45 protein-coding genes (1 of these 45 only partly in view) are annotated in these 43,399 nt (G+C 72.4%); 21 read left to right on the top strand and 24 right to left on the bottom strand.

All coding sequences use genetic code 11. The annotated features are described in order from the left end of the window. On the bottom strand, positions 1–250 hold the beginning of the coding sequence (locus AC07BF_RS10810; RefSeq protein ID WP_478333265.1) for a helix-turn-helix domain-containing protein. 809 nt of this gene lie to the left of the window's left edge; the window shows 250 of its 1,059 coding nt (coding positions 1–250); it begins with the start codon at positions 248–250; its stop codon lies beyond the left edge, outside the window. A gap of 125 nt (positions 251–375) precedes the next feature. Here AC07BF_RS10810 and AC07BF_RS10815 point away from each other — a divergent pair, with 125 nt between their 5' ends. The 7 genes from AC07BF_RS10815 (at position 376) to AC07BF_RS10845 (ending at position 3,584) form a co-directional block, all read left to right on the top strand. After that, on the top strand, positions 376–600 hold the full coding sequence (locus AC07BF_RS10815) for a hypothetical protein (protein WP_478333266.1): 225 nt from the start codon (positions 376–378) through the stop codon (positions 598–600). A 212-nt stretch (positions 601–812) separates the two neighbouring features. Then, positions 813–1,046: a hypothetical protein gene (locus AC07BF_RS10820; RefSeq protein WP_478333267.1), complete on the top strand. Its 234-nt coding sequence runs from the start codon at positions 813–815 to the stop codon at positions 1,044–1,046. Positions 1,047–1,289: 243 nt separating this feature from the next. After that, positions 1,290–1,541 (top strand): hypothetical protein, encoded by a 252-nt coding sequence (locus AC07BF_RS10825; protein WP_478333268.1) that lies wholly within the window; start codon positions 1,290–1,292, stop codon positions 1,539–1,541. 197 nt (positions 1,542–1,738) lie between these two features. After that, positions 1,739–2,113, top strand: a complete 375-nt coding sequence (locus tag AC07BF_RS10830; protein WP_478333269.1) for a hypothetical protein — start codon at positions 1,739–1,741, stop codon at positions 2,111–2,113. Beyond that, positions 2,085–2,504, top strand: a complete 420-nt coding sequence (locus tag AC07BF_RS10835; RefSeq protein ID WP_478333270.1) for a hypothetical protein — start codon at positions 2,085–2,087, stop codon at positions 2,502–2,504. The genes AC07BF_RS10830 and AC07BF_RS10835 overlap by 29 nt, the downstream gene beginning before the upstream one ends. 94 nt (positions 2,505–2,598) lie before the next feature. Beyond that, entirely contained in the window at positions 2,599–3,135 is a 537-nt protein-coding gene (locus AC07BF_RS10840) for a glycine-rich domain-containing protein (RefSeq protein WP_478333271.1), read from the top strand. Between the two features lie 77 nt (positions 3,136–3,212). Further along, positions 3,213–3,584, top strand: a complete 372-nt coding sequence (locus tag AC07BF_RS10845) for a hypothetical protein (protein ID WP_478333272.1) — start codon at positions 3,213–3,215, stop codon at positions 3,582–3,584. A gap of 38 nt (positions 3,585–3,622) precedes the next feature. Here AC07BF_RS10845 and AC07BF_RS10850 read toward each other — a convergent pair whose 3' ends face one another. Beyond that, a complete protein-coding gene (locus tag AC07BF_RS10850; RefSeq protein WP_478333273.1) occupies positions 3,623–3,895 on the bottom strand; it encodes a GntR family transcriptional regulator in 273 nt (90 codons plus the stop codon). A 155-nt stretch (positions 3,896–4,050) separates the two neighbouring features. Here AC07BF_RS10850 and AC07BF_RS10855 point away from each other — a divergent pair, with 155 nt between their 5' ends. After that, on the top strand, positions 4,051–4,500 hold the full coding sequence (locus AC07BF_RS10855) for a hypothetical protein (RefSeq protein ID WP_478333274.1): 450 nt from the start codon (positions 4,051–4,053) through the stop codon (positions 4,498–4,500). 460 nt (positions 4,501–4,960) lie between these two features. On the opposite strand, the gene AC07BF_RS10860 is transcribed toward AC07BF_RS10855, so the two are convergent. From AC07BF_RS10860 to AC07BF_RS10885, 6 genes are all read right to left on the bottom strand, one after another. Then, positions 4,961–6,250 carry a geranylgeranyl reductase family protein gene (locus tag AC07BF_RS10860; RefSeq protein ID WP_478333290.1) on the bottom strand — a complete coding sequence of 430 codons (1,290 nt, stop codon included), beginning with the start codon at positions 6,248–6,250 and terminating at the stop codon, positions 4,961–4,963. 134 nt (positions 6,251–6,384) lie between these two features. Further along, on the bottom strand, positions 6,385–7,080 hold the full coding sequence (locus tag AC07BF_RS10865) for a demethylmenaquinone methyltransferase (protein ID WP_478333275.1): 696 nt from the start codon (positions 7,078–7,080) through the stop codon (positions 6,385–6,387). 138 nt (positions 7,081–7,218) lie between these two features. Continuing rightward, complete coding sequence (locus AC07BF_RS10870) at positions 7,219–7,740, bottom strand: hypothetical protein (protein WP_363632133.1); 522 nt, start codon at positions 7,738–7,740, stop codon at positions 7,219–7,221. A 313-nt stretch (positions 7,741–8,053) separates the two neighbouring features. Continuing rightward, positions 8,054–8,695: an amidohydrolase family protein gene (locus tag AC07BF_RS10875; protein ID WP_363632132.1), complete on the bottom strand. Its 642-nt coding sequence runs from the start codon at positions 8,693–8,695 to the stop codon at positions 8,054–8,056. Between the two features lie 16 nt (positions 8,696–8,711). Next, positions 8,712–9,932: a cyclic dehypoxanthinyl futalosine synthase gene (gene mqnC, locus AC07BF_RS10880; RefSeq protein ID WP_363585027.1), complete on the bottom strand. Its 1,221-nt coding sequence runs from the start codon at positions 9,930–9,932 to the stop codon at positions 8,712–8,714. 225 nt (positions 9,933–10,157) lie between these two features. Continuing rightward, positions 10,158–11,060, bottom strand: coding sequence for a menaquinone biosynthetic enzyme MqnA/MqnD family protein (locus AC07BF_RS10885; RefSeq protein WP_063348157.1), 903 nt, complete (start codon positions 11,058–11,060; stop codon positions 10,158–10,160). A 368-nt stretch (positions 11,061–11,428) separates the two neighbouring features. On the opposite strand from AC07BF_RS10885, the gene AC07BF_RS10890 reads away from it, so the two are divergent. Next, positions 11,429–11,632 (top strand): cold-shock protein, encoded by a 204-nt coding sequence (locus AC07BF_RS10890; protein ID WP_052580872.1) that lies wholly within the window; start codon positions 11,429–11,431, stop codon positions 11,630–11,632. A 271-nt stretch (positions 11,633–11,903) separates the two neighbouring features. On the opposite strand, the gene AC07BF_RS10895 is transcribed toward AC07BF_RS10890, so the two are convergent. After that, entirely contained in the window at positions 11,904–13,250 is a 1,347-nt protein-coding gene (locus AC07BF_RS10895; protein ID WP_363585025.1) for a dicarboxylate/amino acid:cation symporter, read from the bottom strand. Between the two features lie 424 nt (positions 13,251–13,674). Here AC07BF_RS10895 and AC07BF_RS10900 point away from each other — a divergent pair, with 424 nt between their 5' ends. Continuing rightward, positions 13,675–14,883 carry an MFS transporter gene (locus AC07BF_RS10900; protein WP_363632130.1) on the top strand — a complete coding sequence of 403 codons (1,209 nt, stop codon included), beginning with the start codon at positions 13,675–13,677 and terminating at the stop codon, positions 14,881–14,883. 73 nt (positions 14,884–14,956) lie between these two features. On the opposite strand, the gene AC07BF_RS10905 is transcribed toward AC07BF_RS10900, so the two are convergent. From AC07BF_RS10905 to AC07BF_RS10920, 4 genes are all read right to left on the bottom strand, one after another. Further along, on the bottom strand, positions 14,957–16,150 hold the full coding sequence (locus AC07BF_RS10905) for a LacI family DNA-binding transcriptional regulator (RefSeq protein ID WP_478333276.1): 1,194 nt from the start codon (positions 16,148–16,150) through the stop codon (positions 14,957–14,959). 29 nt (positions 16,151–16,179) lie between these two features. After that, the gene (locus AC07BF_RS10910; protein ID WP_063348160.1) at positions 16,180–16,524 is read right to left on the bottom strand and encodes a DUF4229 domain-containing protein; all 345 of its coding nucleotides are present in this window, start codon (positions 16,522–16,524) and stop codon (positions 16,180–16,182) included. A gap of 121 nt (positions 16,525–16,645) precedes the next feature. Continuing rightward, entirely contained in the window at positions 16,646–17,173 is a 528-nt protein-coding gene (locus tag AC07BF_RS10915) for an N-acetyltransferase family protein (protein WP_478333277.1), read from the bottom strand. 71 nt (positions 17,174–17,244) lie between these two features. Continuing rightward, on the bottom strand, positions 17,245–18,579 hold the full coding sequence (locus tag AC07BF_RS10920) for an MFS transporter (protein ID WP_478333278.1): 1,335 nt from the start codon (positions 18,577–18,579) through the stop codon (positions 17,245–17,247). Positions 18,580–18,771: 192 nt separating this feature from the next. Between AC07BF_RS10920 and AC07BF_RS10925 the strand changes: the two genes are divergently transcribed. Beyond that, positions 18,772–19,743 (top strand): GlxA family transcriptional regulator, encoded by a 972-nt coding sequence (locus AC07BF_RS10925; RefSeq protein ID WP_400988799.1) that lies wholly within the window; start codon positions 18,772–18,774, stop codon positions 19,741–19,743. Between the two features lie 484 nt (positions 19,744–20,227). Here the strand turns inward: AC07BF_RS10925 and AC07BF_RS10930 are convergent, their stop codons facing one another. Continuing rightward, the gene (locus tag AC07BF_RS10930; RefSeq protein WP_063348164.1) at positions 20,228–20,701 is read right to left on the bottom strand and encodes an ATP-binding protein; all 474 of its coding nucleotides are present in this window, start codon (positions 20,699–20,701) and stop codon (positions 20,228–20,230) included. Positions 20,702–21,307: 606 nt separating this feature from the next. Between AC07BF_RS10930 and AC07BF_RS10935 the strand changes: the two genes are divergently transcribed. Together AC07BF_RS10935 and AC07BF_RS10940 are read left to right on the top strand one after the other, a co-directional pair. Then, positions 21,308–21,967: a sigma-70 family RNA polymerase sigma factor gene (locus AC07BF_RS10935; protein ID WP_400988801.1), complete on the top strand. Its 660-nt coding sequence runs from the start codon at positions 21,308–21,310 to the stop codon at positions 21,965–21,967. After that, entirely contained in the window at positions 21,964–23,211 is a 1,248-nt protein-coding gene (locus AC07BF_RS10940) for a zf-HC2 domain-containing protein (RefSeq protein ID WP_363585013.1), read from the top strand. The genes AC07BF_RS10935 and AC07BF_RS10940 overlap by 4 nt, the downstream gene beginning before the upstream one ends. 58 nt (positions 23,212–23,269) lie before the next feature. Here AC07BF_RS10940 and purU read toward each other — a convergent pair whose 3' ends face one another. Together purU and AC07BF_RS10950 are read right to left on the bottom strand one after the other, a co-directional pair. Continuing rightward, positions 23,270–24,136, bottom strand: coding sequence for a formyltetrahydrofolate deformylase (purU, locus tag AC07BF_RS10945; RefSeq protein ID WP_371517487.1), 867 nt, complete (start codon positions 24,134–24,136; stop codon positions 23,270–23,272). A gap of 163 nt (positions 24,137–24,299) precedes the next feature. After that, a complete protein-coding gene (locus AC07BF_RS10950; RefSeq protein WP_107452888.1) occupies positions 24,300–24,734 on the bottom strand; it encodes an SCO4402 family protein in 435 nt (144 codons plus the stop codon). A gap of 255 nt (positions 24,735–24,989) precedes the next feature. On the opposite strand from AC07BF_RS10950, the gene AC07BF_RS10955 reads away from it, so the two are divergent. Then, positions 24,990–26,288, top strand: coding sequence for an ABC transporter substrate-binding protein (locus AC07BF_RS10955; protein ID WP_363632123.1), 1,299 nt, complete (start codon positions 24,990–24,992; stop codon positions 26,286–26,288). Between the two features lie 106 nt (positions 26,289–26,394). Here AC07BF_RS10955 and AC07BF_RS10960 read toward each other — a convergent pair whose 3' ends face one another. Together AC07BF_RS10960 and AC07BF_RS10965 are read right to left on the bottom strand one after the other, a co-directional pair. Beyond that, positions 26,395–27,636: a hypothetical protein gene (locus AC07BF_RS10960; protein ID WP_478333279.1), complete on the bottom strand. Its 1,242-nt coding sequence runs from the start codon at positions 27,634–27,636 to the stop codon at positions 26,395–26,397. A 209-nt stretch (positions 27,637–27,845) separates the two neighbouring features. Further along, entirely contained in the window at positions 27,846–29,222 is a 1,377-nt protein-coding gene (locus tag AC07BF_RS10965; RefSeq protein ID WP_350877580.1) for an NsdA family TPR-like regulatory protein, read from the bottom strand. A 315-nt stretch (positions 29,223–29,537) separates the two neighbouring features. On the opposite strand from AC07BF_RS10965, the gene AC07BF_RS10970 reads away from it, so the two are divergent. Then, positions 29,538–30,242 (top strand): bifunctional DNA primase/polymerase, encoded by a 705-nt coding sequence (locus AC07BF_RS10970; RefSeq protein ID WP_371522710.1) that lies wholly within the window; start codon positions 29,538–29,540, stop codon positions 30,240–30,242. A gap of 546 nt (positions 30,243–30,788) precedes the next feature. On the opposite strand, the gene AC07BF_RS10975 is transcribed toward AC07BF_RS10970, so the two are convergent. Continuing rightward, positions 30,789–31,481, bottom strand: a complete 693-nt coding sequence (locus AC07BF_RS10975; protein WP_350877579.1) for an iron-dependent transcriptional repressor DtxR — start codon at positions 31,479–31,481, stop codon at positions 30,789–30,791. Between the two features lie 222 nt (positions 31,482–31,703). Between AC07BF_RS10975 and AC07BF_RS10980 the strand changes: the two genes are divergently transcribed. The 3 genes from AC07BF_RS10980 to AC07BF_RS10990 all read left to right on the top strand — a co-directional run bounded on the left by AC07BF_RS10980 (position 31,704) and on the right by AC07BF_RS10990 (position 34,475). Further along, complete coding sequence (locus AC07BF_RS10980; protein ID WP_363632121.1) at positions 31,704–32,468, top strand: sugar isomerase domain-containing protein; 765 nt, start codon at positions 31,704–31,706, stop codon at positions 32,466–32,468. A gap of 220 nt (positions 32,469–32,688) precedes the next feature. Then, complete coding sequence (locus AC07BF_RS10985; protein WP_363585002.1) at positions 32,689–33,597, top strand: DUF4231 domain-containing protein; 909 nt, start codon at positions 32,689–32,691, stop codon at positions 33,595–33,597. Between the two features lie 23 nt (positions 33,598–33,620). Beyond that, a complete protein-coding gene (locus AC07BF_RS10990; protein WP_363585072.1) occupies positions 33,621–34,475 on the top strand; it encodes an alpha/beta fold hydrolase in 855 nt (284 codons plus the stop codon). A gap of 4 nt (positions 34,476–34,479) precedes the next feature. On the opposite strand, the gene AC07BF_RS10995 is transcribed toward AC07BF_RS10990, so the two are convergent. From AC07BF_RS10995 to AC07BF_RS11005, 3 genes are all read right to left on the bottom strand, one after another. After that, positions 34,480–35,448, bottom strand: coding sequence for a 2-hydroxyacid dehydrogenase (locus tag AC07BF_RS10995; protein WP_371517492.1), 969 nt, complete (start codon positions 35,446–35,448; stop codon positions 34,480–34,482). 65 nt (positions 35,449–35,513) lie between these two features. Continuing rightward, a complete protein-coding gene (fxsT, locus tag AC07BF_RS11000; protein WP_363585070.1) occupies positions 35,514–39,434 on the bottom strand; it encodes an FxSxx-COOH system tetratricopeptide repeat protein in 3,921 nt (1,306 codons plus the stop codon). Between the two features lie 83 nt (positions 39,435–39,517). Further along, positions 39,518–40,897 (bottom strand): TIR-like protein FxsC, encoded by a 1,380-nt coding sequence (locus AC07BF_RS11005; protein ID WP_363584998.1) that lies wholly within the window; start codon positions 40,895–40,897, stop codon positions 39,518–39,520. Between the two features lie 194 nt (positions 40,898–41,091). Between AC07BF_RS11005 and AC07BF_RS11010 the strand changes: the two genes are divergently transcribed. Next, positions 41,092–41,286, top strand: coding sequence for a DUF397 domain-containing protein (locus tag AC07BF_RS11010; protein WP_371517493.1), 195 nt, complete (start codon positions 41,092–41,094; stop codon positions 41,284–41,286). Between the two features lie 160 nt (positions 41,287–41,446). Here the strand turns inward: AC07BF_RS11010 and AC07BF_RS11015 are convergent, their stop codons facing one another. After that, positions 41,447–41,698, bottom strand: a complete 252-nt coding sequence (locus AC07BF_RS11015) for a hypothetical protein (protein WP_371517494.1) — start codon at positions 41,696–41,698, stop codon at positions 41,447–41,449. After that, the gene (locus AC07BF_RS11020) at positions 41,695–42,063 is read right to left on the bottom strand and encodes an ATP-binding protein (RefSeq protein ID WP_063348181.1); all 369 of its coding nucleotides are present in this window, start codon (positions 42,061–42,063) and stop codon (positions 41,695–41,697) included. The genes AC07BF_RS11015 and AC07BF_RS11020 overlap by 4 nt, the downstream gene beginning before the upstream one ends. Before the next feature lie 146 nt (positions 42,064–42,209). On the opposite strand from AC07BF_RS11020, the gene AC07BF_RS11025 reads away from it, so the two are divergent. Continuing rightward, positions 42,210–43,079 carry a helix-turn-helix domain-containing protein gene (locus AC07BF_RS11025; protein WP_363584992.1) on the top strand — a complete coding sequence of 290 codons (870 nt, stop codon included), beginning with the start codon at positions 42,210–42,212 and terminating at the stop codon, positions 43,077–43,079. 2 nt (positions 43,080–43,081) lie between these two features. Further along, positions 43,082–43,276, top strand: coding sequence for a DUF397 domain-containing protein (locus tag AC07BF_RS11030; RefSeq protein WP_363584990.1), 195 nt, complete (start codon positions 43,082–43,084; stop codon positions 43,274–43,276). Positions 43,277–43,399: the final 123 nt, after the last annotated feature.

The raw sequence follows: 43,399 nt of genomic DNA on the forward strand, positions 1-43,399 counted from the left end.
CTGGATGATCGATGATCCTCCAGTCGGTGTCATCGAACGACCGCGTGAGTTGCCCGCTGGTACCGAACAGGGCGTCGCAGTCGTGCACGAAGTCTCGGTGGGGCTTGCGCTGACTGCTCTCGATCTTCTGTACGAAGGATTCGGACACGTGAAGCGCCGTGGCGAGACTCAGATGGGTGGAGTACCCGGCGGCTGTCCGGAGATCCCGAAACACCCATGCGAAGGTCTCCGGTCGCAGCGTTGTGCGCACTCGTCGTCCTGCCATCCGCAACCCCATTCCGTACATCGGGTTCTGTCGTGCTATCAGGTATACCCCTCTGGCTTCCCCGTGCAGTTGGCTAGTTACCGCACCGCAACTGACCGGAAGGCAGTGGGATGGACGTGTTCAAACCCCAGGTGGGACAGCTCGTCTACGACCGGCGCCGCCAGCGCACGGGCGTCTACATGGGCACCGTGGGTGGCAAACGGCACCTGCGTCCGGAGCGTGGCGGGTGTGAGTGGGCGGCGCGGCCGGACGACGTCGAGCCTGTTCCTCCGCCGCTGGAGTACGCCAACCCGCGCGGTGCGCCGCGCGGTTCGGTTGTCGAGACGTACCAATGACCCCGCCCCGGGTCTACCTGCCGCTGGTCGGCGTGGTGGCCGTCGCCGCCCTGACGGTCGCGCTCGTTGCGGACACGGCTATACGCGGTCAGCCGTATGGCTACCAGGCGCTCGTCGTCCTGGTCCTGTTTGGCACCGTGTTCGGTGCGGTGGTTGTCGTTGCTGAACCCCTGCTTCGAAGAGGTCAACTCCCCACAGAAGGGCACCACCTCATGAGTGAACCGCCCCCCGACCCGGACGACCCCGAGCCCGACGTGTGCCCCCCGTGCGGCGCGCTGATCCGGCCCGACCCGCCGGAGCCCGACGGGTACGCCGGCTGGAAGTGCGGGTGCGGTTGCTTCGGCTACCTGATGCCGCCGGACCACCAGGGCGACGAGGCCCGTGTTCAGGTCTGCGGCCGCAAGCCCCAGCGCCGCCGGACCACGGCCCCATCGGTGGCCGCGTGACGCGCCGCTCCCAGAGCCGGCTATGGCTTCACCGGATGATGCACCCGGTAGTCACGGCTCAGATGCTCTGGGGTCTGCACGCCCAATTTGCCTGGCCGGTAACGATGTTCAGCCCGCGCCGCCGCGAGATCATCCGCGACGAACGGGCTGGACGTCTGGCACTTCGAGCGGAGCTTGACCGGCGCCGCCTGGGGCTCCCGGCGAACCCCGACCGCCACGAACACCCCGAAGGAACGAGCGCAGATGGAGCCCCCGGCAGCGCGTGAGGTTCGCGTGGAAGTCGTGCCCGCCGACGGGTTCCAGTTGGAGATCGAGGGCGCACTGTCCGATCCGTACGTCACGACCGACGACATGAATCGGTATTACGAAGAGGTCATCGCTGACTCGGTCCGCCGGGAGCTATTCATTGCTGACGACGTGCCGCTCGTCCTTCTGATCACGGACGAGGACGGGGAACTCCGCCGGATCGAGCAGTCAAACAAGCCCGTCGAGTAGCACCTAGACCCCCGTCCCGGACGCGCAGTCATGGAAACGGCCCGCTCGGGACGGGCTCCAACTCCCGTGCCACCAACCAGAGTCGGTCCTGGGTGGACGTCCCGGTACGGGAACAGCGGTCTCGTCCGTACATGCCCCCCGTCGTGGACGGGCGAGACCGCGCCCGACCCTGTACCTGCCAGCACAAGGAACCGCACGTGGCCCGGTGGCGAAACTGGAGGAACGGCGTCGAGGCGGCCGAACTGGCCGCACGCACCGATATAGAGAGCAGCGGGACCGTCTCTCAGACCGTGGCCGGTCGCCTGACTGGCCCGTCGATCGGCTCGACCGCTGTCGACACCCAGGTCGGCACGCGGATCGGAATCGTCCACAACTACGTGCGCGGGGTCGCGTACCTGCGTGAGCCCGGGTCTAACCAGTTCGTGTGGCCCTGTCCCTACCCCTACATCAGTCGCCCAACGCCCGAACAGGCCGTACTGGCGAAGATTCTCGACGCCGGGGTGTACCGGGAAGACCCCACTCCGAAGAAGGGAGCTACCTGCGTTGCCGATCCCCCGACGGCTGCCGGCTGAGCCGCCCGCCCTGAACTTGTACAGCAGCATCGCGACTGCCATCTACGACGACCTAGAGTTCGACCCGGACACTGGCTGTCGATGTCCGGAGCGGGCGGCGGGCGGCTGCGTTGAGGATCTAGACCTGACTCTCCAGAGTTGGTACCAGCACACCGATGGGCGAGAGGGCGTTTTCGTGCGCCTCCGCCGGGTGTTGGACGCCGACTCGGGGGTCACCCTCCGCACCGAAGCGTCGTTCCGCAGCCACAACAAGCACGGCCAGCCCGTCTACTGGGCGCTCAAGTGTGCGAGTGCCGTCCACGTCGAGAACGAGTACGAGCGGGCGCGCACGTCCCGGCCGCCCGTGTCCGCGAGACTCCCGTTCCAGCCGGCTATCCCCGCGGGTAGCTAGGCACAACCCATCAGACTCCCGTCGGTTGAGCCGGCGGGCTGCACAACCCGTGCCCACTCTCGTGGGTACGGCCCTCCCATCTGTAGGAGGCAAGTTGAGCACCATGGAATCCACCGGCCTGCGCACGGGTCGCGAGTTGGCGTCCCCGGAGCTGTTCGCCAGCGTCAGCCAGTTCGCCATCGCGGAGCTGGGCGCGCCGGAGAAGTACGCGGACCGCATCACCGACCAGGCGTTCGCCTACCTGTACACCGCCGCCCACCACGACGGCCCGTTGATGCCGAGCGCCGCCGTGGACAAGGGTGTCCACGCGTTCTACCTCCACACGGCGGACGCCGCCGAGTGGTTCGAGAAGGTGGCCGGTCGGTTCGTCCACCACAACCCCCGGCCGCACAGTGGCGGACGTAGCAAGGCCGACCTGGGTCGCACCATCGCGGCCATGGAGGCGCGCGGTTTCGCCGTCGACCTGAAGTGCTGGGCGGAGACCCCGGATGGCCTGATGCAGTGCGACAGCGACGACGGGCGCCCGTACGAAGCGGTCGGAGCGGTCGATCCGGACGAGAGCCCCGACGACGGCGGCGGGAGCAACCCCACGCCGGGCGACGCCGATGACGGCCGTGACTACCTCGCCTGACTCGCTAGCCTGAAGTGATCAGCCGGGCCGGTTCCCGAACGCTGGGAGCCGGTCCGGCGCCTACCTGATGGGAAGTCATGGCACTGCACTGGCATGCATACGGGTGGATCGGACGGGAGCGGGTGGAGAGTAAGAGCCACGACGACGACCTTCCGCCCATGGAAATTAAGTACTGGCTGAGGAAGCCCCCGCGATTGATCAGGGGCACGTTCCACGAGATCGACAAGGCGGTCGACTGGATGGCCGGGGAGCTGGCCCAGTACCCCTATCCGGAGTCATACGGAAGCGACGACAAGGCGCGCTTGGAGTTCGTCAGGGACACGCTGGCCCAGGCTTCGGGGCGTGACGTGGTCTGGGGCTGGTACCCGAACAACAGCCAGTACGTATCACGCGCCATCATCGCGTGCCCGCGTACTGCGGACGGGATCGCCTGCCCGGAAGGGCTCTAGCGTTCGACCGGGCCCCGTCCGGGTTCGCCTGGGCGGGGCTATTCCGTGCTTGGGGCCGAACGCTGGTCGGGCGGAACCACGGTTGAGCCCTTACCCCAGCGGGTGGTGATGAGCCCGTTTTCCTCCCGGAGCACTTCGAGCGCCCGTCGAATGGTCATGGGCGCCATGTCGAAGCGCTGAGCAAGCGCCGATTCAGAAGGGAACGGCTCCCCGGAATCGTAGGCACCCGCGCGAATCTCCCGGGCAAGCTCATCGGCGGCTTGCCGGTACGGCGGCACTCGCCTTGGACGCGTCGAAGGGCTATCGGACATGCGAGAAGCCTACGGAGCGGCCAACCCCGGCTCCACTTAGAAGGGTAGGAGTGTAGACGACTTAGAGGAGTGCCGATATGGTCGTGCCACAACAACAAAGAAGCCCCGGCGGGTGCTGGTAACACCCCCGGGGCCATGGAGCCTCGGAGGGCTCAATGACCCACTTTATCGCCTGGGCGTTCGCGTCCTGGGCCGTCATCCTGCTGGCTGGCCTGATAGCGCTGCACCTGCCCATAGAGGCGGGGGAGCCGTTCCAGCCCAAGCCACCAGCGCCGCCCACCGCACCGGGACCGGAGATGCCCGCACTCTGGGACATCCCGCCGCACGTAATCGAGCGCTCAAAGCCGCTGAACGCGGAAGATCACGTGCCCGTCCGTCTGTACACCCCAGAGGCTCAGGAAGCCCCCGAGGAAGCCTCAGAAGACCCCGCGCCTGAACTTCCCCGACCGGCCACGGTCCGAGTGGTCCCGCTGTGGGTGGGGCTCATCCTCGAAGACCAGCGGCAAGCCGCCCGACGGCGGGCACTCGAAGCGGCTTCGGCGGGACTGCCCGACCCCGGCTACACCTACCTGGGCGCCCAGGCGCTCATCGGGGCCGGTGCGTGATGGCAACGACGATCACCGAGACCTGCGGTGCCCGACGCCCCGGCCGGGAGGCCGGACCGGCCATCGGACGACACCGCCTCCCGTGCGTAGCCGACCCGTTCCATGCAGACGACCACGCGGACGCCTTCGGCGAGTGCTGGTCCCGGATCAACGACACCCCAATCCGACCTTGCCGCCGCTGTGGTGACACCAGCGACACCGTGACCGCAGTAGCCCACATCGAGGCCGCCAGCGGCCCCGGCTTCACAGTCTGGGGATGCCCGACATGCACACCGCTTCTACGCTGATCGGTTAACCAGCCTCTGCGCACGAGAAGCCCCCCTCCGGCCGGAGAGGGGCTTCTTGCTGTTCCGCCACCGCGGCCGATACCGCTCAGCCGCGTTTCCCCAGGTCAGGACACGAGTGCTTTAGAGACGTTGTTCCACGTCAACGGCCTGACCGCGGGCAAGCCGTTGCATCATCATGAACTCGGGGATACCTTCGCGAGGCCGTTGATGATGCGGTCCATCGCGTCGCCGCCCTGCGGGTCGGTGAGGTTGGCGAGCATCTTGAGGGTGAAGCGCATCAGCATCGGGTGGGTGAGGCCGCGCTGGGTGGCGAGCTGCATCACCTTGGGGTTGCCGATGAGCTTCACGAAGGCGCGGCCCATCGTGTAGTAGCCGCCGTAGACGTCCTTGAGGACGCGCGGGTAGCCCTGCAGAGCGCGCTCGCGCCCGGTCTCGGTGACCCGGGCGTGGGCCTGGACGATGACGCCGGCGGCGATCTGGCCGGATTCCATCGCGTAGGCGATGCCCTCGCCGTTGAACGGGTTGACCATGCCGCCCGCGTCGCCGACGAGCAGCAGGCCGCGGGTGTAGTGCGGCTGCCGGTTGAAGGCCATCGGCAGCGCGGCGCCGCGGATCGGGTCGGTCATGTTCTCGGGGGTGTAGCCCCACTCCTCCGGCATGCCGGCGCACCAGGCCTTGAGCACCTCGCGCCAGTCGAGTTCGCCGAACGCGGGCGAGGAGTTGAGGATGCCGAGGCCGACGTTGGAGGTGCCGTCGCCCATGCCGAAGACCCAGCCGTACCCGGGCAGCTGCTTGCGCTGGCCGCCGCGGGTGTCCCACAGCTCCAGCCAGGACTCCAGGTAGTCGTCGTCGTGGCGCGGCGAGGTGAAGTACGTCCGGTAGGCGACGCCCATCGGGCGGTCCTCGCGGCGGTGCAGGCCCATGGCGAGCGAGAGCCGGGTGGAGTTGCCGTCGGCGGCGACCACCAGCGGGGCGCGGAAGGTGACCGGCCGCTTCTCGTCGCCGAGCTTGGCGGTGACGCCGACGATCCGGCCGGTGCGCTCGTCCAGGACGGGCCCGCTGACGTTGCAGCGCTCGTAGAGCCGGGCGCCGGCCTTCTCGGCCTGACGGACCAGCAGCTCGTCGAAGTCGGCGCGCTTGCGGACCAGGCCGTAGTCCGGGAAGGCGGACAGCTCGGGCCAGTCCAGCTCCAGCCGGACGCCGCCGCCGATGATGCGCAGGCCCTTGTTGTGCAGCCAGCCGTTCTCGGTGGAGACGTCGATGCCCATGTCCACCAGTTGCTTGGTGGCGCGGGGGGTGAGGCCGTCGCCGCAGACCTTCTCGCGCGGGAACGCGGTCTTCTCCAGCAGCAGCACGTCCAGCCCGGCCTGGGCGAGGTAGTACGCGGTGGTGGACCCGGCCGGACCCGCGCCGACCACGATGACGTCGGCCGTGCTCTCGACCGGGCTGTCCGGCTTCGTCAGATCGGCTGCGGTCTCGGACACGGTGGACACTCTCCTGGAGCTGCGGCTGTGGGGACGGCGGCTTCTGTCTCCGGCAGTCTAGTTCCGTCCCCGCCGCCGGAAACGACCACGCCCCCACACCGCCGGTGCAACGGCTACCCGAGCTTGTACGCCCGGTGCAGCGCGACGATGCCGCCGGTGAGGTTGCGCCAGGCGACCTTGGACCAGCCGCTCTCCTGCAGCCGGGCCGCCAGCTCGGGCTGGTCGGGCCAGGAGCGGATGGACTCGGCGAGGTACACGTACGCGTCCGGGTTGCTGCTGACCGCGGTGGCGACCGGCGGCAGGGCGCGCATCAGGTACTCGGTGTAGACCGTCCGGAACGGCGTCCAGGTCGGGGTGGAGAACTCGCAGATCACCAGCTTGCCGCCGGGCTTGGTGACGCGCTGCATCTCGCACAGCGCCGCGTCGGTGTCCTGGACGTTGCGCAGCGCGAAGGAGATCGTCACCGAGTCGAAGGTGCCGTCCGCGAACGGCAGCCGGGTGGCGTCGCCGGCGGTGAGCGGCAGCTCGGGGTGGCGGCGCTTGCCCTCGACGAGCATGCCGACGGAGAAGTCGCACGGGACGACCTGCGCGCCGGCCTCGGCGAAGGGCAGCGAGGAGGTGCCGGTGCCGGCTCCGAGGTCGAGCACGAGGTCCCCCGGTCCGGCGTCCACCGCCTCGGCCACCGCCCGGCGCCAGGCGCGGGCCTGGCCGAGGGACAGCACGTCGTTGGTGCGGTCGTACTTGGCCGCGACGTCGTCGAACATGGCGGCGACTTCGTGCGGCTGCTTGTCCAGAGAGGCTCGGGTCACGCCCCCATTGTTCACCCTGGCGCCGACACCCCGACCAACGGGGCACGCCGCGGGGCGTCCGCACCCGCCGCACGGGCCCCGCCGCACGCCCCCGCCGTCCAGCGCCCCCGCCCGGCCCCACCGGTGCCGCGCGCCCCGTCAGTGCTGCGCGCGCCGCCCGCTCGCGCGCCGCCGGCGCCGGGAGCGCTTGCCGTGGGTTATCGCGGGCATCCCGTCGGCCAGCGCCCCGGTCGCCAGTGCGACGGTGGTGGCCAGCCGGCCCTGCCCGGCGCGGACCGCGAGCGCCCGCCGGTGCCGCCGGATGCGCAGCACGCAGACCACGAACATCCCGACCGCGACCGGCACGCTGAACCGGGCCAGGCCGACGCCGACCGGCTGCGGGTAGGTGTCGCCGCAGATCCGCACCGCGCCCGGGTCGTCGGCGGCGTGCTCCAGGCAGATCGGGTCGCCGATCCTGGCGCCGTCGGCGAGCGGCAGCGCGGCCGCGGTGTGCGACTGGCCGGACGCCCGGTAGCTGACGGCACTGTAGGAGCCGCCGCCGGTGGGGAGCTGGGTGACGACGCCTTCGACTCTCACGGGGTGGGCGCCGATCCGGTCGGCCTGGTCGGCCTGGCGCCAGCCGAGCAGGCACATGCCGACGGCCAGCACGGCGCTGAGCACGGCGGCGAGGTACCAACCACGGCCCAACCGCGGGGATCGCGGCGGGGGGACGGTCGCGGATCGCATGGTTCCTGTCCTGGCTTGCCTTCGGGGCCTGGGACACGGCCCCGCCACCCGCGGGCACGGGCGGTAGGTGGTGAGGGTACGGAGTGAGCTGTCCGGGATCGTATCCGCTGGCGGGCCCTCAGGTCACGGCGAAGGGGGAATCACCCCACAGGGTGGACAGTGGAGTTCGGCGGCACACGAAGGAAGTGCCGTACGCCGCAAGGAAGTCCGACTACCGGCGAGTACGTCGTCCGGTTCCCGGCCCCGTTCAGCGCCGCCGGTACACCAGCCGCCCGCCCAGCACGGCGGCCAGGCAACCGCCCGGCGATGGCTGGGCGAAGCCCTCCCCAACGGCCGGGAACACCGCGAAGTCGGCCCGGCCGCCCGCCGCCACCCGGCCGTGCACGGCCGCCGCGAGCGGCAGCACCGACAGCGGGTCCAGCGGGCCGTCCGCCGGGTCCATCGCGTCCGGGGCGCCCGGCAGCGCGACCAGCCCGGAGCGCGCCACGGCCGTGCGCACCGCGGCCCGCTCGAACGGCCCGGCCACCGCCGTCACCCCGAACCCGAGCATCCGTTGCAGCCCGCGCCGGGCGCTCGCGCCGCAGCGCCCCTCGTCGACGGAGCCCGTCAGCCCGTCCGCGACCGGCTCGACGCCGATCTCCTCGCGCGGGTCCGGGTGGTAGGCGTGTTCCAGCAGCCGGTGCCCGTACGGGTTGCGCAGCCCCGGCGTGAGCACCGCGGCGCCCCAGTCCCGCAGTCGCGCCCCCGGGTGCGCGGCGGCCAGTTCCCGGTACGGTCCGACGGCCTCGACGCGGTCGCCGCGCACCAGCACCGCCCCGTCCGGGAGGGACGGGGCGGTGGGGTCGGCCGGGTCGGGCAGCACCAGGGCCGCCCGGTGCAGGGTCAGCACGGCGGTGCCCCGGGCCTCAGTTGTCCAGGATCTTCAGCTCGGGGTGCGCGGTGCCGCCCTCGATCGCCGTGGAGGCGATGTGCGAGGCGACCCGCGGGTCCACCGGGTCGTTGGCCGGGTCGTCCAGCACCCGCAGGTGCTCGTACGTGGTCGCGCGCTGCGCCGGGACGCGGTCGGCGGCCCGGATGAGGTGGATCAGCTCGGTGAGGTTGGAGCGGTGCTTGGCACCGGCCGCCGAGACGACGTTCTCCTCCAGCATGACCGAGCCGAGGTCGTCCGCACCGTAGTGCAGCGACAGCTGGCCGGCCTCCTTGCCGGTGGTGAGCCAGGAGCCCTGGATGTGGGCGACGTTGTCGAGGAACAGGCGGGCGATCGCGATCATCCGCAGGTACTCGAAGACGGTGGCCTGCGTCGAGCCCTTCAGGTGGTTGTTCTGCGGCTGGTAGGTGTAGGGGATGAAGGCCCGGAAGCCGCCGGTGCGGTCCTGCACGTCGCGGATCATCCGCAGGTGCTCGATCCGCTCGGCGTTGGTCTCGCCGGTGCCCATCAGCATGGTGGAGGTGGACTCCACGCCGAGGCCGTGCGCGGCCTCCATGATCTCCAGCCAGCGCTCGCCGGACTCCTTGAGCGGGGCGATCGCCTTGCGCGGCCGCGCGGGCAGCAGCTCGGCGCCGGCGCCGGCGAAGGAGTCCAGGCCGGCCCGGTGGATCCGGGTGATGGCCTCCTCGATCGAGACGCCCGAGATCCGGGCCATGTGGTCGACCTCGGAGGCGCCCAGGGAGTGGATCACCAGCTGCGGGAAGTCGGCCTTGATGGCCGAGAACGCGCGCTCGTAGTACTCCACGCCGTAGTCCGGGTGGTGGCCGCCCTGGAACATGATCTGGGTGCCGCCCAGTTCGACGGTCTCGGCGCAGCGGCGCAGGATCTCGTCGAGCTCGCGGGACCAGCCCTTGTCGCTCTTCGGCGGCACGTAGAACGCGCAGAACTTGCACGCCGTCACGCAGACGTTGGTGTAGTTGATGTTGCGCTCGATGATGTACGTCGCGATGTGCTCGGTACCGGCGTAGCGGCGGCGGCGCACCGCGTCGGCGGCGGAGCCGAGCGCGTGCAGCGGCGCCGAGCGGTACAGCTCCAGCGCCTCCTCCGGGGTGATCCGGCCACCGCCGGCGGCCCGGTCGAGCACGGCCTGCAAATCGGTGCTGGGCGCATCGAGGGTGGTCGCTGCGAGCTCGGTCACCTGGCCGCCTTCTCTCTCTCGGATACTGCAGTTCTCGGCGCTGCCGCCCCCCGGACGGCGGGCGTCCGGGTACGGCCGAACCAGCCTACGCCAGGCCTTTCGAGCGTCCGCGTCAGCCCGCTGCCCGTCGACCACCGCGCTCAACCGACCACCGTGCCCAACCGACCACCGCGCTCAACCGACCACCGTGCCCAACCGACCACCGTGCTCAACCGACCACCGTGCTCAGCCGACCGGCAGCGCCGCCGGCTCCAGCAGCCGCACCGCGACGTCCGACGCGAAGCCGCTGTCGTGCGCGACCCGGCGGGCGAACTCGGCGACGCCGGCCAGCTGCCGCTCGCCGAGCGAGAAGTCGAGGGCCTCGCTGAAGTACCGCTCCAGCACGTCCGCGCCGAAGGCCTCCCAGCGGGCGGCCTGTTCGGCGACCTTGGCGGCCTCGACCAGTGAGAGGTCGCGGGACTCCAGGAAGGCCCGGTGCACGGCCGCGGTCAGTTCCGGACGGCGCTCGGCGAACTCGCGGCGCACGGCCCAGACGGCGAAGACGAACGGCAGGCCGGTCCACTCCTTCCACATCTCGCCGAGGTCGTGGACGGTCAGTCCGAGGTCGGCGGCCTGGCCGAGGTAGGCGCGCAGCGCCGGGTCGCCGATCAGGACGGCGGCGTCGGCCTCGGCGAGCATCGAGCTGAGGTCGGGCGGGCAGCTGAAGTAGTCGGGGCGGACGCCCTCGCGTTCCTCCAGCAGCAGCCGGGCGAGCCGGACGGAGGTGCGGCTGGTGGAGCCGAGGGCGACGCGGCGGCCGTCCAGGTCGGCGAGCGGCACCTTGCTGACGATGAGGCAGGACATCACCGGGCCGTCGCTGCCGACCGCGATGTCGGGCAGGACCAGGAGGTCGTCGGCGTTGCGCAGGTACTCCACGCAGGTGATCGGACCGATGTCCAGCGAGCCGTCGACGAGCTGGTCGCTCAGCTTCTCCGGGGTGTCCTTGGTGAGGTCGAGGTCCAGCAGGTTGCCGGTCCTGGCGAGGCCCCAGTAGAGGGGGACGCAGTTCAGGAACTGGATGTGGCCGACGCGAGGCCTGACCGGGGTGTGTTCCTGGGGCTCCCGCGATTGTCCGTCCGGTGCTGCCACTGCGCCGCTCCCTTGTACTGTTCGTGCGCTTTCCCGCAGCGTATGCCTGCTGTTCACAGAGGCTTGCACCGGGCACCCGACACGCGCTCGCGAGGCCTGCTGGACGCCCCTGCGGGGCCCTACGACACGCGCCGTGGGGGCCGCAGTTCACCCCTGGTCGTCACAGCGACCGCATGCTAGCGTTGCCCTCAGTTGCAGTTTGATTCCCCTTGCAGTACTTGAAGCCTGCGGAGCATGTAACCGCGGGCTTTTTGTAGTTTTTCAGCAATATCGAAAAACTTCGGACTCGTCCGGAGGCAGGGCGATCAGCGCAGCGGACCGGGTGCCACACGGTGTGGCCCCGACACGTCCCTCGCAAGGAGAACGGCATGGCCACGGGAACCGTCAAGTGGTTCAACGCTGAGAAGGGCTTCGGCTTCATCGCCCAGGAGGGCGGCGGCCCCGACGTCTTCGTCCACTACTCCGCCATCAACGCGAGCGGCTTCCGCTCGCTGGAGGAGAACCAGGCGGTGAACTTTGACGTCACCCAGGGCCCGAAGGGCCCGCAGGCGGAGAACGTCACCCCCATCTGACCATCTTCTGATGTTCTGATCGCTCGGGACCCCAGCGGGTCCGTCGGCGGCTCCCGACAGCCGTCACCATGAGCACAAGAGCAACACCCAAGGGGGCCCGCCCGACCGGCGGGCCCCCTGCCTTTTCCGCCTGGCCTTTCCCCGGCCCCTCCTCCCGGCCACCGCCCCGGGAAGCAGCGCACGCACCCGCGCCCCCGCGGCGCGCACAAGGGCCCGCCTCCGCACCGGGGAACGGTGCACAGGCGGGCCCTTGTCGCCGAGCCGGCCGGGATCAGGCAGCCACCGGGGCCGCCTTGTCCGTCTGCGCCGGGACGACGGCCGACGGCGCGTCCTCGTACAGGTCGCCGGAGGGGCGGTTGTAGGCGGCGACGTCGAGGATCTTCTCCCGCGAGGCCACCAGGACCGGCACCAGCACCTGGCCCGCGACGTTGGTCGCGGTGCGCATCATGTCGAGGATCGGGTCGATGGCGAGCAGCAGGCCGACGCCCTCCAGGGGCAGGCCCAGGGTGGAGAGGGTGAGCGTCAGCATGATGATCGCACCGGTGAGGCCCGCGGTGGCGGCCGAGCCGACGACCGAGACGAAGGCGATCAGCAGGTAGTCCCGGATGCCGAGGTCGATGTTGTAGACCTGGGCGACGAAGATCGCGGCGATCGCCGGGTAGATCGAGGCGCAGCCGTCCATCTTGGTGGTGGCGCCGAACGGCACGGAGAAGGACGCGTACTCGCTGGGGACGCCGAGGCGCTCGGTGACGCGGCGGGTGACCGGCAGGGTGCCGACCGAGGAGCGCGAGACGAAGGCCAGCTGGATGGCGGGCCAGGCGCCCTTGAAGAAGTTGACCGGGTTCAGGCCGGCGGCGAACTTCAGCAGCAGCGAGTAGACGACGAAGAGCACCAGCGCGCAGCCGACGTAGATGTCGAGGGTCAGCGTGGCGAAGGGCTTGAGGAGGTCCCAGCCGTACTTGGCGACGGACTTGCCGATCAGGCCGAGGGTGCCGAGCGGGGAGAGCCGGATGACCCACCACAGGGCGGTCTGGGTCAGCTCCAGGACGGACTCGCTGAGCTTGAGGACCGGCTCGGCCTTGCTGCCGAGCTTGATGATCGCCGCGCCGACCACGACCGCCATGAAGACGATCTGCAGCACGTTCACCTTGGCGAAGGCGTCGACGATGTTGGTCGGGAAGATCCCGGTCAGGAAGTCGATCCAGGTGCCCTTGGAGTCGAGCGCCTTGAGGCCGTCGGTCTTGAGGTTGGTGCCCTGGCCGGGGTTGGTCAGCAGGCCCAGGCCCAGGCCGACGGCCACCGCGATCAGCGAGGTGATCATGAACCAGAGCAGCGTGCGGGTGGCCAGGCGGGCCGCGTTGGTGACGTTGCGCAGGTTGGCGACGCTCACCACGATCGCGGTGAACACCAGCGGCGGGACGGCCAGCTTGAGCAGCTGGACGAAGATCTTGCCGATGGTCTCCAGGGTGGTGGCCAGCCAGGAGATGTCGGCGGCGCGGGCCAGGTAGCCCAGGCCGACGCCGAGCAGCAGGCCGCCGACGATCTGGACCCAGAACGGGGTCTTGCGGATTCTCGCGAGCACGGACGGCGACGAGGTCGCCTCGGGCGCTGTGGACATGACGGTGCGGCTCCGGGGGAGGGCGTTGCTGACGGTGGGGTGTGGCGGAGGAGGCGGCACGGCGCGCGGGCCGGGCGGGGAGGTCCCGGCCCCCGGTCAGGGGCGTGCCGCCGGGATACAGCTCATGGCGCGACAACGGCGCGGGCTGTCCACAGCACCGGTCAGAGCGCACGGGCGGGCGGCATCGGGCAGCGAGCCCCGGCCGTGCTTCCGCGATGCGTCTGAGGTGGTCATGGGCGACACATTAGCAGTAAAGGTTTGAGATGTTCAAAGTAGTTGTTTGAGGTTGGGGTGAGATCCGGACACGAACGAAGCTGACGCACCATCAGATCATCCCCATCGACCCGATTGACCGCTGAGCGGTTATACGTATAACTTTGACGGCGTCCCCGCCCCCGCCTGCCCAGACCGGAGAAGACGCCCGATGGGCTACCTCGCCCTGCTCCGCGCCCCCCATGTCAGCCGCCTGCTCCTCGGCACCCTGCTCGGCCGCCTGCCCGCCGGCATGACCGCCCTGGTGATCGCCCTCGCCCTGCGCGAGGCCGGCGCGCCGTACGGGCGGATCGGACTGGCCACCGCCGCCTACGCGATCTCCGCCGCCGTCGGCGGGCCGGTGCTCGGGCGGATCGTGGACCGCACCGGGCAGCCCCGCGTCCTGCTCGCCTCCGCCGTGCTCGCCGGCGGCGGGTACGCGCTGCTCGCCCTCGCCCCCGGCTCCGAGATCGCCGCTCCGCTCGGCGCCGCGATCGCCGGGCTCGCCATGCCCCCGCTCGAACCCTGCCTGCGCTCGCTCTGGCCGGACGTGGTGGAGGAGGAGCAACTCGACACCGCCTACGCCTTCGACTCCGCCTCCCAGCAGATCCTCTACGTGGCCGGCCCGCTGGCCGTCGCCGGGATCGCCGGCCTGTTCAGCCCGGTCGCCGCGCTCTGGATGGCCGCCGGACTGGGGCTGGCCGGCGCGCTGATCGTGGCCACCACCGCCCCGGCCCGGGCCTGGCGCGCCCCGGCCCGCGCGCACTCCGCCGGGCTGCTCGGCCCGCTGCGCTCCCCCGGCCTGGTGCTGCTGCTGGTCGGACTGGCCGGGGCCGGCTGGGCCGTCGGCGCGCAGAACGTGCTGTTCATCGCCTACGCCGAGCACCACGCCGACGCCCTGCCCGGCGGCGCGGGCACCCTGCTGGCGCTGGCGGCGCTCGGCGGCCTGCTCGGCGCGCTCGCCTACGGCGCGGTGAAGTGGCGCAGCAGCACGGCCACCCGCACCTGGGTCATGGCGCTCGCGATGGCCGCGTCCTACCTGCCGCTGGTGCTGCTGCCCGGGCCGTACCCGATGGCCGCGCTGGCCTTCCTCTCCGGGATCGGGCTGGCGCCGCTGCTGGCGGCGGCGTTCGTGCTGGTCGCCGAGCTGGCGCCGACCGGGACGGTGACCGAGGCGTTCGCCTGGCTGGTGACGCTGTTCGCGACGGGCAACTCGCTCGGCTACGCGGTGTCCGGCAACCTGGCCGAGGACTCGCTGCGGCCGGTGGCGCTGTGCGCGGCGGGCGGGATCGCGCTCGGCGCCCTGCTGCTGTTCGGCGCCCGCCGCTGGTTCCACCCGGTGCCGTCGGCGCCGTCGATGCGACCGGTGCCGGTGGGCTGAGGCCCCCCACAGACGACCGCGCCCACCGGGGTCTGGCCGGCGGGCGCGGTCTTTCGTCCTCCCCTGCTCCTGCCTACGGCTTCGCGCCCCGCCCCGGCGCGCCGGCCGCCGGCGCGGTGGAGGAGCGCAGCACCAGCGAGGTGGCCAGCGGCGGGACGGGCGCCGCCCGCTCGCCGCGCAGCAGGCCCGCCAGCGCCGCCGCGCCGACCCGGCCCAGCTCCTCGCCGGGCAGGTCGACGGTGGTCAGCGGCGGGGCCAGCAGCGCGGCCACCGCGACGTTGTCCATGCCGACCACCGACAGGTCGGCCGGCACCCTCAGCCCCAGCTCGGCGGCGGCCTGGTACACCCCGGAGGCGACCACGTCGTCGTCGCAGATCACCGCGCGCGGACGGTCCGGGCGCTCCAGCAGGCGGTGCGCCACGCTCCGCGCGGCCGGCTGGCCCTCGTTCAGGCTCACGCCCAACTCCACGACCTCCAGGTCGAGTTCGGCGGCGACCTGCTCGAACGCGGCCTGCCGCACCCGGAACGTGTACGCGGAGTGGGTGGAGCGCAGCCGCCCGATCCGGCGGTGGCCGAGCCCGGCCAGGTGCTCGACGGCGGCGCGCATCCCGCCCGCCACGTCGAGTTCGACGGTCGGCCGGGCCCGGTCGGTGCCCGGGTCGGCGTCGAGGAAGACGACGGGGGTGTCGGCGGGCAGCTCGCCGAGCTGGCTGTCGTCCGGGGAGCAGATCAGCAGGCCGTCGAAGCGGCTGGTGGTGGCGGCCTCCGCGAGGGTGGCGCTCCCCCAGCCGGAGCTGACCACGACCGCCAGGCCGTGCCGGCCGGCCTCCTCGTGGACGCCCTCCAGCACCCGGCCGAAGAACGGGCCGAGGATGTTCGGCACCGCCAGGAGGATCATCCCGCTACGGCCGAGCCGCAGCTGCCGGCCGGCCGCCTGCGGGCGGTAGCCGAGGCTGCGGGCGGCCTCCCTGACCCGCTCCCGGGTGGCGTCGGAGACCCGGCGGCCGGCCTCGGCACCGGAGAAGACCAGCGAGACGGTGGCCTGGGAGACCCCGGCGAGCCTGGCCACGTCCCGGCCGGTGGGCCGGCGCACCGGGGCCGGCCAGGTCCCGGCCTCCCCCTCGACGGACGGCCCGAGCGACGCGGCCGACCCGAGCGACGCGGACGGCCCGGACGGCGGGTCGGCCGGTCCGGGCTCGGAAGCCGCAGAAGCGGAAGCGGGGTCGGGGTCGGAAGCGGAGGCGTCCGAGGCGGCGGAGTCGGGCACGGCGGCTGCGGCTACGGGTCCGGCCGGGGTCAGCTCTGCCGGACGGCGGCCGTCCGGGCCGCCTCGTCGACGGCGTCCTCCTCGGCGTTCTGCGCGGCGATCCGCTCGGCGGTACGGCTGCGCAGGCCGGAGACCTTGGTGGTGATCTGGGCGGACATGTCGTCGCGCTGACGGCTCAGCAGCACGTAGCTGAGCGGCGCGGACGCGATCGCGGCCAGCAGGAACAGGAAGATCACTCCGGCCTGGCCGCTGACCGGGATGATCTTGAAGTGCCCGAGCAGCAGGGCGACCAGCAGGCAGCCGAGGAAGATGCTGACCCGCAGGGAGGTGTAGCGGAGCGTGGCGTGCGACTTCTCCTGGCCGGTGCTGCTCACGGGACACATCCTTTTCACTGGTCTGGGCGGGGGCCGGTCTCCCAGTGAAGCATGCCTGACGGGCGGCGCGGGGAAGGGGGCGCCCGTCCCCCCGCCCGCCGCCGCCCGGCCGTCCTGCGGATCAGCGCAGGTCGAGCCACATGGTGATCTCGTCGCGGTCGTCCCCGGGGGCGACCCGGACCGCGGCCGGCACCCGGCCGACCTCCCGGTAGCCGCAGCGGGTGTAGAAACGCTCCAGGCCCTGGCCGCCGCGCGCGGTCAGCCGCAGGCTCTCCAGGTCCCACTCCCGGGCTATTCGCTCGGCCTCGGCGAGCAGCCGGACGCCGAAGCCGCGGCCCTGGCAGTCGGGGTGCACCATGACCCGCTTGAGCATCCGCCAGTGCTCCATCAGGCCGAACCGCATCGACTCGAAGAAGAGGACACCGACGAGCCGGCCGGTGTCACTCTCGTGGGCGACCAGCAGCCGGTCCGGGCCGTCCGGCGCGACCCCGGCGAACTGGTGGTCGGCGGTGTCCCAGACCTCGTCCTCCGTCACCGGCGCCACGAAGCCGACCGCGCCGCCGGCGTTGGTGACGTCGGCCCACAGCCGGACGACGGCGGTGCGCAGGTCCGGGTCGAGCTTCGGGTCCAGGGTGAAGATGAGCGCCATGGCTGCGGAGCCTAGCTCTCCGGTCCGACAGGCCCCCGACCCGCCTTGGGAGCCCACCCTGGGAGCCCGCCCTACGGGAGGGCCGGGACGACGGGGCGGTCCGGCCGGCTGGTGCGCAGCGCCAGGCAGAGCCCGACGGCGACCACGCACAGGGCGCCGGCGCCGTACCAGGTGAGGTCGTAGTTCCCGAGCGCGTCGCGGGCCAGGCCCGCCAGCCCGGCGACGACGGCCGCACCGATCTGGTGGCTGGCCAGCACCCAGCCGAAGACGATCGGGGCGTCCCCGCCGAAGTGCCGGCGGCACAGCGCGACGGTCGGCGGCACGGTGGCCACCCAGTCCAGGCCGTAGAAGATGACGAAGGCCAGGATCGGCGGTTCCAGCGAGCCTGCGAGCAGCTGCGGCAGCAGGAGCAGCGAGATCCCGCGCAGCCCGTAGTAGGTGACCAGCAGGATCCGGGAGTCGACCCGGTCGGTGAGCCAGCCGCTGAAGATGGTGCCGATCACGTCGAAGACGCCGATCAGGGCGAGCAGGCCGGCCGCGGTGGTCACCGGCATGCCGTGGTCGTGGGCGGCCGGGATGAAGTGGGTGCCGACCAGGCCGGCGGTGGTGGCGCCGCAGATCGCGAAGGAGCCGGACAGCAGCCAGAACGCCCGGCTCCGGGCGGCGTCCCGCAGCACCCGCAGCGAGCGGGTCAGGGCGCGGCCGTCGGCGGCGGGCGCCGGGGGCTCCTCGGTCGCTCCGTACGGGAGCAGGCCGAGGTCGGCGGGCCGCTCGCGCATCAGCAGCAGGACGGGGACGGCGACCGCGCTGGCCGCGAGCGAGACCACGATCACCGCCGAGCGCCAGCCGTGGTGCTCGACCAGCCAGGCGCCGACCGGCAGGAAGACCAGGTTTCCCGCTGCCCCGGCGGCCGTCAGCACGCCGGTGACCAGGCCCTGGCGCGCCTGGAACCAGCGGCCGGTGATGGTGGTGGCGAAGGCGCCGGCCATCGAGCCGCTGCCCAGGCCCACCAGCACGCCCCAGCAGAGCACCAGTTGCCAGGGCTCGCGCATCAGCATGGTGAGCCCGGAACCGACCGAGATGGTCAGCAGCGCGCAGACCACCACCAGGCGCACGCCGAAACGGTCCATCAGGGCGGCGGCGAAGGGGGCGGTGAGGCCGTAGAGGGTCAGGTTGACGGAGGTGGCGCTGGATATCGTCCCGAGCGACCAGCCGAACTCGTTGTGCAGGGCGTCCATCATCAGGCTGGGCGTGGACCGGAAGCCGGCCGAGCCGAGCAGGACCAGCAGCGAGACACCGGCCACCACCCAGGCGTAGTGCACCCGGAAGCGGGCCGGGCGGGCCGGGCGGACGGGTCCTTCGGGGGCGGGCGCGGGGGCGGGGGCGAAGGCGTTGCGTTCGGTCACGCGGACGAGTGTCCCGAAGCGGCGCGGCCGCGACGAGTGGCCTGAATGACAGCTTTCGCAAGAATCGGGCCACGGTCCCGGCGTACCCTGGCCCGAACCGGCCGGACTGGCCCGAACCGGCCGACCGAACCGACTCAACCCGCCGACCCGACCCGACCGGCCCGGGCGGCCGCACCACCGAAGGGGAACGGCATGGCCCACCTGGTCGCGGTACTCGCCCTCGACGGCGTGATCGCCTTCGAACTCGGCATCCCCGCCCGCATCTTCGGCGGCGCCGAGGACCCGGCCGGACGGCCGCTCTACGAGATCGCCACCTGCACGCTGGACGGCCGGCCGGTCGCCACCAGCGCGGACTTCCGGATCAGCGTCGACCACGGGCCGGAACTGCTGGAGCGGGCCGACACGGTGGTGATCCCGGCCTCCGCCGACGCGAGCACGGCCACCGTCGACACCGCCTTCACCCCCGAACTGGCCGCCGCACTGCGCCGGATCCGGCCCGGCACCCGGCTGATGTCGATCTGCACCGGCTCCTTCCTGCTGGCCGCCGCCGGACTGCTGGACGGCCGCCCGGCCACCACCCACTGGCGCTACACCCGGCGCTTCGCCGAGCTGTACCCGAAGGTGCGGCTGGACCCGGACGTGCTCTACACCGACGACGGCGACCTCCTCACCTCCGGCGGGGTGGCCGCCGGGGTGGACCTGTGCCTGCACGTGGTCCGCCGCGACCACGGCAGCGCGGTGGCCAACGCGGTGGCCCGCAGCTGCCTGGTGCCGCCGTGGCGCGAGGGCGGCCAGAAGCAGTACGTCGAGGCCCCGAGCCCGGTGGACTCCACCGGCCACGGCACCGCCGCCGTACGCGCGTGGGCACTGGAACACCTGGACCAGCCGCTGGCGCTGCGCCGACTCGCCGACCGGGCGGGCATGAGCGTGCGGACCTTCACCCGGCGCTTCCGCGAGGAGACCGGCGCCAGCCCCGGGAAGTGGCTCACCGTGCAGCGCACCGAGCGGGCCCGGCAGCTGCTGGAGCGCACCGACCTGACGATCGACCAAGTCGCCCGGGAGTCCGGTTTCGGCACCGCCGCCTCGCTCCGGCTGCAACTGCGCGACCGGCTGGACGTCGCCCCGAGCGCCTACCGGCGTACCTTCCGCACCGTCCCCGGGTGACCCCGGGTGACCGTGGACGGCTCCGAACCGCCCCGGACGACTCCGGACGACTCCGGACGATCCACGACCGGACGGCTCTCGGCCGAGTGGCCGGAAAGCGACGCCGGATGACGGCGGGTCGGATGGCGGCCGGCCGCGTGCACCCCGAGCACGGCGCGGCCGGCCACCATCCAATCGCGACGCACGGGCCCTGAACCCGCGCCGCGCCCTCCGCACTCGCCAAGGAGCGCCCGCGACCGGCGATCCACGGCCCCCCTGCTGGCGTGGTCCCCCTGGACAACAGCACCGCGGCGGCGTTCGGGCGTCCCCTCGGCGTCCCCTCACTGACGGAGAGCCGCACCCAAGCGTGATCAGTCGGATACGTCACGTCAATGGGTAGTCCGAAATTCGGAATGGTTGCGTCAACTTTCGGCCGGTGATCTCCGCCGGCGATCACCGGCGGGATCGGCAGCGAACCGAGCGGGCCCCGGGGCTGCCGCTGCCGCTACTGCGCCAGCGCCGCCCAGTCCACGCCCGCCAGCGGGTCCGCCGGCCGGGCGTCCGCACCGATCTCGCACCACACCCGCTTGCCCGAGCCGTCCGGGAACCAGCCCCAGCGCTCGCAGAGCAGCTCGACCAGCTCCAGGCCGCGCCCGTTGGTGGCGTTCTCGTCCGCCCCGGCGTGCCGCGGGGCGGGGGCCGTCCGGCTCGCGTCGGCGACCTCCACCCGCAGCGGGCCGGCCGGCTCGCCGCCCGCCTGGTCCTCCTCCACCGGCAGACAGAGCCGCAGCACCGCCGGACACCCGGTGTGCACCACGGCGTTGGTCACCAGCTCGGAGACCACCAGCACCACCGTCTCGGCGACCGGCGCGTCCGGGTCCACCCCGTGGTTCAGCAGCCGCGAGCGCACCCACCGACGGGCCCGGCCGACCTCGGCGGGGTCCGCCTGCACCGCCAGCTGTACCTGAAGAACCTGCACCGCTCCACCACCCGCACTCGCAGTTCGGCCATCGTCCCGATCGGGCCGGATCGTCCAGCCGGCGAACCCTCGCACATCGCCCGGTGCCACCCGGGCCCTTGGCCGGGCCAACTCGGCCGGGCCAACTCGTCCGTCGCGCACTGGCCGCGACTCGATTACGCCTCAGGATGAGTGGGCGGACGGACCTCGGCAAGCGCTTCGGGCATATTCCAGCGATCGGGGGACAGCGCAGTGCATACTGTCCCGTTCACTCTCGCGAGCCTCGTACCGGCACTCGTCCGGCCCGGGCCGACCCGCCGGTCCCGCAGTGGCGAACCTACCTCCGGACGCCCCGCGCACCCGGCCCGCCACTCGCGAACCACCCGTGCGACATATGTCCAACGGCCTTCGAACAGTGGCCTCCAAGGACCGCCCCGCGCCCGGGCCGCCGATCCGAGCGACGACCGGGCGACGACCGGGCGACGACCCGGTTGGCGATCCGGCTGGCGACCCGGGCGACGATCCGCGGGCCCGGGTTCCGTTCTTCGGGGAATGCTCCCGCCGCCGACCGGCCGCAAGATACCGTTGGGTACGCCAGCGAAACCCGGGCAGGAGGGTTGGTTCCCGATGGCCACCCCCGACCGCGCGCCGCGTTGGGACGAGCAGCTCCAACGCCGCCTCGCCCGCGGCGAGGAGACCGCGCTCGGCGAGATCTACGACCAGCTCGCGCCGATGGTGCACGGACTGGCCGGGCGGATACTCGCCGACCAGGCCGCCGCCGCCCAGCTCACCCGGGAGATATTCGCCCAGGTCTGGGAGCACCCCGAGGACTTCGACCCCGCCCAGGGCTCGCTGCGCTCCTGGCTCGGCGCGCTCACCCACCGCCGCGCGGTCGACCGGCTGCGGGCGCGGCGGGCCGCCGAGCGGGTACCGGGCGGCCCGGGCAGCGGGCTTGACGGACCGGGAGGCAGCGAGGGCGCGGCCGAGGCGGAGATCCGCGCCGTGGCCACCGCCGCGCGCATGCAGTACGTGGTGGACTCCCTGCCCCAACCCCTGCGTGAGACCATCGCGGTGACGTACTACGACGGCCGCACCTACCAGGAGACGGCCCGGCTGCTCGGCATCAGCGAGCAGGCCGCCAAGCAGCGGATGCGGCTCGGCCTGGAACTGCTGGCCACCGAACTGGCCGAGGAGCGCGCCCGCCACGACGAACGGCACGGCCGCGAGGACGGCCGGGAAGACACGGACGACGCGGGCGACGGGGACGACGGGGACAGGGGCGCATGAGCGAGCGGAGCGAGCCCACCACCGAGGAGCAGCACGACGCCCTGCGCTCGCTGCTCGGCGCCTGGGCCCTCGGCGCCTGCCCGAGCCATGACGCCGCCGAGCTGGAGCGGCACCTGCGCACCTGCCCGGAGTGCGCCGAGGAGGCCGCCCGGCTGCGCGAGGCGGCGGGCTGGCTCGCCCTGGACGAGCCGCTCGACCAGCCCAACTCGCTGCGCCAGCAGGTGCTCGACTGGTGCCTGGCCCGCCGCCCGGCCGAACTGCCCGTCCCCGCCTGGGGCATGCCGTACACCGCGGAGACGGCCAAGCTCGACGCGCTGCTACGCGACCTCGGCCCGGAGGAGTGGCAGGAGGTGGCCGACCTGCCGTGGCACGGCGGCACCGGGCGGCTGCGCCCGGCCGAGGTGCTGTGCCACCTCGCCGCCGTGGACGGCTATCTGGCGCTCGCCCTCGGCCTGCCCGACCCGGTGCCGGCCGGCCCGGGCGCCGCACCGGCCCCGGCCGCCCGGCGGGTGCCGCCGCAGGAGCCGGCCGCGCGGCCGCCGGCGCTCCGGATCCCGCCCCTGCTCCCGCCCCGGGTCCCGCCGCAGGGCGGGCCGTACGCCGGGATCGCCGAGCGCACCGCCCGGCTGGTCGCCGACCAGGCCGGCCTCCCGCCGCAGTCGGTGCGGGAGCGGTGGCGGCGGCAGACCCACGACCTGGTGCGCACCGCCGCGCTCGCCCCGCAGGGCAACACCCCCGTCGACTACGGCTTCGCCGTGCTGCCGCTGCGCGACGCCTTCGTGGACCGCGCCTTCGAGTGCTACGTGCACGGCGAGGACGTGGCCCGCGCGGTCGCCTACCCGTACGACCCGCCGGCGCCCCAGCACCTGCGGCAGATGGTGGACCTGGCGGTCCGGATGGTCCCGCGGGCACTGGCCGACCTGCGTGCCGCCCGCGCCACCCGTCCCGAGCCCGCCGGGGCGCCGACCCTCCCGCCCGTGGCGGACCAGGGTCAGGGCCGGGGCCGGCGGCTGCGGCTGGTGATCGACGGCCCGGCGGCCGGCGAGTGGCTGATACCGCTGGACGGACCGGAGTCGGGGCCGTCCGGCGGCGAACCGGTGGCCTCGATGGTGCTGGACGGCCTGGAGCTCTGCCACTTGGCCGCCGCGCACCGCGATCCGGACCGGCTGCCGGTCGGCGAGCACGGCGACCGGGCCGCGATCCGCGAGGTGCTGCACGCCCTGCCGCTGCTGTCGCGGCCGTAAGCGGCCACAGCCGCCGCAACGGCGGCAACCACACCGGCCGCCGACCGCCCCGGCCTCGCTACGCGAAGACCACCGTGCGGGTGCCGTTCAGCAGCACCCGGTGCTCGCTGTGCCACTTCACCGCACGGGCCAGCGCCTGGCACTCGACGTCCCGGCCGAGCGCGACCAGCTGGTCCGGGGTGACGTCGTGGGTCACCCGGGCCACCTCCTGCTCGATGATCGGGCCCTCGTCGAGGTCGGCGGTGACGTAGTGCGCGGTGGCGCCGATCAGCTTCACGCCCCGGGCGTGCGCCTGGTGGTAGGGCTTGGCGCCCTTGAAGCTCGGCAGGAAGGAGTGGTGGATATTGATCACCCGGCCGGACAGCGCGGTGCACAGCTGGTCCGAGAGCACCTGCATGTAGCGGGCCAGCACGACCAGCTCGACGTCCTCCTTGGCGACCAGGTCCAGCAGCTGCTGCTCGGCGTCGGCCTTGGTGTCCCGGGTGACCGGGATGTGGTGGAACGGGACGCCGTAGCTCTCGGTCAGGTCGCGCAGGTCGGTGTGGTTGGACACCACCGCGGCGATCTCCACCGGCAGGGCACCGATCCGGGTGCGGTAGAGCAGGTCGTTCAGGCAGTGCCCGAACTTGCTGACCATGAGGACGATCCGCATCCGCTGCTCGGTCGGGTGGATCTGCCAGTCCATCCCGAACGAGGCCCCGATCGCCGCGAAGCTGGCCCGCAGCTTGTCGGCGGTGACCGGCTCGGCGGCGGAGAAGTGCACCCGCATGAAGAACAGCCCGCTGTCCCCGTCGCCGAACTGCTGGCTGTCGATGATGTTGCAGCCGGTCATGAAGAGGTAGCTGGAGACGGCGTGGACGATGCCCTGCTTGTCGGGGCAGGACAGCGTGAGGACGTACTGGGCGCTGGCCGGCTGCTGGTCCACTGGGGGTATCCCGTCCTGAGGTCGTGGCGTTCGTGGGTGGTCCAGCGTGTCACATCCTGGACAGCCGCCGCCCCGCTGCCCGTACTGCGGGACGGCACTGCTCAGCGGCCCGACCGGATACCCGGCCGGCGGCCCCGCCGTCGGCCCGGGCTCAGACCCGGGCTCAGACTCGGGTGAGGATGCGCAGCACGTCCAGCGACTTGGGCGCCGCGTCCGGGTCGTCCCCGTCGTTCACCGCCAGCGCGACGTGCGCCTCGCGCGCGGCCCGGACCGCCTCCGGCCAGCCGGGGTGGCCGAAGTAGGCGGAGGCGTGGGCGTCCGCGCCGACCTCGTGCAGCAGCTGGACCACCCGCAGCACCGCGACATCGACCAGGGCGGCCTCGGCGGAGTCGCGGAAGATCGTGCCCACGTACTTCTCGGCCGACCAGTGGTCCAGCCAGGTGTCCTCGACCAGCCGGTAGACGGCGTCGGTCACGTCGCCGTACCCCTCCCGGCCGTTCAGCCAGGTCTCCTGCTGGAAACCGGGGTCGGACAACATGTGCAGCGCCGAGCGCAGTCGGGCTCGCCAGCGCCACCAGGGCAGGTCGTTGAGCGGCATGCCGTTCATCGTGCTGGAGCGGTGGCCCGGACGAGAAGTGTTTCGGGCAGACCGATGCGAAGAATCTGTGCTGGCGGACATGGAGAACGATCGTACGTTCCCTGTCCGTTCGTACTCCACTCCCGATCTACACGCGTACCCCGCCTGATTTCAGCTCCCGTTACCCGGCCGTTCGTACTTCGGCCCTCTCGGCGTGTGGCGCCGGGGCTTGGCTTGCTCCGGTGCGCCGGATGGCGCCCCAGAGAGGGAAGACCGATGACCAGCCGAAGGGACCCGTTCCAGCCCCGGCACCAGTTCGCGCGGCGCCGCCGCCGCCCGATCGCCGCGGCCGCCACCGCCGCGGCCCTGTTCCCCACCCTCTTCTCGGCCTCCGCGTGCGGCGGACCGGCCGATGCCTCCACCAACGGCGGCGACCTCACCGTGATGACCTGGTCCCCGTCCGGCACCGGCTCCGCCGACCGGCCCGGCATGACCGCGCTCGCCGAGGCGATCGGCCGGGACGTCAACCTCAAGGGCGGACTGAACGGCCGCCGGCTTCAGGTGCTCACCTGCAACGAGCACAACACCTCCGAAGGCGCCAAGGCCTGCGCCCAGCGGGCGGTGGACGCCAAGGCGGTCGCCGTGATCGGCTCCTACAGCCAGTACGGCTTCGACTTCATGCCCGTCCTGGAGCGCGCCGGCATCCCCCTGATCGGCGGCTACGGGCTCTCCCAGCCCGAGTTCAGCAGCCCGCTCTCGTACCCGGTGGACGGCGGCATGCCCGCACTGATCGGCGGCAGCGGCCGTCAGCTGGTCGAAGCCGGCTGCAAGGCCGTCGCACTCGTCCGCCCGGACACCCCGTCCGGCGACAACCTGCTCGGCTACCTGGCCAACGCGCTCAAGCCGGCCGGCATCAAGCTGCTCGACGTCAAGGCGCCCGAGCAGTCCACCGACTACACGGCGGTGGCCCGCAAGGCGATCGGCAGGGACGAAGCGGCGAACTGCGTCACCAGCGCCCTCGCCGCCGAGCCGACCGGCAACCTGCTGGACTCCTACCGTCGGCTGAACCCGAGGAACACCCGGTTCGCCTCGGTGATCGGCAGCGTGCAGCAGTCGGTGGTCGACTCCACCGGCGGCGACTCCGGCCCACTGGCCGGCACCTACGTCACCAGCTGGTACCCGCCGGAGTCGGCGAAGGTCTGGGACGGGCTGCGCGCGGTGGTGCGCGCCGACACCACCGGCAGCCACACCATCGACGTCTCCGATCCCGGCGTGCAGACCACCTGGGTCGCGTACGAGGTGTTCCGGCTGGTCGCCGAGAAGGTCGCGGCGTCCGGCCGGCAGGTCACCGAGAAGACCGTCACCGGGCTGCTGGACAGCGGCGAGAGCATCGACGTCGGCCTCACCCCGCCACTGAACTGGGGCACCCCCAACATGCTGCCCAGCACCGAATCCCCGCGGCTGGTGAACACCTGGGTCACCTACCAGGTGGTCAAGGGCGGCCGGATGACCCTCCAGCAGCCGGGCTTCGTGGACATCCGCTGGGTGCTCACCGGGGGCCGCCCGCCGGCGTGACGCCCGGGCGGCGCAGGACGGCCGGTGAAGGACAGCCGACGCAGCACGGACGACAGGGGGACGGACGACGAAGGGGCGGGCCGGCGGGCCCGTTCCCCCGTCCGTCCTACAGGTCGCCGTCGCTGCGGCTGGGCAGGCCGGTCTGGGTGGCGATCGCGTTCCACAGGGTCGAGGCCTGCTTCTTCGCGGTGGTCGCCGTGCCGCTGGCCTGGACGGCGTTCTTGTAGTGCTGGTTGTCCAGCTTCTTGGGGTCACAGGCGCCGGGCGCCTGTGAGTCCCCGGCCCAGGCCGCGTACTCGTCGTCGGCCTGCGCGGAGGCGGTCCACGCCGCATTGAGCTGCTCGACCAGCTGCTGGCCGCCGGGCAGCTTGTCGGCCTTCAGCTGGCCGAGCTTGGTCTGGAGTTCGCGCCGCTTGCCGGCCGCGCCGGTGAGCGCCTGCTGCGACTCGGGCAGCTTGTCGCACTTCTGCACCGCGGCGACCGCGCCGACCACCGCCGAGCGGCTGTCGCTCGCGGTGCCGAGCAGGTCCGACAGCGGCTGCGCCTGGGCCTTGACCGCCGGGTCGACGGTGGTGCCCGAGCTGCTCGCGCTCGCCGTGCCGGGGGTGGCGCTGCCGGTGGCGGCCACCGGGAGGGTCTTCTTGGCGTCGGCGGCGGGGGTGGTGTCGTCCCCGTTCACCAGGACGGCGACCAGGATGCCGGCCACCGCGAAACCGGCCACCACCCCACCGATGATCAGCTTGTTGGACGGGCGGCCGCCCCGGGCGGCCGGAGCCTGCGCGCCCGCCTGGGTGGTGTCGAAGCCCTGCCCGTGGTCCTGGGCGTAGCCCTGCCCGTGCCCGTGGTCCTGCCCGTAGCCCTGGCCGTAGTTCTGCCCGTAGTCCTGACCGTAGTCCTGACCGGGGTAGGCCGGCGCCGGCGGCGGCTGCCCGGCCTGCGAGTAGCCCTGGTAGCCGCCCGGGCCGGGCTGCTGCGGGTAGCCGGCCTGGGACTGGCCCGTGGGGTACCCGCCCGCGTACGGGTCCGCGCCCGGGTACGGCGGGAGGTGCTGCGTCTCCGGCGCCGGCTCGTGCTGCGGGACGCCGTAACCGGGCTGCGGAGCGCCGGCCCACGGGGCGGGCTGGGCCGGCATGGCCTGGGTCGGCCGCGCGTGCCCGCCCTCGCCGAGGTACTCCGGCTGCCCGGACGGCTGCCCCACCGGCGGCACGCCCGTCTGCCCCTGCGGGTGGCCCTGGGGGTGACCCTGCGGCTGGCCCGGCGCGCCGCCCTGGGTCTGGCCGGGCTCGGGGCGGAACAGGTCGTCCAGGTTGAAGTCACCCGAGTTGGGGTACGAGCGGCGCTGGCTCAACGCGATTCCTCACCTGTGCACGACCGCGCGCTGACGGCGGACCACATCTCGTCGGTTCTTGGGGGCATCACAGTTCCTTGGACGTCGCGCCCACGCTACCGGTTCGCCGAACCGGGTGACCACGCGGGCGGGACATCCCTCACGCTCCCCTCACCCCGCCCCGCCGGGGCCCGGGGCCTTGGACCCGCCCTGGCGCCCCGGGCGCGACACTAGGCGGCCTCCGCATCCGCCCGGGCGTGGAACTCGCGGACCACCCGCTGCTCCCGGTAGGGCTCCAGCCTGCGCCGGAACTCGTCCAGGTACTCCACGCCCCGGTTGGACCGCAGCCCGCTCAGCAGCCGGACCGCCTGCGCGCCCGTCTCACAGGCGCGTTCGAGGTCCCGCTGCTGCAACTGGGCGGTGGCGAGCAGGACGAGGTCCACCGCGCGGCGGCGGACCCGGGTCGGCGGGTGCAGGTCGAGCGCCCGGCGGGCGTAGTGCTCGGCCTGGCCGGCCTGCTCCAAGTCCCGGTGGCAGTGGGCCAGTTCGTCCGACAGGTAGGCGTCGTCGAAGTGGACGATCCAGTCCGGGTCGTCCTCCGGGCGGCGCTTCTCCATCATCTCCAGCGCCTTGGCCGACACCGCCTCGCAGGAGCGGGCGTCCCCCAGCAGGGCGTGGCCGCGGGCCTCGGCGGCGTAGAACATCGCCATCGCCGTCGGGGTGGCGACCGTCCGGGCGCCCTCCTGCGCGGCGCGGGCGAGCTGGGCGATCTCCCGCGGGTTGCCGAGCGTCGCCGCCAGGTGGCTCATCGACGCCGCCAGCACGTAGCCGCCGTAGCCGCGGTCGTCGGCCGCCTGGGCGAGCCGGAGCGCCTGGATGTAGTAGCGCTGGGCCAGGCCGGGCTGGCCGGTGTCCACCGCCATGTATCCGGCCAGTTCGGTCAACCGGGCCACCGCGGCGAAGAGTTGGCGCCCGGTCTCGTCCCGGTACGCCCCGCCGAGCAGGCTGGAGACCACCGAGTTGAGGTAGTGCACGACCACCGGGCGCACGTGACCGCTGCCGAAGCGGTGGTCCAGGTCGACCAGCATCGTGGTGGTGGCCTTGATCGCGGCCACGTCGGTCGGGCCGACCCGGGGGCCGCCGGTGCGGGCCACCACCGGGTCGGGCGGGGTGATCAGCCAGTCCCGGCTGGGCTCCACCAGCGCGGAGGCCGCGACCGTGGCCCCGGTCAGGAAGTCCCGCCGTCCGACGTCGCTGCGCCAGAGCTCGCAGACCTGCTCCAGGGCGGCGTTCAGGGTCGGCGCGAACTGGAGCCCGATACCGGAGCTGAGGTTCTTGCCGTCGGCCATGCCGATCTCCTCGACCGACACGCTGCGGCCGAGCTTGCGGCCGAGGGCCTCGGCGATCACCGCCGGCGCCTGCCCGCGCGGCTGCTGCCCGCGCAGCCAGCGGGCGACGGAGGTCTTGTCGTACCGCAGGTCCAGACCGTGCTCGGCGCCGCAGAGGTTGACCCTCCGGGCCAGGCCGGCGTTGGAGCAGCTGGCCTCCTGGATCAGTTGCTGCAGACGCTCGTTGGGCTGTCGTGCGACGAGTGGTCTTGCGGCCATTGGGTTTCGCCTCCCCACACCCTCCGGTCCCGGCCGGCGGGCGACGATTCTGCTGATCTGTTGCCGACTGTCCGACCGTCCAAGGAATCTGACACCAGGTTAGCGATCAGCAACGCCAGCGGGATACCCACGGTGACGATCCGCACCCCCCACGCGCCCTGGGAAATGCTCCTGTGCGCCCCCACTGCGCCTGCCTCCGCCCGCCTCAACTCGGTCGAGTAACCGGTTCGGGTGACATTGCCGGTATACGCCCAACCGGCTTGCGCCGGGCCGTAACCAGCCTCACACACGGTAGTTGAGCAGCGTGTGGAAGACATCCCCGACTCCCCCGACCAGGGCAAGACCGCCGCACTGCCCCCGCTGCTCATCGAAGCCGTCGGCTACGCCGAGAACCGCCACTGGGAGGTCGCTCCCGGCGCCTGGCTGATCGACGGCGACGGGCCCGCCCGCTGCTCCTGCGGCGACCGGCGCTGCCTGCTGCCGGGGGCCCACCCGCTCGACGCGGACTGGGCCCGCAAGGCGAGCGCCGGGCCGGGGGCGGTGCGGCGCTGGTGGACCGAGCGGCCGCAGGCCTCGATCCTGCTGCCCACCGGCCGGTCCTTCGACGTCCTGGACGTCCCGGAGACGGCCGGCTGCCTGGCGCTGGCGCGGATGGAGCGGATGGACCTCCAGCTGGGCCCGGTCGCGGTGCTGCCCGCCTCGCCCGGCCGGATCGGCCGGCGGCTGCACTTCCTGGTGCTGCCCGGGGTCGCGGCCAAGCTGCCGGAGATGCTCCGCAAGCTCGGCTGGCCGCCCGGTCGGCTGGACCTGGTGGCCCGCGGCGAAGGGGACTGGACGGTCGCCCCGCCCTCCCGGATCGGCGGCACCGGCTACGCCCAGTGGGCCCGCTCCCCCTCGGCGCTCAACCGCTGGCTGCCCGACGCCGCCGAGCTGATCAGCCCACTCGCGTACGCCTGCGGACGCGAGGCGCCCGCGGCCGCCCACCCCCAGCCCGCCCAGCCGGCGGCAGCGGTGCGCTGAACGGGCGCGGCAACGGTTCACCGCCGCGGTTCACCGCCGCGGTTCACCACCCTGGTTCACCGTCTCGTGAACGGCCTCGTGAACCGCCCCGATTCACTGCCCCGATTCACCACCCCGTGAACGGCCGCCCTCCGCCTATCGGGTGAGGGCGCGCAGCGCGCGACACCCCGCGCCCGGCTGACGGGCCTTGTCTCCCACCGGAGGCGAGGCCCGTCACACGCATGTGCGGATAAGGCCTCCGTGTACCCGCTGACCATGGGCGAAAGCCCCCCGGACGAGTGACAACGCTCAAGGATTGCCATGATCGGCCGAGGGGAGGAATTGCGGTGCGAGGGGACGCCGGAGGGAGCGCTCGGACGGGGAAGCCGGGCGAGGCGGTGGAGGGGCCGGGAGGGAACGGAGGGGATGGGAGGGACGGAGGGGACAGGGAGGGAACGGGGAGGCGAAAGGGCCCGCTGCACGGGGAGCAGCGGGCCCTTCGCGTCGTTCCGGGAAGCACGTTCCCCGGGCCCGGAAGCGTTCCTCCGGGCCCGGGGGGCGCGTTCCTCAGGCCTGGGCGACGAAGACGTGCTGGGCGATGTCCTTGCCCAGCTCCGCCGCGTTCTCCCCGGTGCCGACCAGCACGCCGCCGACGCCGGCGCTGACCCGCACGGTGGAGCCCGGCCGGATCCCGGCCCGGCGCAGCGTGCGCATCAGTTCGCCGTCGGTCTGGATCGGCTCGCCGATCCGGCGGACCACCACGCTGGCGCCGCCGTCACCCGGCTTGACGGTGTCCAGCGGGACGAGCGCGGCGTCGAAGCCCTCGCCCTCGGCCTTGGCGTCGCCCAGCTCGTCCAGGCCCGGGATCGGGTTGCCGTACGGGGACTGGGTCGGGTGGCCGAGCATGGCGAGCACCTTTCGCTCGACCGTCTCGCTCATCACGTGCTCCCAGCGGCAGGCCTCCTCGTGGACCTGCTCCCACTCCAGTCCGATCACGTCGACGAGCAGGCACTCGGCGATGCGGTGCTTGCGCATGACGCGCACGGCGAGCCGGCGCCCGTCGTCGGTCAGTTCGAGGTGGCGGTCCCCCGCCACCTGCAACAACCCGTCGCGCTCCATCCGGCCGACCGTCTGGCTGACCGTCGGGCCGCTCTGCTCCAGTCGCTCGGCGATCCGGGCGCGCATCGGGACGATGCCTTCCTCCTCCAGCTCCAGGATGGTGCGAAGGTACATCTCAGTGGTGTCGATCAGCCCAGACATCGCCGCTGGCTCCGTTCTTCGGTGTCCTCACCGCCAATTCTGACGTACTGCACCGACAACCGGGCCCGCGCAAGGGCCCCGGGTCCCGGTTTTCGTTCCTGTTGACAGCGGTGCCGCCTGGGCGCCACGGTGCTCGCCGTAGCTTTCTCCACTGGCGGCCCGGACCCGACCGGCCCGCCCCACCCGGCCGGCTCCCCCACCGGCAGAGAGCGAAGGCAACAGATGAACGACCTGGTCGGCCGGTACTTCGACGCCGCGATCGCCCATCTCCAGCGGGTCCGGGAGGAGGAGGCCGACGCCATCGAGGCCGCTGCGGCGCTGCTCGCCGAGGCGATCACCGAGGGCCGCCGGGTGTTCACCTTCGGCGCCGGGCACTCCGCGCTGCCGGCCCAGGACGTGGTCTACCGGGCCGGCGGGCTGGTCCCGATGAACCTGTTGAACGTCCCCGGGATGGCGGGGGTGACGGTGATGCCCGCGCCGCTGGCCAGCGCGCTGGAGCGGGTGTCCGGCCTGGCCACCACCACCCTGGACCTGACCCCGGCCGCCTCCGGCGACCTGCTGTTCGTGATCTCGCTGTCCGGCCGCCAGGTGATGCCGGTCGAGCTGGCCCGGTACGCCCGGGACCGCGGTCTGAAGGTGATCGGCGTGACCTCGCTGGCGTACCCGGGCGAGGTGCCCCCGGCGCACCCGTCCGGCACGTACCTGAAGGACAACTGCGACGTGGTGCTGGACAGCAAGATCGCGGTCGGGGACGGCGAGCTGACCCACCCGGCCGCCGAGACCACCTTCGGCCCGGTCTCCACCATCGTGACCAGCGCGCTCATGCAGGCCGTGGTCGCCTCGGCGGTCGGCCGGCTGGCCGACGCGGCGGCCGAGGGCACCGCCGCGGCCCCGCCGCTGTTCCGCTCCGGCAACGTCCCCGGCGGCACCGAGTGGAACGCCAAGCAGATGGCCGACAACGCCGACCGGATCCTCTACACCTACTGACGCCCACCGGTCGCGCCCACGGGCACGCCGGGCCACGCAGGGTGTCCGCCCGCCCACCGAACGTACCCGGGCCGGACAATCCACCGGGGCATCCCGGCCATTGCGGGCGGCCCGGGGGCGGGCCAGGCGTACCGGGAAGCCGCCCGGGGCAGGAGGGCGGTGCGACCGGAGCGACGGGTGGGGGCCGGACATGGCGTCTGGGGCGGGACGGACGGGGTGGGTGCGCGAGCGGGAACTGCTGCCCGGGTTCTTCTGGGCCGCCGACGCGGCCTCGCTGCGCGGCCAGCGGCGTTCGGTGCTGCTCTCCGCCTGGGAGCTGCTCCTGCTGGTGGCCGCCGCCGCGACCGGCTCGGCCGACGGCGAGCCGTGGGCCTGGCCGGCGGCCGCCGCCTACCTCGGCGCGATCGTCCTCGCGGTGGTGATCAGCCGGCAGAACCCGCAGGGGCTCTGGTACGAGGGCCGGGCCGCCGCCGAGTCGGTCAAGACGCTGGCCTGGAAGTTCGCCGTCCGGGCGGACGCCTACCAGCCGCCGCCGCACACCCTGCCGGACGCGGAGGGCCTGTACCGCGTCCAGCTCGGCGGGGTGCTGGGCGCCTTCCGGGACAGCCGGGTGGTCACGCCGGGCGCCGGGGCGGAGCTCGCCGGGATCACGGCGGCGATGCGCGACCTGCGCGAGCAGCCGCTCGCGGTGCGGCGCGAGGTGTACCTGCGGGAGCGGATCCAGGTGCAGCACGACTGGTACCGCGCCAAGTCCCGGTACTGCGCCCGGGCCGGAGCCCTGGCGGGGGTGCTGGGCGTGGTGCTCCCGGCGCTCGGGCTGGTGCTCGCGGTGCTGCGGGCGCTCGGCGCGTTCACCTACGACGCGTTGGGCACCGTCTCGGCGGTGGCCGCCTCGATCACCGCGTGGGCGCAGCTGCGCCAGTACCGCCCGCTGGCCGCCGCGTACGGGCTGGCCGCCGACGAGCTGGAGCTCATCCGGCGCCAACTGGCCCGGCTGGACGTGGAGTCGGCGGACGCCGAGGAGCTCTGGGCCCGGCTGGCCCGGGACGCCGAGGACGCGGTCTCCCGCGAGCACACCACCTGGCAGGCCCGCCGGGAGATCCGCACCACCACCGACCGGGACCACTGAGGAGGCCGCAGGTGTCGTTACGGATGGTCAAGGCCCCGGACGGTCGCGCCCTCGCCGTCGAATCCCTGGGCGACCCGCGCGGCCGCCCGGTGTTCCTGCTGCACGGCATGCCCGGCAGCCGGGTGGGCCCGCACCCGCGCAGCACCGTGCTGTACCGGCTGGGGGTGCGGCTGATCTCCTACGACCGGCCCGGCTACGGCGACTCGACCCGCCAGTTCGGCCGCCGGGTGAGCGCGGCGGCCGCCGACGTGCGGGCCATCGCGGACGACCTCAAGCTGGACGGCTTCGCGGTGCTCGGCCGCTCCGGCGGCGGCCCGCACGCGCTGGCCTGCGCGGCGCTGCTGCCGGAGCGGGTCAGCCGGGTGGCGGTGCTGGTCGGCCTGGCGCCGCGCAACGCGGCCGGCCTGGACTGGTACGCCGGGATGACCCCGTCGAACGTGCACGCCTACCAGGAGGCGGAGCGCGGGCACGGCCGGATCGCCGACGCGATGGAGTTCCGCTCCCGGCAGATCAAGGACGACCCGGTCCGGCTGCTGAACGGGCTGCGGCCCGAACTGTCGCCCGCCGACCGGGAGGTGGTGGCCGACAGCGGGCTGCGGCGGATGCTGCAGAGCAACTACCGGGAGGCGTTCCGGCACGGCGCGGACGGCTGGATCGACGACGTGCTGGCGTTCACCGCCGACTGGGGGTTCAAGGTCGAGGACATCGCGGTGCCGAGCTGGCTGTGGCACGGCACCGACGACCAGTTCTCCCCGGTCGAGCACTCCCGCTGGCTGGGCGACCACATCCCCGGCGCCGAGCTCTTCCTGGAGCCCGGCGCCGCGCACTTCGGCGCTTTCCGGGTGCTGACCACCGCCCTGGCCTGGGCGGCGGGCTGAGGCCTCAGGCCGTCACCGGGGTGACCGGCGCTCCCCCGCCCAGCACGGCCAGGACGTTGTCCACGGCCAGGCCGCCCATCGCCTGCCGGGTGGCGACGGTGGCACTGCCCAGGTGCGGGGCCAGGACGGCGCGTTCCTGGGCGAGCAGCGCGGACGGGACGGCCGGCTCGTGCTCGAAGTTGTCCACGGCGGCGGCGAACAGCGCGCCGGACTCCAGCGCGCCGGCCAGCGCCTCCTCGTCCACCACTCCGGCGGTCATGCTGACCACCACCGCCCCGCGCGGCAGCAGGGCGAGGCGGCGGGCGTCCAGCAGGTGCCGGGTGGCGGCGCTGAGCGGGGCGGTGACGACCAGCACCGTGGAGTGGGCGAGCAGGTCCTCCAGCGGCCGCCAGGTGGCGCCGTCGGCCTGCTCGGGCGGCAGCTCGCGGCGGTTGTGGTAGCTGACCGGCATGTCGAAGGCGCGGGCCCGGCGGGCCACCGCCTGCCCGATCCGGCCCATGCCGAGCACGCCCAGCGGGGTGCCGGCCAGCTCCATGCCGAGCAGGAAGTTCGGCGCCCAGGTCCAGGGGCTGCCGGAGCGCAGCAGGCGCTCGCCCTCGCCGAGGCGGCGGGTGGCGGCCAGCAGCAGCGCCCAGGCCATGTCGGCGGTGGCGGTGGTGAGCACGCCGGGGGTGTTGGAGACCAGCACGCCGCGTTCGGCGCAGGCGGCCAGGTCGATGTTGTGGTGCCCCACGGCGTGGTTGGCGACGATCTCCAGGGACGGCCCGGCCGCGTCCAGGAACTCGCCGTCGACCCGGTCGTCCAGGGTGGTGAGCACGGCACGGCGGTCGCGGACGGCGGCCAGCAGGTCGGCCCGGGCCATCGCCTGGTCGGAGTCGTGGCAGGTGACGGTGTGGCGCGCGGTGAGCCGTTCGATCACCCCGGGCGCGAGGCGCCGGGTGACCAGGACCGGGGGCGGCGTCTGCTTGCTCATGGTCCCGCAGCGTACCCGCCGCCCCCGGCCGGAGGCCGTGCTCTCACCGGCGCCTGCACCGCCGCTTACACCGGTTGCGGCTCCAGGTCCCGGTTGATCCGCTTCCAGCCGCGCGCCGCGACCGTGTTGGGGTGCTCCTCGCCGAACTGCCGGATCAGCTCGCCGATCGCGCGGGCCCGCAGTTCGGCGGCCTGGGTGTGCCGACCGGCCGAGCGCAGGGTGATCGACAGGTTGGCCTCGCAGGCGACGGCGTCCGGGTGCCGGGGCGTGTAGCGCTCGCACAGGCCCTGGTAGGCGGCCCGGCCGAGTTCCTCGGCGAGGCCGATCTGGCCGTCGTCGCCGTAGGCGTTGGCCAGGTTGATCACCGCGTTGAGGGTGTACGGGTGGTCCGCTCCGACGGAGTCGGTGAGCCCCTCGACGGTGAGCCGGCCGCGTTCGATGGCGCCCTGGACGTCACCGCTGCCGCGCAGGTAGATGCCGAGGTTGTTGGCGCAGGCCAGGGTGAAGGGGTGTTCGTCGCCGAACAGGCGGCGGTGGCCTTCGAAGACGGTGGAGCAGAGGTCGCGGGCGGCCTCCTTGTCGCCGGAGGCGCTGTGGTCGGCGGCCAGGTTGAGCGCGCAGGCGAGCGCGTCGGGGGCGTCGGCGCCGTAGCGCTCCAGGTAGCGCTCGTAGGTCTCCTTGGTGATCCGGCGGGCTTCGGCGAGCGCGCCGATGCGGCGCAGTGAGACGGCCAGGGACTTGGCGTTGCGCAGGTTCTCCGGCAGGTCGGGGTCGAGGACGTCGCCGAGGTCGGAGGTGACTTCCTGGAGCAGGTCCACCGAGCCGCGGTAGTCGCCGAGTTCGCGCAGGTCGCGGGCGAGGTTGGACTTGGTGGAGAGGGTGTAGGGGTGCCGGGGGCCGAGGACGGCCGTGCGCCGGTCGAGGGTCTCCTGGTCGAGTTCGCGGGCGGCCTCGCTGTTGCCGACGAGCCGGTAGTCGATGGCCAGGTTGTTGGCCATCGAGAGCGTGCGCGGGTTGTCGTCGCCGAACAACTCGCGGAACTGGTCGAGGATTTCGCGGTCGAGGTCGAGTGCGGCCTGGAACCGGCCGAGTGCCCGGCGGTCGGCGCCGAGGGAGCCGGCCGTCATCAGGGTGTACGGGTGGTGCTCGCCGAGCAGGGCCCGCTGGCGTTCCAGGGTGTCCTCGTCCAGGGCCAGTGCTTCCGCGTAGTTGCCCTGGGAGCGCAGCACGTTGGCGAGTTGGAAGCGCAGCAGCAGGGTCTGCCGGTCGTTCTCGCCGAGCTTGTTGGTCCACTCGGTGTCCAGGGCGTGGCCGAGGTCGCGGGCGCGGTCGAGTTCGCCGCGCTTCCAGAGGTAGCGGACGCGGTCGATGAGCAGCTGGCGGGTGTCCGCCTCGTCGCAGTTGTGCGCCTTGGAGGGCGACAGGTGCGGCCAGATCTCGTCGAAGGCGGGCCAGTTGGCGGGGTCGTCGGTGTCGCCGAGGACCGGCCGGGCGCCGGTCAGGATGCGATGCACCTCGTGGACGGCGATCTCCTGTTCGTCGTCGGTCATCTCGGCCCGGATCACCGCCTGGACGAGCCGGTGCACCTGGAAGCTGTTGCTGCCGGCGTCGACCTTGGCCAGCGCGTACCGGCCGATCGCCTGGATCACCTTGCCCAGCATGAACTTGTCGCTGAGGTCGGCGTCGTACTTCACCAGCGCCCGGATCATCTGGTCGCTGTAGAAGAGGTTCATCGAGATCGGCTCGGGCGCGAAGAACGCGCAGAGCTGGAGGAGCCGGACGGCGGCCGGGGACTGCTGGCGCAGCCGGCCGATGGAGACGTTCCAGGTCGCGCCGACCGGGGTCGGGTAGTCGGCGGGGCGGGCGACGGCCAGCGCGCGGGCCGCCTCGGCGTGCAGTTGGGCGACGTAGGTCTCCACCGGGGTGCCGGTGGTGTCCAGCCAGGCGGCCGCGACCTCGACGGCGAGCGGCAGGTCGCCGACCGCCTCGGCGACCCGGTCGGCGTCCGGGCGGGACAGGCCGCGGGCGCGCCGGCACAGGTGCTCGACGCTCTCGCCGCGGGTGAAGACGTCCACCTCCAGCGCCTCGGCGTGCCCGGTCCAGGCCTGGTTGCGGGAGGTGACCAGGATGTGGCCGGAGCCTCCGGGGAAGAAGCGGCGGATCTCGGCCGGTTCGTCGGCGTTGTCGAAGATCAGCAGCCAGCGCGAGGTGGGCACGCCGCGGCGCAGCGCCTCCCGGGCGGCCTCGGCGGCTTCGGTGACGGAGTCGCCGACGCGCAGGCCGAGCCGGCGGGCGAGGTCGGCGAGGGCGGGGGCGACGAGTTCGGTCTGTTCGGCGTCGATCCACCAGACCAGGTCGTAGTCGGACATGAACCGGTGCGCGTACTCCAGCGCGACCTGGGTCTTGCCGACGCCGCCGAGCCCGTACAGCGTCTGGGGGGTGGGCAGGACGGCCGCCATGCCGCCGCGCAGCTGGTTGCGCAGTTGTTCCAGGACGGCGGCGCGGCCGGTGAAGGAGGGGTTGCGCGGCGGGACGTCCCACACGGTCGGCTTGCTGCCGGGGAAGCGCGGCCCGCCGCCGTTGGGCTCGGTCAGGACGACGTCGCCGCGGCCGAGGGCACGCAGCAGGGTCTGGACGGACTGCGTCTCGTCGCGGCCGACGAGGTCGACGGGGTTGCGGTTGCTGAAGGGTGCGGTGAGCCTGACGTCGCCGACGCGGACGGGGACGAGCTGGCGCCGGGTGCCGGCGGGGTCGGAGTTGACCACGGACTCCCACAGCGCCCGGGCCTGCGGGGAGCGCTGGTAGGCGGGCGAGAGCACGGCGACGGTCCGGTAGGCGGCGTCGATGCCGCGTTCGGTCTCCTCGCGCGTGTCGGTGCCGGCGCTGAGGTCGCGGGGCAGCACCCGGAAGCCGGCCCGGGTGAGCACGGACTCGATCCAGTCCGCCCACATCCGGTCCTCGGGGACGTAGGAGAGGTAGAGGTCGGCGGGGACGGACGGGCGGCGGCGGGTGAACGCGTCCACGTAGCGCAGCCGTAGTTCCTCGTCCATGACCGGCAGGGAGGTGACCTTGCGCCGGGTGATCATCGCGGTGAGCCGCTCGCAGGCGGCGAGCATCGAGGTGGGGGTGCCGGTCTGGTCGCCGAAGGTGGCGAGGATCTCCTCGTAGGCGTAGAACGGCCGGTACGGGATCTCCACCGAGCCCCAGTAGGAGGCGAGTTCCTCGCCGTTGAGGCCGGCCGGCAGCCCGTCGAAGCGGACCCGGGCGAGGGAGCGGCCGGCGTCGGCCTTCTCCTTCTCGCCCTCGTCGATGCGCATCGGGACGGGCAGGATGCGGATGCCGCGCTCGCGGTAGCGGTCGTGGATGTGCTGGGCGATCCGGGAGGCACCGTCGATGGACTGGTCGCTCAGGGTGAAGCAGACCACCAGGTCGTCGGGCATCTGGACGGTGCAGATCTCGGCGATGTCGGACAGTCCGGTGCGCGAGTCGATGAGCACGTAGTCGTACCGCTTGCTCATGTCGGCCTTGAGGGCGTCGAAGAACTGCCCGCCGTCGAAGCGGTCGTAGAAGATGTCCCAGTCCAGGTGGGTGACGGCCTCGGAGTAGTCCCGGTTGAACTGGCCGGCGGACAGGAAGTCCAGGCTGCCCCCGGTCGGGAACAGCGGCCAGGACAGCGACAGCGCGTGCGGGTGCACCCTGGCGAAGTCCAGGTGCCAGCCCTCGGCGTGCTCGACCGGGCGCAGGGCCTCCTCGCGGTACTCGGCGATCAGGTCCATCATCCCGGTCGTGCCGGCCAGCGAGGCCGGGTCGAGGAAGGGGTGGAAGAACTTGGCCAGGCCCGGCGCCTCCAGGTCCCAGTCCACGGTGAGCACCCGGTAGCCGTTGGCGGCCAGGATCCATGCCGTGTTGGCGAGCGCCATGGTGCGCCCGGTGCCGCCCTTGTAGGAGTAGAAGGTGATGATCCGGCCGTTGCGGTCCTGCTCCACGGACCGTCGCTCGGCCTCCCGCTGGGCGGCCAGTTCGGCCACGGTGAGGCCCCCGACGCGGAAGTTCCTGGTGGGGTTCTCGCTCATCTGGGTCGTCCTCCCAAGGGCGCCATCCCGTCATCGGGGTCATCGCCGTCGTCACGGTCTGGGTGGTCGTCGGGTCCGGAGCCGTCCTGCCCGAAGGGGGCGTCGCGGCCGAACGGGGCCGCGCCCGGGCCGCGCCGGAACGCGTCCCGCAGGTTCGGGCGGGGCGGCGGCGGGTCCTCCGGCTCGGCCCTGGTGCGGCCCTCGAAGGCGTACTTGGCCTTCATGGCGGCCCGGGGCAGCGCGTCGTCGAAGTCCTCCAGGGTGTTCAGCCCGGTCGGGCCGGTCACGCCGAGGAAGCTGGGGCGGCTCGCCCGCCGGGTGATGCGCAGCGCCTGGTCGCTCAACTCTCCGAGGTCGCCGCCGCGTTCCTCGCACTCGGGGTCCTCGGTGTTCCACGGCTCCAGGACGCTCACCCAGGTGGCGTCCGAGCGGTCGAAGCGGCGGACGAGCTCCCGGCGGTCCGGGTCGCGCAGCGCCCACCGGTCGAGCAGGAGCAGGCCGGGGGCTGCCGCCTCCCCCTCGATGATGGACTCGACCTCGTCGTCGAACTCGTGCACGGTCGGCTGGAACCCCAACTGCCGGGCCAGCCGCACCGCGTGCTGGGCGATCGGCGAGCCGGCCGGGCGATAGGGGTGCCAGTCGGTGCGCCGGGTGCCGTAGAAGTCGGGATTGCGGTCGGGCGGCAACTCGCCCTGATGGTAGGAGAGTACGGAGATCCGCAGCTGCTTGGTCGGCGCGCTCACGTCGAAGGCACTGGGCAGGCCGTTGAAGTCCAGCCGCCGCCCGACCGGGATCACCGTCTCCTCCGCCACCTGCACGATCCGCGCCGCCAGCCGGTGCACGGCCAGCTCGTAGGCGGAGCGGAAGTAGGTGAGCTTCATCAGCGCGTACAGGCCCTCGGTGGCGTAGTCCGGCCCGAAACTGGCGTGGTTGAACTGGAGTTCACTGGCCACCTTGGGCAGCCGGTAGCGACTCATCGGCGCCCACAGCACCGGCACGATGCCACTGGTGCGCTCCGCGTCGATCGTCGCCGGGTACACCGGGCGGCGGGTGAAGGCGTGCCACTCCTGCCCGCACGGGACGCTGTTGAAGTACCGGGGCGAGTACAGCGGTACGAACACCCGGCAGGTCGCCAGCTCCTCCGACAGCCGCTCCGCCCACAACTCCCCCTGGTGCATGGACTCGTCCATGAAGCCGACCGGCACCCCGGCCGGGACCGTGGTCAGTTGCAGCACCGCCTCGCACAGGTCCCGGTACAGCTGGCGCACCCAGTGGTTCGGATCACCGGCGCCGCGCGTGCCGGCCTTCGGGGTGTGCGCGTAGGAGAGGAAGAAGTACGGCCGGGCATCGTCCTCGTCCCAGCCACGGTCGTTCACACGCGCCTCCCCCGGGCCCGTCGGCAACCTGGTTCCCGCAGCCCCCGTGCGGCGGGGTCTCAGTGTAGGAACGACTGAGGACCCAAGGGAATAGCACAACGAGTCGTACGAATTGACATGACCGAAACGACGCGGCTGTGCGCCCGCTTATCGTGGCTCCAGCACGTCCGCCACGGAGTACAAGGAAGGTAGCCATGGACCACCTCAACTGGCAGAAGCCGAGCGTCAGCGGGGAGGAAGCCAACTGCATCGAGATCGCTTCCGACGGCGACTTCGTCTACCTCCGCGAGTCCGACAACCCCACCCACATCGTCACCACCACCCGCGCCAAGCTCAACGCCTGGCTCCTCGGCGCCAAGGCCGGCGAGTTCGACCACTTCATCGCCTGACCTCCACGGCCGGGCATGGCGCGGGCCCGCCTGGAGGAGGCGGGCCCGCGTGCCATGCATGGCACCTATGTCCGATCCCGTCGATCCCGCAGCCGCTCGGACCGGGCCTGGCAGACACCGCCGACGGCGGCGGCCAGCAGGATCAGGACCAGCATGCCCGTCACGCCTGGCCCCGTCGGCGCTTGAACTCGCGCAGCAGAGTCAGCAGGTTGATCAAGGTGCTGGCCGGGATGTTGCCGATGGAGACCAGGGCACGGCCGTTCAGATCGGTCTCGCCGGACTGGGCGGACGGCCAGAGGAGGCCGAACTCGCGTCCCTCCGTGCGGAGATCGACGATCAGTTCGGTGATCTGCCGGCCGGTGAGCTGCCGCAGGGCCGGGTCGGCGGGGTGGATCGGGTGGTGGGCGATCACGCGGCGCCGTCCAGCTCGAACCAAACGCGCTTGCCGAGCTTCTGCGGCTCCGCACCCCAGCGGTGCATGAGCCCCTCCACCAGCATCAACCCCCGCCCGGACTGGGCGAACGGGTCGGGCTTCCGCTGCTCGGGCAGCACGGGACTGCGGTCCGCGACGGTGACGCGGAGCGTCCCGTGGACGACGGCGACCAGGACGACGGGCGCGGCGGTCAACCCGTGCCGCCAGGCGTTCACCACCAGCTCCACGAGAGCGAGTTCGGCATCCCCGATGGAGGAATTGGGGTACCCGGCGCGCGCCATGGTGTCGCGCAACGCCTCGCGAGAGACGGTGAGGGAGGGGGAGTTGAGGTTGGGGTCACACATGGGGAATCTCCCAGCGGTGCAAAGTGATTGGTGAGTGGACTGTAGGGCCAATCACCACAATCCTGCAACACTCTCCGCATCTAGATCTACACTTTCAGTAGGCGGCCTACTCGTTGGCCGAACTACTGCACGAGAAGGGCACGTGCATGGGATTCAGGACCGCAATCAGCGAACGACAGCGTCGACTTGGCGATGAGCTGCGGCGTCTCCGCACCAGCGCAGGCATGTCCCTTCCAGAACTCGGCGAGCTGGTCGGCATGAAGGGACCAGCCGTCAGCCACACCGAGTCGGGCAGGCTTGGTATCAATCCTGAGCGATTGGCCCTCTGGCTCGACGCCTGCCATGCCAACGATCCCGAGTATCGAGCAGGCCTTCTCGCCATGGGCCAGAGCAACGGCAAGGGCTGGTGGACCGACTACCGGCCCTACGTTCCAACGTCAGCCCTCGATCTCGCCGAGTTCGAACACGGCGCTACCCGCCTGGACACATACGAGACGCTACTGATCCCTGGCCTGCTCCAGACCAAGGGCTACAGCGAGGTCATCCTCGAATACGCGCAGAAGACGGTCGAGTTCCGACAGTCGCGGCAACGCATCCTGAGCGTCGAGAACGGGACGCCATTTCATGCCGTGATCCACGAGGCTGCGCTACGAACGATGTACGGCGGACCTACCGTCATGCGTGACCAGCTGAACCACCTGGCCGAGGTCGGCAAGCTGCCTCACGTCACCATCCAGATCCTGCCGTTCGACTGCACCGTGTTCGCCTCGGCCGACACCCCGTTCATGCTGCTTCACGGCCGACACTCCAAGCTCGACACCGTCTTGATGGAACAGCCCCAGGGCTCACCATTCCTTGGCGAGCCCGAAGCAGTAGCCTCGTTCCGGCGACAGTTCGAACGACTCAAAGGCCTGGCACTCCCGCCTCTGACGGCCAGCGCATCCGAGCTATCGCCCTCATATCGCGACTCATGGGGCTTGCTCCAGCACATTCGGTACGCAGTACAGGGAAGGTAAGCATGGAACAGCTCAACTGGCAGAAGTCGAGCTTCAGTGGGGAGCAGACCAACTGCATCGAGGTCGCTTCCGAGGGTGAGCTGGTCTACATCCGCGAGTCCGACGACCCCGCCCACATCGTCACCACCACCCGCACCAAGCTCAACGCCTGGCTCCTCGGCGCCAAGGCCGGCGAGTTCGACCACTTCACCGCCTGACCCACACAGCGCAGAAGGGGGGGGGGCGCGAAAGCTCGGGGGGGGCACCCCCCCCACCCGGACTTCGGGCGGGGTCTGGAAGCACCCTCCCCCAGCCCCCAAAACCCCCCCCAACACACCCCG

This window comes from Kitasatospora sp. NPDC043950 (genome assembly GCF_056435345.1).

Bases quoted from the DNA above. Each gene is read 5' to 3' on its own strand.
- AC07BF_RS10995 (WP_371517492.1), bottom strand. From the start codon at position 35,448: ATGAGCAAGCAGACGCCGCCCCCGGTCCTGGTCACCCGGCGCCTCGCG.
- AC07BF_RS10900 (WP_363632130.1), top strand. From the start codon at position 13,675: ATGGGCTACCTCGCCCTGCTCCGCGCCCCCCATGTCAGCCGCCTGCTC.
- AC07BF_RS10890 (WP_052580872.1), top strand. From the start codon at position 11,429: ATGGCCACGGGAACCGTCAAGTGGTTCAACGCTGAGAAGGGCTTCGGC.
- AC07BF_RS10845 (WP_478333272.1), top strand. From the start codon at position 3,213: ATGGCACTGCACTGGCATGCATACGGGTGGATCGGACGGGAGCGGGTG.
- AC07BF_RS10990 (WP_363585072.1), top strand. From the start codon at position 33,621: ATGGTCAAGGCCCCGGACGGTCGCGCCCTCGCCGTCGAATCCCTGGGC.
- AC07BF_RS11010 (WP_371517493.1), top strand. From the start codon at position 41,092: ATGGACCACCTCAACTGGCAGAAGCCGAGCGTCAGCGGGGAGGAAGCC.
- AC07BF_RS10855 (WP_478333274.1), top strand. From the start codon at position 4,051: ATGACCCACTTTATCGCCTGGGCGTTCGCGTCCTGGGCCGTCATCCTG.
- AC07BF_RS10955 (WP_363632123.1), top strand. From the start codon at position 24,990: ATGACCAGCCGAAGGGACCCGTTCCAGCCCCGGCACCAGTTCGCGCGG.
- AC07BF_RS10925 (WP_400988799.1), top strand. From the start codon at position 18,772: ATGGCCCACCTGGTCGCGGTACTCGCCCTCGACGGCGTGATCGCCTTC.
- AC07BF_RS10820 (WP_478333267.1), top strand. From the start codon at position 813: ATGAGTGAACCGCCCCCCGACCCGGACGACCCCGAGCCCGACGTGTGC.
- AC07BF_RS10825 (WP_478333268.1), top strand. From the start codon at position 1,290: ATGGAGCCCCCGGCAGCGCGTGAGGTTCGCGTGGAAGTCGTGCCCGCC.
- AC07BF_RS10980 (WP_363632121.1), top strand. From the start codon at position 31,704: ATGAACGACCTGGTCGGCCGGTACTTCGACGCCGCGATCGCCCATCTC.
- AC07BF_RS10950 (WP_107452888.1), bottom strand. From the start codon at position 24,734: ATGCCGCTCAACGACCTGCCCTGGTGGCGCTGGCGAGCCCGACTGCGC.
- AC07BF_RS10895 (WP_363585025.1), bottom strand. From the start codon at position 13,250: ATGTCCACAGCGCCCGAGGCGACCTCGTCGCCGTCCGTGCTCGCGAGA.
- AC07BF_RS11020 (WP_063348181.1), bottom strand. From the start codon at position 42,063: ATGTGTGACCCCAACCTCAACTCCCCCTCCCTCACCGTCTCTCGCGAG.
- AC07BF_RS10815 (WP_478333266.1), top strand. From the start codon at position 376: ATGGACGTGTTCAAACCCCAGGTGGGACAGCTCGTCTACGACCGGCGC.
- AC07BF_RS11030 (WP_363584990.1), top strand. From the start codon at position 43,082: ATGGAACAGCTCAACTGGCAGAAGTCGAGCTTCAGTGGGGAGCAGACC.
- AC07BF_RS10935 (WP_400988801.1), top strand. From the start codon at position 21,308: ATGGCCACCCCCGACCGCGCGCCGCGTTGGGACGAGCAGCTCCAACGC.
- AC07BF_RS10975 (WP_350877579.1), bottom strand. From the start codon at position 31,481: ATGTCTGGGCTGATCGACACCACTGAGATGTACCTTCGCACCATCCTG.
- AC07BF_RS10965 (WP_350877580.1), bottom strand. From the start codon at position 29,222: ATGGCCGCAAGACCACTCGTCGCACGACAGCCCAACGAGCGTCTGCAG.
- AC07BF_RS11025 (WP_363584992.1), top strand. From the start codon at position 42,210: ATGGGATTCAGGACCGCAATCAGCGAACGACAGCGTCGACTTGGCGAT.
- AC07BF_RS10940 (WP_363585013.1), top strand. From the start codon at position 21,964: ATGAGCGAGCGGAGCGAGCCCACCACCGAGGAGCAGCACGACGCCCTG.
- AC07BF_RS10850 (WP_478333273.1), bottom strand. From the start codon at position 3,895: ATGTCCGATAGCCCTTCGACGCGTCCAAGGCGAGTGCCGCCGTACCGG.
- AC07BF_RS10915 (WP_478333277.1), bottom strand. From the start codon at position 17,173: ATGGCGCTCATCTTCACCCTGGACCCGAAGCTCGACCCGGACCTGCGC.